60 protein-coding genes, 2 tRNA genes and 1 pseudogene (1 of these 63 running past the window's edge) are annotated in these 57,671 nt (G+C 56.6%); 30 read left to right on the top strand and 33 right to left on the bottom strand.

The features are described 5' to 3' along the window. Both HQL76_12695 and HQL76_12690 read right to left on the bottom strand, forming a co-directional pair. A protein-coding gene (locus HQL76_12695; protein ID MBF0110023.1) for an NnrS family protein crosses the window boundary here: on the bottom strand, positions 1-864 show its 5' portion. The gene continues 369 nt to the left of window position 1, outside the view; 864 of the gene's 1,233 nt are visible here — the first part of the coding sequence; its start codon is at positions 862-864; its stop codon lies off the left edge, out of view. 1 nt (position 865) lies between these two features. After that, positions 866-1,438, bottom strand: a complete 573-nt coding sequence (locus tag HQL76_12690; protein MBF0110022.1) for a methyltransferase domain-containing protein — start codon at positions 1,436-1,438, stop codon at positions 866-868. A gap of 204 nt (positions 1,439-1,642) precedes the next feature. Here HQL76_12690 and HQL76_12685 point away from each other — a divergent pair, with 204 nt between their 5' ends. Next, entirely contained in the window at positions 1,643-2,134 is a 492-nt protein-coding gene (locus HQL76_12685) for a TIGR00645 family protein (protein MBF0110021.1), read from the top strand. Positions 2,135-2,154: 20 nt separating this feature from the next. Here the strand turns inward: HQL76_12685 and HQL76_12680 are convergent, their stop codons facing one another. Further along, the gene (locus HQL76_12680; GenBank protein MBF0110020.1) at positions 2,155-2,730 is read right to left on the bottom strand and encodes a DedA family protein; all 576 of its coding nucleotides are present in this window, start codon (positions 2,728-2,730) and stop codon (positions 2,155-2,157) included. A gap of 299 nt (positions 2,731-3,029) precedes the next feature. Here HQL76_12680 and HQL76_12675 point away from each other — a divergent pair, with 299 nt between their 5' ends. Beyond that, positions 3,030-3,689 carry a hypothetical protein gene (locus HQL76_12675; GenBank protein MBF0110019.1) on the top strand — a complete coding sequence of 220 codons (660 nt, stop codon included), beginning with the start codon at positions 3,030-3,032 and terminating at the stop codon, positions 3,687-3,689. Positions 3,690-3,790: 101 nt separating this feature from the next. On the opposite strand, the gene HQL76_12670 is transcribed toward HQL76_12675, so the two are convergent. Both HQL76_12670 and HQL76_12665 read right to left on the bottom strand, forming a co-directional pair. Beyond that, positions 3,791-4,273 carry a hypothetical protein gene (locus HQL76_12670; protein ID MBF0110018.1) on the bottom strand — a complete coding sequence of 161 codons (483 nt, stop codon included), beginning with the start codon at positions 4,271-4,273 and terminating at the stop codon, positions 3,791-3,793. Positions 4,274-4,677: 404 nt separating this feature from the next. Beyond that, positions 4,678-4,767: pseudogene (locus HQL76_12665) on the bottom strand (30S ribosomal protein S6). A 444-nt stretch (positions 4,768-5,211) separates the two neighbouring features. Between HQL76_12665 and HQL76_12660 the strand changes: the two are divergent. The 3 genes from HQL76_12660 (at position 5,212) to HQL76_12650 (ending at position 7,767) form a co-directional block, all read left to right on the top strand. Continuing rightward, positions 5,212-5,862 (top strand): DUF3047 domain-containing protein, encoded by a 651-nt coding sequence (locus HQL76_12660; GenBank protein MBF0110017.1) that lies wholly within the window; start codon positions 5,212-5,214, stop codon positions 5,860-5,862. Between the two features lie 372 nt (positions 5,863-6,234). Next, positions 6,235-7,209: an ankyrin repeat domain-containing protein gene (locus HQL76_12655; protein MBF0110016.1), complete on the top strand. Its 975-nt coding sequence runs from the start codon at positions 6,235-6,237 to the stop codon at positions 7,207-7,209. A 180-nt stretch (positions 7,210-7,389) separates the two neighbouring features. Beyond that, complete coding sequence (locus tag HQL76_12650) at positions 7,390-7,767, top strand: DUF1640 domain-containing protein (GenBank protein ID MBF0110015.1); 378 nt, start codon at positions 7,390-7,392, stop codon at positions 7,765-7,767. Positions 7,768-7,833: 66 nt separating this feature from the next. Here HQL76_12650 and HQL76_12645 read toward each other — a convergent pair whose 3' ends face one another. The 6 genes from HQL76_12645 to HQL76_12620 form a co-directional block, all read right to left on the bottom strand. Then, complete coding sequence (locus HQL76_12645; protein ID MBF0110014.1) at positions 7,834-8,397, bottom strand: YqgE/AlgH family protein; 564 nt, start codon at positions 8,395-8,397, stop codon at positions 7,834-7,836. A 15-nt stretch (positions 8,398-8,412) separates the two neighbouring features. Further along, on the bottom strand, positions 8,413-9,825 hold the full coding sequence (gene mpl / locus HQL76_12640; GenBank protein ID MBF0110013.1) for a UDP-N-acetylmuramate:L-alanyl-gamma-D-glutamyl-meso-diaminopimelate ligase: 1,413 nt from the start codon (positions 9,823-9,825) through the stop codon (positions 8,413-8,415). 4 nt (positions 9,826-9,829) lie between these two features. Next, positions 9,830-10,408 carry a 1,6-anhydro-N-acetylmuramyl-L-alanine amidase AmpD gene (gene ampD, locus HQL76_12635; protein ID MBF0110012.1) on the bottom strand — a complete coding sequence of 193 codons (579 nt, stop codon included), beginning with the start codon at positions 10,406-10,408 and terminating at the stop codon, positions 9,830-9,832. Next, positions 10,405-10,629: a NifU family protein gene (locus HQL76_12630; protein MBF0110011.1), complete on the bottom strand. Its 225-nt coding sequence runs from the start codon at positions 10,627-10,629 to the stop codon at positions 10,405-10,407. The genes ampD and HQL76_12630 overlap by 4 nt, the downstream gene beginning before the upstream one ends. Before the next feature lie 41 nt (positions 10,630-10,670). Then, positions 10,671-10,746: transfer RNA gene (locus HQL76_12625), tRNA-Glu, on the bottom strand. A gap of 161 nt (positions 10,747-10,907) precedes the next feature. After that, on the bottom strand, positions 10,908-12,086 hold the full coding sequence (locus HQL76_12620) for a glycosyltransferase family 4 protein (protein ID MBF0110010.1): 1,179 nt from the start codon (positions 12,084-12,086) through the stop codon (positions 10,908-10,910). 32 nt (positions 12,087-12,118) lie between these two features. On the opposite strand from HQL76_12620, the gene HQL76_12615 reads away from it, so the two are divergent. Further along, entirely contained in the window at positions 12,119-12,859 is a 741-nt protein-coding gene (locus HQL76_12615) for a TlyA family RNA methyltransferase (GenBank protein MBF0110009.1), read from the top strand. A gap of 5 nt (positions 12,860-12,864) precedes the next feature. Here HQL76_12615 and HQL76_12610 read toward each other — a convergent pair whose 3' ends face one another. From HQL76_12610 to HQL76_12570, 9 genes are all read right to left on the bottom strand, one after another. After that, positions 12,865-13,878 (bottom strand): ketoacyl-ACP synthase III, encoded by a 1,014-nt coding sequence (locus tag HQL76_12610; protein MBF0110008.1) that lies wholly within the window; start codon positions 13,876-13,878, stop codon positions 12,865-12,867. Next, entirely contained in the window at positions 13,875-14,897 is a 1,023-nt protein-coding gene (gene plsX, locus HQL76_12605; protein MBF0110007.1) for a phosphate acyltransferase PlsX, read from the bottom strand. The genes HQL76_12610 and plsX overlap by 4 nt, the downstream gene beginning before the upstream one ends. A 29-nt stretch (positions 14,898-14,926) precedes the next feature. Beyond that, positions 14,927-15,109, bottom strand: coding sequence for a 50S ribosomal protein L32 (rpmF, locus tag HQL76_12600; GenBank protein MBF0110006.1), 183 nt, complete (start codon positions 15,107-15,109; stop codon positions 14,927-14,929). 58 nt (positions 15,110-15,167) lie between these two features. Next, positions 15,168-15,713 carry a DUF177 domain-containing protein gene (locus HQL76_12595; GenBank protein MBF0110005.1) on the bottom strand — a complete coding sequence of 182 codons (546 nt, stop codon included), beginning with the start codon at positions 15,711-15,713 and terminating at the stop codon, positions 15,168-15,170. A 64-nt stretch (positions 15,714-15,777) separates the two neighbouring features. After that, positions 15,778-15,963: a DUF2065 domain-containing protein gene (locus HQL76_12590; protein ID MBF0110004.1), complete on the bottom strand. Its 186-nt coding sequence runs from the start codon at positions 15,961-15,963 to the stop codon at positions 15,778-15,780. Further along, a complete protein-coding gene (locus tag HQL76_12585; protein ID MBF0110003.1) occupies positions 15,960-16,847 on the bottom strand; it encodes a protease modulator HflC in 888 nt (295 codons plus the stop codon). Before HQL76_12585 ends, HQL76_12590 begins: the two co-directional genes overlap by 4 nt. Then, complete coding sequence (gene hflK, locus HQL76_12580; protein MBF0110002.1) at positions 16,844-17,929, bottom strand: FtsH protease activity modulator HflK; 1,086 nt, start codon at positions 17,927-17,929, stop codon at positions 16,844-16,846. Before hflK ends, HQL76_12585 begins: the two co-directional genes overlap by 4 nt. 136 nt (positions 17,930-18,065) lie before the next feature. Beyond that, positions 18,066-18,791 carry an RsmE family RNA methyltransferase gene (locus tag HQL76_12575; protein ID MBF0110001.1) on the bottom strand — a complete coding sequence of 242 codons (726 nt, stop codon included), beginning with the start codon at positions 18,789-18,791 and terminating at the stop codon, positions 18,066-18,068. A 4-nt stretch (positions 18,792-18,795) separates the two neighbouring features. Next, positions 18,796-19,575 carry an RNA methyltransferase gene (locus HQL76_12570; GenBank protein MBF0110000.1) on the bottom strand — a complete coding sequence of 260 codons (780 nt, stop codon included), beginning with the start codon at positions 19,573-19,575 and terminating at the stop codon, positions 18,796-18,798. A 157-nt stretch (positions 19,576-19,732) separates the two neighbouring features. On the opposite strand from HQL76_12570, the gene HQL76_12565 reads away from it, so the two are divergent. From HQL76_12565 to HQL76_12515, 11 genes are all read left to right on the top strand, one after another. Next, entirely contained in the window at positions 19,733-20,323 is a 591-nt protein-coding gene (locus HQL76_12565) for a hypothetical protein (GenBank protein ID MBF0109999.1), read from the top strand. A gap of 167 nt (positions 20,324-20,490) precedes the next feature. Further along, positions 20,491-21,465, top strand: a complete 975-nt coding sequence (locus tag HQL76_12560; protein MBF0109998.1) for an SUMF1/EgtB/PvdO family nonheme iron enzyme — start codon at positions 20,491-20,493, stop codon at positions 21,463-21,465. A 172-nt stretch (positions 21,466-21,637) separates the two neighbouring features. Then, complete coding sequence (locus HQL76_12555) at positions 21,638-24,262, top strand: hypothetical protein (protein ID MBF0109997.1); 2,625 nt, start codon at positions 21,638-21,640, stop codon at positions 24,260-24,262. Then, positions 24,259-25,083, top strand: coding sequence for an ATP-binding cassette domain-containing protein (locus tag HQL76_12550; GenBank protein MBF0109996.1), 825 nt, complete (start codon positions 24,259-24,261; stop codon positions 25,081-25,083). Before HQL76_12555 ends, HQL76_12550 begins: the two co-directional genes overlap by 4 nt. Before the next feature lie 86 nt (positions 25,084-25,169). Beyond that, positions 25,170-27,050, top strand: a complete 1,881-nt coding sequence (locus HQL76_12545) for a hypothetical protein (protein ID MBF0109995.1) — start codon at positions 25,170-25,172, stop codon at positions 27,048-27,050. 15 nt (positions 27,051-27,065) lie between these two features. Then, positions 27,066-28,091: a GGDEF domain-containing protein gene (locus tag HQL76_12540; GenBank protein MBF0109994.1), complete on the top strand. Its 1,026-nt coding sequence runs from the start codon at positions 27,066-27,068 to the stop codon at positions 28,089-28,091. A gap of 189 nt (positions 28,092-28,280) precedes the next feature. After that, positions 28,281-28,532 (top strand): DUF2281 domain-containing protein, encoded by a 252-nt coding sequence (locus tag HQL76_12535; protein MBF0109993.1) that lies wholly within the window; start codon positions 28,281-28,283, stop codon positions 28,530-28,532. A gap of 281 nt (positions 28,533-28,813) precedes the next feature. Next, positions 28,814-29,917: an AAA family ATPase gene (locus HQL76_12530; GenBank protein ID MBF0109992.1), complete on the top strand. Its 1,104-nt coding sequence runs from the start codon at positions 28,814-28,816 to the stop codon at positions 29,915-29,917. A gap of 35 nt (positions 29,918-29,952) precedes the next feature. Continuing rightward, entirely contained in the window at positions 29,953-30,453 is a 501-nt protein-coding gene (locus HQL76_12525; protein ID MBF0109991.1) for a hypothetical protein, read from the top strand. A gap of 455 nt (positions 30,454-30,908) precedes the next feature. Further along, entirely contained in the window at positions 30,909-31,877 is a 969-nt protein-coding gene (locus HQL76_12520; GenBank protein MBF0109990.1) for a hypothetical protein, read from the top strand. Between the two features lie 13 nt (positions 31,878-31,890). Continuing rightward, the gene (locus HQL76_12515; GenBank protein MBF0109989.1) at positions 31,891-32,103 is read left to right on the top strand and encodes a hypothetical protein; all 213 of its coding nucleotides are present in this window, start codon (positions 31,891-31,893) and stop codon (positions 32,101-32,103) included. On the opposite strand, the gene lnt is transcribed toward HQL76_12515, so the two are convergent. The 8 genes from lnt to HQL76_12475 all read right to left on the bottom strand — a co-directional run bounded on the left by lnt (position 32,100) and on the right by HQL76_12475 (position 40,788). Continuing rightward, positions 32,100-33,716 (bottom strand): apolipoprotein N-acyltransferase, encoded by a 1,617-nt coding sequence (lnt, locus tag HQL76_12510; protein MBF0109988.1) that lies wholly within the window; start codon positions 33,714-33,716, stop codon positions 32,100-32,102. The two genes, HQL76_12515 and lnt, sit on opposite strands and share 4 nt — an antisense overlap. Then, positions 33,703-34,083, bottom strand: coding sequence for an rRNA maturation RNase YbeY (gene ybeY, locus HQL76_12505; GenBank protein ID MBF0109987.1), 381 nt, complete (start codon positions 34,081-34,083; stop codon positions 33,703-33,705). Before ybeY ends, lnt begins: the two co-directional genes overlap by 14 nt. A 49-nt stretch (positions 34,084-34,132) precedes the next feature. Continuing rightward, positions 34,133-36,466: an HD domain-containing protein gene (locus HQL76_12500; protein MBF0109986.1), complete on the bottom strand. Its 2,334-nt coding sequence runs from the start codon at positions 36,464-36,466 to the stop codon at positions 34,133-34,135. Positions 36,467-36,469: 3 nt separating this feature from the next. Beyond that, the gene (locus HQL76_12495) at positions 36,470-37,465 is read right to left on the bottom strand and encodes a PhoH family protein (GenBank protein MBF0109985.1); all 996 of its coding nucleotides are present in this window, start codon (positions 37,463-37,465) and stop codon (positions 36,470-36,472) included. Positions 37,466-37,626: 161 nt separating this feature from the next. Beyond that, complete coding sequence (miaB, locus tag HQL76_12490; protein ID MBF0109984.1) at positions 37,627-38,958, bottom strand: tRNA (N6-isopentenyl adenosine(37)-C2)-methylthiotransferase MiaB; 1,332 nt, start codon at positions 38,956-38,958, stop codon at positions 37,627-37,629. Further along, entirely contained in the window at positions 38,955-39,464 is a 510-nt protein-coding gene (coaD, locus tag HQL76_12485) for a pantetheine-phosphate adenylyltransferase (GenBank protein ID MBF0109983.1), read from the bottom strand. The genes miaB and coaD overlap by 4 nt, the downstream gene beginning before the upstream one ends. Beyond that, the gene (gene rsmD, locus HQL76_12480) at positions 39,461-40,063 is read right to left on the bottom strand and encodes a 16S rRNA (guanine(966)-N(2))-methyltransferase RsmD (GenBank protein ID MBF0109982.1); all 603 of its coding nucleotides are present in this window, start codon (positions 40,061-40,063) and stop codon (positions 39,461-39,463) included. The genes coaD and rsmD overlap by 4 nt, the downstream gene beginning before the upstream one ends. Before the next feature lie 26 nt (positions 40,064-40,089). After that, positions 40,090-40,788 carry a cyclic nucleotide-binding domain-containing protein gene (locus tag HQL76_12475; GenBank protein MBF0109981.1) on the bottom strand — a complete coding sequence of 233 codons (699 nt, stop codon included), beginning with the start codon at positions 40,786-40,788 and terminating at the stop codon, positions 40,090-40,092. Between the two features lie 159 nt (positions 40,789-40,947). Between HQL76_12475 and HQL76_12470 the strand changes: the two genes are divergently transcribed. Beyond that, a complete protein-coding gene (locus HQL76_12470; protein MBF0109980.1) occupies positions 40,948-41,565 on the top strand; it encodes a flavin reductase family protein in 618 nt (205 codons plus the stop codon). A gap of 75 nt (positions 41,566-41,640) precedes the next feature. Here HQL76_12470 and HQL76_12465 read toward each other — a convergent pair. From HQL76_12465 to HQL76_12445, 5 genes are all read right to left on the bottom strand, one after another. Beyond that, positions 41,641-41,727 (bottom strand) — tRNA-Leu (locus tag HQL76_12465). Between the two features lie 411 nt (positions 41,728-42,138). Beyond that, positions 42,139-43,170 (bottom strand): polysaccharide deacetylase family protein, encoded by a 1,032-nt coding sequence (locus HQL76_12460; GenBank protein ID MBF0109979.1) that lies wholly within the window; start codon positions 43,168-43,170, stop codon positions 42,139-42,141. A 368-nt stretch (positions 43,171-43,538) separates the two neighbouring features. Then, a complete protein-coding gene (locus HQL76_12455; protein ID MBF0109978.1) occupies positions 43,539-44,621 on the bottom strand; it encodes a two-component system response regulator in 1,083 nt (360 codons plus the stop codon). Beyond that, entirely contained in the window at positions 44,618-47,698 is a 3,081-nt protein-coding gene (locus HQL76_12450) for a response regulator (GenBank protein MBF0109977.1), read from the bottom strand. Before HQL76_12450 ends, HQL76_12455 begins: the two co-directional genes overlap by 4 nt. Positions 47,699-47,856: 158 nt before the next feature. Next, on the bottom strand, positions 47,857-48,012 hold the full coding sequence (locus HQL76_12445; protein MBF0109976.1) for a hypothetical protein: 156 nt from the start codon (positions 48,010-48,012) through the stop codon (positions 47,857-47,859). A 53-nt stretch (positions 48,013-48,065) separates the two neighbouring features. On the opposite strand from HQL76_12445, the gene HQL76_12440 reads away from it, so the two are divergent. The 12 genes from HQL76_12440 to HQL76_12385 all read left to right on the top strand — a co-directional run. Next, complete coding sequence (locus HQL76_12440; protein ID MBF0109975.1) at positions 48,066-49,220, top strand: hybrid sensor histidine kinase/response regulator; 1,155 nt, start codon at positions 48,066-48,068, stop codon at positions 49,218-49,220. A 158-nt stretch (positions 49,221-49,378) separates the two neighbouring features. After that, positions 49,379-50,059 carry an apolipoprotein A1/A4/E family protein gene (locus HQL76_12435; protein MBF0109974.1) on the top strand — a complete coding sequence of 227 codons (681 nt, stop codon included), beginning with the start codon at positions 49,379-49,381 and terminating at the stop codon, positions 50,057-50,059. Positions 50,060-50,131: 72 nt separating this feature from the next. After that, positions 50,132-50,347, top strand: coding sequence for a DUF4177 domain-containing protein (locus tag HQL76_12430; GenBank protein MBF0109973.1), 216 nt, complete (start codon positions 50,132-50,134; stop codon positions 50,345-50,347). A gap of 3 nt (positions 50,348-50,350) precedes the next feature. Then, entirely contained in the window at positions 50,351-50,569 is a 219-nt protein-coding gene (locus HQL76_12425) for a membrane protein insertion efficiency factor YidD (protein ID MBF0109972.1), read from the top strand. A 12-nt stretch (positions 50,570-50,581) separates the two neighbouring features. Next, on the top strand, positions 50,582-51,241 hold the full coding sequence (locus tag HQL76_12420) for a hypothetical protein (protein ID MBF0109971.1): 660 nt from the start codon (positions 50,582-50,584) through the stop codon (positions 51,239-51,241). 215 nt (positions 51,242-51,456) lie between these two features. Then, complete coding sequence (locus tag HQL76_12415) at positions 51,457-52,656, top strand: efflux RND transporter periplasmic adaptor subunit (protein MBF0109970.1); 1,200 nt, start codon at positions 51,457-51,459, stop codon at positions 52,654-52,656. 53 nt (positions 52,657-52,709) lie between these two features. Next, positions 52,710-52,970, top strand: coding sequence for an acyl carrier protein (locus tag HQL76_12410; GenBank protein ID MBF0109969.1), 261 nt, complete (start codon positions 52,710-52,712; stop codon positions 52,968-52,970). 71 nt (positions 52,971-53,041) lie between these two features. After that, positions 53,042-54,178 carry a DUF2157 domain-containing protein gene (locus HQL76_12405; GenBank protein ID MBF0109968.1) on the top strand — a complete coding sequence of 379 codons (1,137 nt, stop codon included), beginning with the start codon at positions 53,042-53,044 and terminating at the stop codon, positions 54,176-54,178. After that, positions 54,175-54,717, top strand: a complete 543-nt coding sequence (locus HQL76_12400) for a GDYXXLXY domain-containing protein (GenBank protein ID MBF0109967.1) — start codon at positions 54,175-54,177, stop codon at positions 54,715-54,717. The genes HQL76_12405 and HQL76_12400 overlap by 4 nt, the downstream gene beginning before the upstream one ends. Positions 54,718-54,748: 31 nt before the next feature. Further along, positions 54,749-56,365 (top strand): hypothetical protein, encoded by a 1,617-nt coding sequence (locus HQL76_12395; GenBank protein MBF0109966.1) that lies wholly within the window; start codon positions 54,749-54,751, stop codon positions 56,363-56,365. A gap of 128 nt (positions 56,366-56,493) precedes the next feature. Further along, positions 56,494-57,048, top strand: coding sequence for an alpha/beta hydrolase (locus HQL76_12390; protein ID MBF0109965.1), 555 nt, complete (start codon positions 56,494-56,496; stop codon positions 57,046-57,048). A gap of 139 nt (positions 57,049-57,187) precedes the next feature. After that, positions 57,188-57,671: IS110 family transposase (locus HQL76_12385; protein ID MBF0109964.1), on the top strand; the 484-nt coding region annotated here is incomplete at its 3' end.

Raw genomic sequence — 57,671 nt, 5'->3', positions numbered from 1 at the left:
GACCCAGACGATGGGAGTGTTCAGGACGCGATGGGTTTGCCATCCGCTCAAACGAACGGCATGGATGACGGCAACGATGATGAACAGATAACCCGTCGCCCAATGGTCGAGAAACAAAAGATCCAGAACGGAGACGACAGCCATGCTCCAGTTGGCGGCGTGTTCGATGAAGGGCCAGGTTTGCAGTTGGCCACGGGTTCCCAGGGCGGACAGTGCGTTCTGGGTGAAGGAAGGGAGCATCCTGCCGCCAAAGATAACGATCAACCACAGGATCGCGTCCACCCCCAGGCGCATTCCCATGACCGCCGATTCCGCAACGATTCCCAACCATTCAAGATGGAACATCAGGTTGGCAAGCCACAGCAACCCCACCAGGGCGGGAAATACCCCCTGATGGTATTTTTTCGTGCGGACGACGGGAAGGGTGATGGCGATCATCAGACCGGGAAGGAAGGCCAGATCGAGCGCCGCCACCACCCAGAGGGCCCCCTCCGGGGCCAGCCACATGAAAATCCGCCCCAGAAGCCAAATTCCCGCCAGGGCCATCAGAGGAATCCCTCGAAGCGGTGTCGTCTGGGTCCAATTGGTCACCGCCGTCAACAGGAATCCCGCCGCCATGGCCGCGACAAAGCCGAAGATCATTTCATGGCCATGCCACCACGAGGATGGGAGCAATCCCGGACTTTCCAGGGGGCCGTACAGGATCATCAACCACAAGGTCATCGCCAGAACGCCCCACAACGATCCCAGAAGAAAGAAAGGGCGGAAACCATAGGCGAACAGAACCGGCCCCGACCGGGTCTCGGGTTCACCAATCTGATGCAATTGCGGTTTAATTGTGATCAGTGGAATCTTGTTTTGCATTTCAATCGACCCTCATGCCCACCAACATCGCTTCGTTACGCCACCCGAGGGCGCGATTTCCCACCTGTCCCTCCTCACGGTAAGCCAGGAGGCGCAATCGGGAAAACATGGTCAACAGTTCGTTGGGATTCAGGAGATAGGCGGGGTCGTCGGGACCGATTCCCGGGGACTTGTCCCGGAGAAACGTCTGGTACATGAGAATTCCTCCCGGTCTCAAGGATGCCATGATCGGACCGGCAAGGCTGCGTTCCAGAAAACGCGAAACGACGACACAATCGAACCCATCGGACCATGGAGGGAAGGATACCACATCACGCACCTCGGCAGTCAGGGGTAGCGATTGCCTCTGGCTCATTTCCTTCAAACGGTCGATGGCGACATCGGAGAAATCCCAGGCCAGGGTCTCGATGCCGTGCTGCGCCAGAAACAGGGCATTGGCCCCCAGACCACACGCCAGATCCAACCCCTGCCCCTTCGGAGGAAGAAGATGCTGGTTTTCAATCACTACCCGTGCCGGTGGTGGGATCGATCCGGATCGTGAATGGCGATCATTCCAAAAGGCAAGGCGTCCCATAGCTTCCTCCGACAAAACTCAAGAATCGATTCCCAACCTTGAACACCGGAGGGTCACTCCTGGTTTCCCGGGGGCCAAGGTTGTAGAGTGCCAGTCCATTGTGAACGATTTTCCGGAAGAATCCACGAGTTGAAATCGTTTACGTCGCAACTTCGATTCAAGGAACATTCGCGGACCTTCAGGAGGGAGAAGAACATGGAAAAACTGGAAGCGATCATCGAAAAATGGTTGTTCGTCAGCCGATGGATGCTGGTCCCTCTCTACCTGGGACTGACGCTTATTTTCATTGCACTGGGAGTGAAATTTTTTCAAGAAATAATGCACCTGGCGCCACTATTATGGAGCATGAAAGAAACCGATCTGGTGCTTGCCGCCCTGACGCTGATCGATCTGGTTCTGGTCGGCAATCTGTTGATCATGGTCATCTTGTCAGGATATGAAAACCACGTATCGCAATTGAATCTTGATGATGGTCAAGAACGGCTTTCCTGGTTGGGAAAACTCGACGCCGGGTCACTCAAGGTCAAGTTGTCCGCCTCCATCGTTCTGATCTCCTCGATTCATCTTCTCAAGGCATTCATGGATATTCACCAGACACAAAACGACAAACTCATGTGGATGGTGATCATTCACATGACATTTGTAGTTTCGGCAATTCTCATGGCGGCGATCGACCGGATGTCCGGACATCACTGAACGCAAGTATCATCTTGATTTCATAGGAATTTCAATACCGCAAAGCCGGAAAGAATCAGCAACAAGGTGCCGATCATGACCAGTTTCAGTCGTTTTTCGATGAAACCACGGATTGCCGGACCAAATTTCCACAACAGGATGGCGATGAGGAAAAACCTCATCGAACGCGCCACGAAACTGGCCAAGGTGAACCGCATCAGATCGAAATCGAAGGCCCCTGCGGAGATGGTGATCAATTTGTAGGGAATGGGCGTCGCCCCCTTGATGATGATGACCCAGACACCATATTCATCGACCAGGGGTTTGAAGGCATGAAACTTTGCTGTCAGATGAAAAATTTCAAGGATGGCCATTCCCAGGGTATCCATGAAAAAATGGCCAATGGCATATCCAAGGTACCCCCCGGCGACCGAAGAAAGGGTACACACCAGCGCCAACCGAAACCATCGTCCCGGAGCAGCCAGAACCATGGGGATCAACATCACGTCGGGAGGGATGGGAAAGATCGAACTTTCGATGAAGGAAATGAACGCCAGCCACCCTTCCGCATGCCGGTGACCCGCCTTTTCCATGACCCAGAAATAGAGCTTTTGCATCGCTTCGACCTTCTCCTGCGTGCGTGTGTGTGTGTGTGTTTGTTTCAATCCGCGCCCTGCACGGGGGACGACCAGATCATCCCAAGACGTGGACCTCTTCGATGGTTGTCCATGTCCCGCGATCAACTCCGTTGTCCATCAATGGTTTTCCCCTCGGGAGAAAGAAAAACTTCCTTGCATATTGGCCCGGCGTTTGCGAAAAAAATTGAAAATTTATGGGAAATCATGAAAAAATAAAACAATTGCAGCCGACTTGAACCCTAAGGACCCCATGACGGGTCAACCAGGAGCCATTGTCCATGACATTCTCTCCCGTTTCCCGCATTCATTGGGCCGCGCCCCCTTTTCCAGGGAAACCGATCGACCGGAATGACAGCAGGCCAATGCCCGTCTGGTGGCATCACCTGACCTTCATGCTGCTCTTGTTCGGATCTCTCTTCATTTCCGGATGCAAGGAAGTGACCACTTCCGATATCGAGATTCGCAAGGGGGTCGCCTATCTCAAGGACAGTTTTACACCCTACTCCGGACCCGTCAAAGGGTATTATCAGAATTCAGACGGAACCAACGGCAAGCTCATGGTGGAAGGGACCTATGTCCAGGGATTGAAGTTCGATGTCTGGACAACATTCGGTTGGAATGGAGAGAAATCTACGGTCAAGTATGAAAACGGATTGGAAGAGGGCGCTGCCGAACAGTATGACAGCAATGGAAAACTGCTCCGGTCAATCAGTTATTCCAAAGGAAAGCGGCATGGATATTCCAACGAATACGATGAAAGTGGAAAACCGGTCCGACAGGTTTTCTATCGGCATGGTACGATCCACGGACCGCCAAATCCCAAGAAAGGGGAAGGCAAGGAAGAGGAAACCGTGGAACTGAATGCCAGGGAATTGGAAGAAAAACTCTATGGCAAACGTCAGAAATCGATGATGGAATACATCATGGAGTTTTTCTGAAACGGCGCGAATCCGGCGCATCTTCCGGGATGACGCCCTGACCATGGCCCAACCCAGCGATTCCTTGCCGCACATTTCCCCGTGGAGGAAGAGATCAACCATCAAGCCGCGAGCAATTGTTCCTCTGCCCCCGATTCGGATACCAATCCCGGAACTTCTTCCGTCGAAGGTTCCGTTATGGCGTTTGTTTCCGCTCCGGGCCACGGCGAAACGGGAGCATTCTCCGGAACGGTTTCATACAATTCCGATGCAAGGCGAGAGGTCTTGTCCAGAAGTTCAAACAACAAGGCCCATAATCCTTCAATGCCCGAGTTCTCGTCCTGTCCCTCCACCGTCTCCCTGGATTCGATGTCGGAGCAACAACGAATTCCAGAACGCTGATGCAAAATGGCAAGCAGCGCATCCATGCCCCCGGAAGATTGATTCGGCTCCAGTAAATCACCATCCTCGTCAAAGTTGACCTCGATCGCCCTGGCGTTCACCGTCCTGGTGAATATCGATTCAAATCCATCCTTGTTTCCATGGGTCCCCGTGGACATGGTGGACTGCGTCAGAGTCACTTCCAGCATCGATACGTTGATCATGAACCCTCTCCTCATGGTGTGTCCGTTGGCGGATCTTTTTTCTTTACAGAGAAATGAATCAACTTTCGTGCCATCAGTTTTTCATATTGATTTTAATGGATATTATCGATCCATTACGTTTTTCTCGAAGCACGATTCGGTTGATCGGACAGGAAAAAGTCTCCATGTCGGCAAACAACAGGCAAGAGTTGCCGGGTACACAAAAAAAAGCCGAAGGTTGCCCTCCGGCCTTCTCAAGGACCAGAATTGGAAAAAGTTTATTTGGATCCCTTGGCGGCATCCTCCTTTGGAGCGGCACCGTGGGAATGCGCCTCTTTTTCAGCCGCGGTCTTGTGGGTGTCCGACTTCGCCGCCGCATCCTTGGACATTTTCGCCGGTTTGGATGTTCCGCCAGCCTTGCCAGCCTTGGGGGCTTCGACAGCCTTGGGGGCTTCGACAGCCTTGGGGGCTTCGACAGCCTTGGGGGCTTCGACAACCTTGGGAGTTTCCTTCGTTGCGGTGGCTGTCACTTGTGGCTTGGCTGCTTCGTTGCCAAAAGTCAGGATCGTCACTCGGGAAATATTTTCAAAGGTGCCATGGTAGGAGTAATGATGGGGGTGCGGGTCACAACCGCCATAGGGGAAAATCGACCAACTACTGTCACAGGGGACACGAGTCACCAGGTCATGCGCGGACGCGGTGCTGGAAGCCATGATCATGGTTGCGGCGCAAAACGCACCGATAACTGCGAGCTTCTTCATTGATTATGCCTCTCTACTGGTTGAAGGAATCTTCCGGGTTCGGCTTGTTTTCATCTTTGAACCGCTGTCGGGTAAGGTTATTGGATTCAATCTTGAAAGGCAACCCGATTCACATTCGATTTTCGGTAACTGAAGGATGTAACGATGAAAAAAACGCACTCAAGATTCGGAAAAATTGAAACTCCAGCAAAATGGCTCATGATCGGATCGATGGTGCTGTCCGGCAATCTGTGGAGTGTCCAGGGAAACGCGGCACGCTGGACCGTGGGTGATTTTTCATGGCAACGCCTGGAAGGTTGGCAACGAAAAAGTCTGCATGGCGAAAACCAATGGCGTTTCGAATCGACTTCCCGTGAAGTGGCCACGGGTGGTGGTCATCTTCGGGTCACCAGCGAGAACGCCGCGGAAATGATGCTGCGAAAGGAAACCATCGACCTGAAAAAATGGCCGATTCTTCATTGGTCCTGGAAGATTGAACTTCCTCTTCCCGAACATGATGAACAGAGTCGGGAAGGAGACGACTTTGCCGCCCGAGTCGGAATCATCGTCGCGGACGGTCCTTTTTTCTGGCAAACCCGAAGCATCAATTATGTCCATTCCAGTCGTCTCCCCGAAGGAAGTTCCTGGGCCAATCCCTATTCCGATCAGGTCCAAATGTTGGTTGTGCATGACGACCACACACAAACGAAGGGCTGGCAACACTTCACACGTCCTGTCGCCCAGGATTTCAAGCGTCTGTTCAACGAGGAGATTCAAACGATTCATGCCGTGGCCATCATGGTCGATACCGATAACCGTCATGGTCAGGCCAGAACATGGTTTGGCGACATTTATTTCTCCGATCAATAGCGCTTTTCCCGTCCGCAAGATGGTTCGTCCCCTTCCGATACAGTCTGTTTCATGAGACATTATGCTTCAAGACAAAGTGTCCCACCTGATTAATTTCTTATTTTTCAGTATTTTACATTTATATACGCCACAAGACTACGCTTCAAAAAACGTCCACAAAAGAACAAATTTTTCATGGTCATGTTGAGAATTGATACAACAATAAAATGTTTAACAATGTAACGTATTGATTTAAAATAATAATTTAAAGAGCGCGTCGATCATTATTTTGTGGCACGAGGCATGCGATAGATTCATCATGCGGGACACGACAGCGAACCTGAATCGAAGTCCCGGGTGAAGAAAAAAAAGAAATGCCAGAGGAGTCGTGCCATGAGAAAGGGTAATGTAAAAATGTTGGCTGCGGTGCTTGCGATGACAGCGGGAGTGGCCCTTTGGGCTGCAAGACCGATGGAATCGTCACCGACGACGGCCAATGAAATGGCCCTGGCGGCCATGGATGGCAATCTGAAGGATGTGAACCGCCTGCTTCGTTCGGGCTGGGATGTGAACCACGGAGGAAAATTGGGAAATACGGCCCTGATGTGGGCTGCCGAATATGGACAAACAGGGATCGTCCAAAGCCTCCTGGCTGCCAACGCCGACGTCAACGCGGTCAATCGCTGGGGTCAATCGGCACTGACGCTGGCGGTTCAATGGGGCAACGAAGAGATTGTCCGCATGCTTCTGGCCCACGGAGCCAATCCGGAACAGGCCGGTCATCATGGCGCAACGGCCTTGATGAAGGCGGCGCAATATGATTTCGACACCCTGGTCCAAATGCTCATCGACAATGGCGCCAACGTCGGTCGAATCGATGCCGAAGGGCGTTCGGCCTTGATGGTGGCGGCGGAATGGGGTTCGACAAAGAGTGCCCAACGTCTGTTGGCCGCGGGCGCCGACATCGATCTTCAAGACAAGGCGGGGTTCACCGGATTGATGCTCGCCGCCATGAATGGTCATGAAGGGGTTGTCGCAACACTTCTGGCCAACGGCGCCAGGGAGACCGTCCGCCATGAATGTGGTTGCACGGCGTTGCATCTGGCCGCCGAAAAAGGATACTCGGGGATCGTCCAGGCCCTGGTGACCCATGGCGCCGAAATCAATGCCGTGAACCAATGGGGCGTTTCACCGCTGATGCTGGCCGCTGCCAATGATCGTTACGAAGTGGTCAAAATACTCCTCAACCATGGCGCCAACCCGGCGCTCAAGGATGTCGATGGAAAAACGGTCGTGACCCACTACGGGCGAGCCAACGAAAAGTCCGCCATGGGTAAACTTCTCGCCAAGGTTCGCGCCTTGATCTGATCGCTCCAACCACCGCTGCCTCCCCGGCATTCCATGAATGCCGGGTCTTGAACGGGTGCATGATTCATCGCACCCGTTTTTTTTCGTCCGTTTTCCCTGGTCCGGTCGATGATGCAAAAACGTGTCCTGGCAAGAGAATGACCCGTATGGTATGCTTTCCGAAGAAAAGGAGAAAAAGCCATGGCCACGATCACGTTCGACTCCCTGGAATTCGTGGAACAGCTCACGGCGTCCGGTGTTCCGGAAGACCAGGCAAAAGGTCATGCCAAAGCCATAGGTCGTGTTTTGGAACAGGTGGAAGAATCCAGGCTCAAGGAATTGTCTACAAAGGGGGATATTGAACTAGCCAAGGCAGAGTTGCGCAAGGAGATTGAAACCGCCAAGGTGGAAACCATCAAATGGGTTGTCGCCACGGGGATCATCATTCTCGGAGGAGTCGCCGCAATAAATCGACTCTTCCCCCCGGTCGCGACGGTTCATGACCCGCAATTCGCCCAGGAGATGAAACTGCCCGTTACCGAAAAACCAAACGCGCCTGTTGTTTCCCCTTCGCCCTGACACCTGATCAACCGGACCATCGAAGTCCCGGCCCGACTGCGGCTTGTGGCATACCGGGTATCATTTTCAGTTGGTTGTATGGCTTCCCCAGTCCACCAGTTTGGCAGGATCGATCCCCATCCCTCGGAGCGCCGCCTCCCAGCGGATATTGACCGGGGTATCGAACAGGATGTGGCGGTTCAGATTCGCCACCAGCCAGGTATTCTCCCTGAGTTCCGACTCCAGTTGCCCCCCCGCCCAACCTGAATAACCCAGGGCAAAGAGAAACCGACCGGTCGAACGCCCCTCGACCAGATATTTCAGGATGTCCGGATTGGTCCCGAGAAACAGATTTTCCTCGACCTTCAAGTTGCCCGGAATTTCCAGGAATTCCTCGTACAGAATGAAACCCCGGTCCATGGCGACCGGCCCTCCCTGATGAACGATGGCCGATTCATGCCGGTTCCAGTCGAGGCCGAGTTGTCCCATGATCTCCTGCATCGAAGCGGGATGGGCCTGATTGATGACCAATCCCAACGCCCCCTCCTCGTTGTGTGAACAGACGAACAGAACGGAACGTTCAAAATTGGGATCATTCAGACCCGGCATGGCAATCAGAAGTTTTCCCCCCAGGCTTTGGCTCCGATCCATTCCCACATCCCCGATTCATGTGTGCGTTTCTTTCAAACGATGATACAAGCGATCATGAATGCCATCAAAACCACCATTGCTCATGATAATACAATGGTCGCCCTTCTTTAAATGTTTTGTCAAGAATTCAGCCGCCTCGACACCATTGGCCACCACGGTTGCCCTGGGAGGGGATCCCGGAACGCCTGGATCGAGGGCCCGGGCAACGGCATCGACATCCAGAAGTTTGTCGGGTGTCGAACCGCGCGGCGCGGGACGGGCCAAAAGGATACAATCGGCCTGAGCCAGAGCAGGCGCCAGCCGTTCCTGATGGACCCGGGACCGCATGGTATTGGAACGCGGCTCCACCACGACCCAGACGCGGCTTGAACCGACCTTGCACTTCAGGCCATCGATCGTGGTCGCCATGGCGGTGGGATGATGGGCAAAATCGTCATAGACATGAATATCGTCGATGGCGAACCGTTCCTGAAGACGGCGCGCCACCCCCTGGAATCGCTCCAGCCCCTGTTTGACCATGGCAGGGTCGGCATGGTGGTGCAGGCAGGTTGCCGCTGCCGCCAGACCATTGAGAACATTATGTCGTCCCAGAAGTTCCCAATGAACCTGGAACAATTCCCGCTGTTCGTGAAACAGGCTCCAATGCTGTCCATCGGCGCTGTGCAACCGGGCGGTATAGGCGACATCGTCCCGATTCAACCCGTAGGTCACCACCGGGGCATGGGCACGACCCGCCAGAACCCGGATTTCGGGATCATCCCAATTGGCCATCACCTGCCCGTTGCCTGGAACCAGGCGCAACAACAGACGAAACTGGACACGGATCGCCTCAAGGTCGGGATAGATGTCGCCATGATCGAATTCCAGATTGTGCAGGATCAGTGTCTTGGGATGATAATGGAGAAATTTTGGCCGTTTGTCGAAAAAAGCGGTATCGTATTCATCACCCTCGATCACCACCCAGGGGCTGTTTTTTCCATACCGCGCGCCGACACCAAAATCCCGTGGGATGCCGCCGATGAAGAATCCGGGGGCCAGACCCGCCTCATCCAACAGACGGGCAATCATGCTGGTGGTCGTGGTCTTGCCGTGGGTTCCCGTCACCACCACCGGATGGCGGCCTTCGAGAACATGCTCATACAGCCACTGGGCCCCCGAACGAAACGGAATCCCCCGGCTCATGGCCTCCTCCAGTTCCGGATTTCCTCTGGAAATGGCATTGCCGACCAGAATCAGATCCGGGGCCGGATGAAGGTTTTCGGCGCGAAATTCTTCCTGAAGGGGAATTCCCAGGTCCTGGAGAAAATGGCTCATGGGTGGATAGACGCCATGATCCGATCCGGTCACCAGCCATCCCTGTTCCTTGGCCAGGGCGGCCAGACCCGCCATGGCGGTTCCACAGATTCCGATGATGTGCAGATGGGGCATTTTCTCAGGTCTCCCAGATCAAGGGCCAGTCGTGAACCGGAACAACATCCCCCGGACCATCGAGAAGTCCACGCAACCGGGACCAGTCGAACAAAGGTCCCGGATCCCATTTCCGTCCTGGGGCGATGTGTTCGTGGCCGACGATCCGGTCCCCCTTCAAGACGGGATAACGTGTTTGCAGAAGGGCGATCAGACGGGCCAGGGTTGCGTACTGACTGGTTTCGAAAGGGGTTCGGGCATCCCCTTCCACTTCGATGCCGATGGAAAAATCATTGCATCCCTCCCGCCCCTCCCAGCGACTGACCCCGGCATGCCACGCCCGTTGCCGCACCGGGACATACTGGGTCACCCCGCCCTGACGATCGATGACAAAGTGGGCTGAAACCCTGAGGTTGGAAATTTCCTGAAAGGAGGGATGCGCCCGGGGATCCAACCGCCCCATGAACAAGGCCTCGATCGCCGGGCCGCCAAATACACCAGGAGGCAGGCTGATGGCATGAACGACCACCAGATCGATTTCGACCCCCTGGGGTCTGGCGTTGTGGTGGGGTGAAGGGCAATAGCGAAAAAATGGCGCCGTCAGGGAACGTTCTCCACCGAAACGACCTCGGGAATTCGTTCCTTGAGGACCCGTTCGATGCCACCTTTGAGGGTCATCATTGCTCCGGGACAGGAACCGCAGGCGCCGCGGAGGCGGACGTTGACGACATTGCCCGGCGTAACCTCGACCAGTTCGACATCGCCACCATCCCGTTGCAAATAGGGTCGGATTTCCTGTAGGACCTTTTCCACACGTGTACGCATGGGCCCCTCGTCAAGGCAAAATGTTTGAATGAAAAAAAAAGTGGCGTCCCGTAGGGGAATCGAACCCCTGTTACCGGCGTGAAAGGCCGATGTCCTAGTCCACTAGACGAACGGGACTCTTGAAAAAGCTGGTGAAGAGGCAGAATGTCCGCCGGATGTTTGTTGGCATTCCGGTTGGAAGATCCGCGACACGACACCTGAGTCGCTCTTGCGGTGCATACAGTAAAAGGATTCGTTGCGCTTGGCAACCCCATCTTTGTCAAAAAGCGAAAAAAAAATCAACTCCCGACGATCCCCGAGCCACGCACCTGACGATAGGCGGCCATCAAATTATTGAAATAACGTTCACGGGAGTAAACCGTTCGCACCTTTTCCCACCCCTTCCGTCCCAACCGGTCGCCAAACTCCCGATCCCGCCACAAGGTAGTCACCCGTTGGGCCAACTGCCCGGCATCGCCCATCGCAAACAGAGATCCGTTCTCCCCATCATCGATGATCTCACCAATCCCCCCCACCACCGAGGCAATGACCGGCCTGGCCTGGGCCATCGCCTCCAGGAGCGTCATGGGAAAACCCTCGAACCAGATGCTGGGAAGAAGCACCATCCGTGCCGAACGCAACCATCCTGCCAACGTGTCCCGGTCCAGATGTCCAAGAAACTTTACATTGTCCGGAACATTCGTGACAAAAGAAGAATTTTTTTCAAATCCGCCCGCCAATTGGAACGGGATCTCCGGACACGATCGTGCCGCCTGAAACAAGACCTCGATCCCCTTCTCACGGCTGATGCGCCCCACAAAAGCGCAATAATCCCCATCACCCCCGATGGGTGGCACAGTCGCCGTGCCAAGATCGATGGCGTTGGGAATGACCCTGATCCGGTCGCCATCATAGCCCGCGGCAATCAATCGTCCCCGTTGAAATTCGGTCAGGGTTGCAAAAAGATGGACATGTTTCTTGAACGATCCCAAACCTTGTGCCACCATCTCCCTCAAAGCATAGCCCAGGCTTTTGCTCCATTGTCCGGTGCAGTTGTGACGGAAACACCCGTAAGGTCGCCCGCCATTGCATCGTTCACAGATGGTTCCTCCATGAAGGTGCAATCCGGTGGGACAGACGAGGCGATAATTGTGGACCGTCATCACCACCCCGATTCCATGCGCTGCACACTCGGGAAGGATCGCCGGAGAAATCAGGGGAAACAGATTGTGGATGTGAACGACATCGGGGATTTCCCGGTCGAGGAAACGACCAAACCGTCTTCGCGAAAAAGGGTTGTGGATACCGCTGAAAAATGCGCGTGCCTGACCAAACGCAAGCGTTTGAATCTCGTCGCTGCCGCGAAAAAAGGTGACGACCTCATGTCCCCCTTCGAGCAGAAGCGCCTTCTGAAAGGCGACGACCGTCTCCTCGCCACTGGGACGACCATAAGCATTGTGGACCAGGGCAATTTTCATGATGATGAACACCAACGTCACGGAAACGAATCGTGTCAAGCGGAAAAAATGAACGTCTGGATCATCGCGTCTGGGTCGAAGGCCTGGCCGACACCCTGGATCTGGCCCGTCGCCTGATCATGACGGGAACCGTTCTCGTCGATGACACGCCGGTCACCAAACCAGGCACCCTGATTCGTCCCCAGGCCCGTCTGCGCCAGAAAGGAAAGCAATTGCCATGGGTTTCCCGCGGCGGCATCAAACTGGCCCATGCCATCGATACCTGGGGTCTTGAAGTGACCGCCCGAACCTGTCTGGATGTCGGCGCGTCAACCGGAGGATTCACCCAGGTATTGCTTCATCACGGCGCCAGAGAGGTCATCGCCATGGATGTCGGTTATGGTCAACTGGATTGGAAACTTGCCTCCGATCCAAGAATACGGGTCATGGACCGATTCAACGTCCGGGATCTGAAATCCGAGGACCTCCCCGGAGGGGTCGATTTGATTGTGGTCGATGTCGCCTTCATCGCCCTCACACGAGTCCTGCCACCGCTCATGACGGTACTCAAAACTCCCGGAGAAGGGGTTCTCCTGATCAAACCACAGTTTGAACTGCCACCCCAGCAGATCCCGACGGGCGGGATCGTTCGCGAGGCCATGGCCCATGATCAGGCCATAGCCACAGTACGAACGCACTGTCTGGCCTGCGGCCTCAAGGTCAGCGACGTCATCCCCTCCCCGATCACCGGATCCAAAGGAAATCAGGAGTTCCTGCTTCATTGTTCCCGGTGACCACGTTACCAGCGAATCAACGCCGAGGCCCAGGTGAATCCGCCGCCGAAGGCATCGAGCAATACCAGATGACCGGGTTGGATCCGACCATCCCGCACCGCCTCGTCCAGGGCCAGAGGGACACTCGCCGCCGAGGTATTGCCGTGATGATGGACCGTCATGACCACCTTTTCCTCGGGAATCCCCACCCGTTTGGCGGTCGCCTGAAGAATCCTTTTGTTGGCCTGATGCGGAATGAACCAGTCAATGTCGCTGGTGGTCAAACCATTGGCAACCAACGCTTCCTCGGCGACGGCACCCATTGCCTTGACAGCCTGCTTGAACACTTCGTTGCCCTGCATGTCAACGAATCCCAGGGCCTCATGACGCACATCAAACCCCTGCGGTCTTCCGCTTGAAACCCCGCCCGTCACATGCAACAGTTCCACATGACTGCCGTCGGCATGCATGTGGGTCGAAAGAATTCCCCGCGAATTCTCCTGGCCTTCGACCGCTTCCACGGCCTCCAGGACCACGGCCCCCGCGCCATCTCCGAAAAGAATGCAGGTCGTCCGGTCTTCCCAATCCAGGATCCGGGTAAAAGTTTCCGCCCCGATCACCAGGACCTTCTTCGACATCCCCGACCGGACAAATTGATCGGCAATGCTCAAGGCATAGACAAAACCGGTGCATACCGCCTGAATGTCGAAGGCGGGCGCTTTCGCGTTCTGTGCCCCCAACTTGCGCTGAACGATCGCTGCCGTGGCGGGAAAGACCAGGTCGGGTGTCGATGTGGCACAAACAATCAGATCAATATCCTCCGGACGACATCCCGCCGCCTCGATGGCCCGCCTTCCGGCATGCGCCGCCAGGTCCGAGGTCTTCTCCCCTTCGGCGGCGATATGGCGTTCCAGGATCCCAGTCCGGCTGGAAATCCATTCACTGGTGGTATCCACCATCTTCGCCAATTCTTCATTGGTCATCCGTTTTTCCGGCAGGTAGGAACCTGTGCCAATGATCCTGGCCCGCGGTGCGTTCATTCCGTCCCCTTTCCATTGTTGTGTCGGGCGACATGCGTCTTGATGGTCTGGTTGACCTGGTTGAGGGTCAAATCGCGCGCCACCCGGATCGCCTGGGAAAAGGCGTAACCATCCGCCGACCCATGGCTTTTGACCACCACCCCGTTCAACCCCAAAAGCATCGCCCCATTGTATTTGCGTGGATCGATCCTCTGCTTGAACCGGTTCAATGCCGGTCGAACCATCAGATAACCAATCCTGGACCATATGGAATGATTCAGGCTCTCCTTGAGGAAATGAGAGATCATCCGAACCACCCCCTCGCTTGATTTTAAACTGATATTGCCGACAAAACCATCACAAACGACAACATCGGTCCCCCCGTCATAAATATCGGTCCCCTCCACATTGCCGATGAAGTGGTCGCCCAACGCCTTGCGAATCCGTTCCGCCGCCTCCTTGACGACCTCTGTCCCCTTGACCTCCTCTTCCCCGACATTGAGCAACCCGATCCTGGGCGCTGCCAGATGAAGGACCTGGGTGGCATAGATCTGCCCCATGATGGCAAACTGGCACAGGTTGTTCGCATCGCACGCGACGTTGGCCCCCAGATCGAGCATCAACGTCTGTCCCGTCCTTGAGGGGACCAGGGTGGCGATGGCCGGTCGGTCGATCCCCGGCAACATCCGCAGGACAAAACGCGAGGTCGCCATCAACGCCCCGGTATTGCCCGCCGAGACCAGGGCATCCGCCTCGCCGGATTTGACCAGATCGATGCCGACCCTCATGGAGGAATTCTTCTTGAACCGCAGGGCCTGGGCCGGTTCCTCACCCATTCCGACCACTTCCGAGGCCGGCTGTATCCTGAAATGATCGCGGTCGCAGCGCACCTTCGCCAATTCCGCCAGGATCACCTCTTCCCGACCGACAAGGATGAAACGGGTCTCCGGAAATTCCCGCGCCGCCTGAACGGCCCCTTCGATGATGGCCGAGGGGGCATGATCTCCCCCCATGGCATCCAAGGCAATACGCATGTTCACCTGGCGCTGATCCCGATCACTGCTTCACTTCAATCGGCGGACACGCTGACCACTTCCCGCCCCGCGTACCAACCACACTTGGGACAGACACGATGCGGCATGATCGGTTCCTGACAGTTGGAACAGATCGAAAGATTGGGCGGCTTGATCGCATTGTGGGCCCTGCGGGCGCCGCGACGGGACGAGGAAATTCTTTTCTTGGGTACGGCCATTGTTTTCTCCTTGGCGTATTACGGTTTCAATCGTGAACGCGACGGAACGGATCGTCCGTCATGCGTCATGGTGGTCGTCCCGGGAAAGATTCATCTGTTGCAAACAGGCGAAGGAACCTTCCCTGGTCCGGGTTTCGCAGGTGCATGAGACATGATTACGGTTGCCGCCGCAATGCGGACACAATCCCCGGCACCGATCGGAACACAGCGGCATCATTGGCAGTGCCAACACAATTTCCTCCTGCACCAGATCCACCACATTCAGCGCCCCATGCTCCAGACACGTCAGGTCATCCTCCATCTCCCTGTTTTTTCTGGCGACAAACGGATCGGGACCGATGCGGAATTCCCGATCGATGTCGTTGTGACATTCTTCCTGGAAAGCGTCCAGGCATCGGGAACACTGCAGTTCGATCCGATAATCCAACGCGCCGCGAACCCGCCATCGTTCACGGCCACGGATCATCGTGACGCAAACCTGCACCAAATGATCCGGCGCGAGATTCTCCCTGATCAGGGGAAGACTGTCACGCGAAAAAAAGCCGTGGACCGTCTTTTCGCGTCCCCCTTTCGGATCCAGTTGCAGGACCAATGTATCCAACATCCTGATCCCGTCATCATCCATCACGACATCCCTTCCCAACCTTCGACCGCCCTGTCCGTTCCCATCAGCCTCGAACCATGTAGATCGCCGCCAGTCCCAGAAACATCAAAACCAGCCCCGTCTTCCGCAAGGAGGCATCGGGAAGCTTGACCACCCCAAGGATCCAATGACGCATCCTGTCGGGGGCGAGGAAATAGGGAATCCCTTCGATGATCATCGTCAGCCCCAGGGCAGTGAGAAAATCCTTCAACGACTCGATTCCCCTGAAGCCGTGGCCCGCCCGTCATCCTGAAGAAGACGGAAGAAACCGGAGGGTTGAACCAGCAAAGTCGTATCCGTGGCAAAGGCTTTCCGATAGGCATCCAGGGTCCGCTTGAATTCATAGAAACGGGGATCCTTCATGTAGGCCGCGGCATAGATGTCCGCCGCCTCCGCATCCCCCTGACCACGAATCCGTTCCGACTCCTTGAATGCCTCGGCGAGAATGATCTCCTTGTCCTTGTCGGCGGTGGAACGGATCTTGACGGCCTCTTCTTCCCCTTCGGCCCGGTACTGCTTGGCCTGCCGTTCGCGTTCGGTCTGCATTCGTTTGAAGACCGCCTTGGAGTTTTCCGCGGGCAGGTCGGTTCTCTTGATACGCACGTCGAGCACTTCGATGCCGTATTGCGACGACTGGGCGTTGGCCTGGGTCCGGATGCGGGCCATGAGATCATCGCGGGCGCCGGCGACGATTTCCATCATGGTATACTGGCCCAGAACTTCCCTGAGATTGGAGTAGATGATGTCATTGATGCGCGAGGCGGCGCCAATCTCGTTGCGAACGGTCTGGAAAAATTTCAGGGTATCGACGATTCTCCAACGCGAATAGCTGTCCACCTTGAGGTTTTTCTTGTCGGAGGACAGAATTTCCTGCGGTTCCTGATCGAACACCAGCAATCTTTTTTCAAAGTTGAACACTTCCTGCAAAAAGGGAACCTTGAAATGAAGCCCCGGTTCCGATACCGAACGGACCGGTTTGCCCAATTGCAAAATCAACGCCTGTTGCACCTGATGGACGACAAACACCGATTGCCACAGCAAAATGATCGTCCCCACGATCAGGAGTGTCAAACCGGTCTGGAGTCCCTTGTTCATGGCTTGGCTCCCTGATTTTGAGCGGGAAGGACTGATGGATTGATTCCCGAGAGGGGCAGGTGCGGCAACACGCCGCGGGCGGCATCGGGATGCAGGACCACCTTTTTGCTGTTGGCCAGGACCTCTTCCATCGCTTCAAGGTACAACCGGGTCCGGGTGATTTCCGGGGCTTTGTTGTAGGCCTCGACCAGGGCCAGGAACCGGTTGATTTCCCCCTTGGCCCGGGCAATCTTGGTCGCCCGATACCCTTCCGCCAGCTGAATCTCCTGGGCCGCCTGCCCTTTGGCCCGGGGGAGTATATCGTTTTTGTAGCCCTGGGCCTCGTTGATGGAACGTTCCCGGTCCTCGCGGGCGCTGGCGACATCCTTGAAGGCGTGGATCACTTCCTCGGGTGGCGCGACCTGTTGCAGTTGCACGTTGACCACGGCGATGCCGCTCTTGTAGCTGTCGAGGATGTCCTGCATGGTCAGGCGGGTGTTGGTCTGGATTTTTTCCTTGCCCGTGGTCAGGGCGGTGTCGATGTCGTTGCGACCGATGACCTGACGGATGGCCGATTCGGCGGCGTTGCGCACGGCGTTGTGGGGGTCGTCGCCCGGATTGCGGACGTTGAACAGAAAATTGGCCGCCCCACCCTCCTGGATGCGATACTGGACCGAAAGATCGATGTCGATGATGTTTTCGTCTCCGGTGAGCATCAGGGATTCGGCCTGGACATCGGTATTGGCCCGTCCGCGGGTGCGGTAGCCGATTTCGATTCTCTGGATCTGGGTGACCTGGGGGGTGTAGACCGTCTCGATGGGATAGGGAAGGTGAAAATGGGGACCGGGATCGGTGGTTTCCACATAACGACCGAACCGCACGACCACCCCCTGCTCATCGGGACCGACGACATAGATGCCGGTCGCCATCCACAAGAGCGCGGCGATGACCCCCAGCACCGGCCATGCCCGTCCTCCGGGAAGCCTGCCCAATATTTTTTCCCGGGCCAGATCGAAGACTTTTTCCAGGTCGGGAGGCTGCGGGGTGTTGGGACCCGAACCCCACGGTCCCTGCTGTCCTCCTCCGTTGGTGTTCCACGCCATGATTCAACTCCTTGGCCATGATTTCGGCCCCCTGGAACGGTCGCCGGGCATCTCCACCCGGGGGCCGGGGGGCCTGGACTGGGAAACGGTGTCTGACTTCCCTGAAGTAGCGAGGGATATTCTCATTTTCCTCATCTCAAGTAAAGGCGCCATCCAGAGCCGCCACCACCGCCATGGCGGCGATGGCGGCGGTTTCGGCCCGGAGGATGCGAAAGCCCAGGGAAATGGCGGTTGTCCCCGCCTGAAGCAGCACCCCGCGTTCCCGATCGCTCCACCCCCCCTCGGGACCCGAAAGAAGCGCCAGGGGATCGCGCATTCCCGCCCGGTGCCAGGCGACAAGCGGCGTCCGGTCGGTGCCGGGATCCAGAAACGCCCGGTGTCGCGGTGGGTCGGCGCGGAGAAATTCTTCAAGCGTTCGCACCGGATGAAGCTCGGGGATGATCGCCCGACGGCACTGACGTGCCGCCCGAAGCGCCACCCGGTTCCATGTGGCGGATTTATCCTGGGAAGAAGACATGCCGCCGCCATCGCCTGCCGAGGAACGTTCCGAAATCAAGGGCTGGATGACGGTCGCCCCCAGTTCCACCCCTTTTTGCACGATCAGGATCATCCGTTCGCGGTCGGGAAGGACCGGGCACAGCCAGCGCGGTCCCGGAGGTTCGATGCCGGACGACAGTTTTTCGAACACCACCGCCTCTTTCAGGCCGGTCAGGAGCCGGGAACGGTACAAATGCCCCCCGGGATCGGCCATGGTCAGGATCTCTCCCGCACGGGCCTGCCAGTGTTGCAGGATCCCTTCCATTCCGGGGGCCAGAGGGATCGCCTGTCCCATCACGGACGGCGAATGAACGAGTCGGATCACCGCGTCATCTCACCGTCCGATTCCGATCGCGCGAGGCGATGGCCTCATGGAGAATGCCCCTCAGGATCGAGACCTCCCGCGTATCGAGCGCGGCCCGATGGAACAACGCCTTGAGACTGCCGATCATCCTTCGGCCACGCCCCGGCTTGATGAAGTCGATCGCCCGCAGCACCTCCTCAAGGTGGATGAACAGACGATCCATCTCTCCCGCCGTCGCCAGCGTCCGGTGAACGACCGGGGCCAACCCCGCCACCTCCTGCGCATTGTTGGCGGCCAGCATGAGTTCATAGGCGATCACCATGACGGCGTGCGACAGGTTGAGCGACCCCTTGGGACCCGCCGTCGGAATATTGCACACCACGTCGGCACGATCGACATCCGCCGAGTGCAAACCGGTCCGTTCGGTACCGAAGAGGATCCCGCCCCGGATCCCTTTGTCCGTCGCGAGTTCCACCCAGCGCGCCGCCAGTTGCCGCGGCGTCAGGACCGTCTGCCGTTGCCCACGGCCACGGTTGGTGGTCGCCACCAGGAAATTCAGATCGGCAACCGCCTCCTCCAGGGTGGGAAATATCCGGGCCGCATCGAGGATTTCCGAAGCTCCGGCAGCGAATTGCGCCGCCTCGGGATGGGGAAAACGTTCCGGGGCCACCAACCGCAGCGCGTCAAGCCCCATGTTGGCCATCACCCGGGCCGTCGCGCCGATATTCCCCGGATGGCTGGTTCTGTCCAGAATGACGACAGGCATCCCCGTCAACCCGCCCGGATTGGATCTCCGCTCCGCCAAAACACCCTCCTCCCGCACAAGGTTGCATTCGGTTCATGATCGACGGGGGTCCACCCATCCATTGACGGGAACCAGACAAAATGGATAGGCTAGATGAATCGCTCTCGAATTGCGATGGTTTGCGTATGTTGTCACGGGCAATCGAGGAACTTCGCTCATGTTTCCCAAAACCCCCGCCATCCGGTGTCACGATCCCCTGGCCGAACTTCTTGGCGCGGGAACCGAACCCTTTACCTACACCTTCGATGACGCCGTCAAGCTGGCTGGACACGCCTGTCCGACGGTTGCCGGGGCATTTCTTCTGGTAAAAAAAGGGTTGGACCTCCTTTATCCCGACACCCTGCCCCAACGCGGCGACATCGCCATCACCGTTCCCGGACGGGTGGATGAAGGGGTCACGGGTCCCATCACCCAGATTTTCACCCTGGTGACCGGGGCCGCCGCCGCCAATGGATTCAAAGGTTTGGGCAGTCAGTTCAAACGGATGGATCTGCTGCGGTTTCAACCGCCCGCGACCCCCCTGAATCCCTATATCTTCGAACGGTGTTCCACGGGACGGCAGGTGAGGTTGATCTATTCCCCCCAGGCCTTTCCCCCGGCGCCACGGATGGAATCGCTACTGCCCCTGATCCTGGGACAGCGGGCGTCTCCGGAGCAAAGGATGGAATTCGGTCAACTTTGGCGGCAGCGCGTGTTGGACATCCTCGCCGATGGCGGTGCGCGCACCATCCACGAATTTTCCGCATAAACTCCGCGCACGCATCGAACGGAAGACAGGTGTGTGTTTTTCGCGGAATCCGGTTTGAATTCAATATTCCTTTCCACAAAGGCAAAACCAGTTCAAGATGGCGTGGGGAGATGATGCAATCAATCGGTTCGGCATGGATCGGTTCAATATTCATTCGAGTTTGACCTTTGAAATACAGCAAGGGCTTTTTCAATCGTTCCGATAACAACAAGCGACGGCCTCAGGCTGTTCGCCGCTCCGGCGCGTCCAGGTCCGAGGCAGAGACATCCCGGCCCGCCAGGTGGCGCTTTCCCCGGACCATCCCCATCCGCCCCCCCCTCCCTGTGATCTTCCTCCTGGCCCTGGGATGCGGCTGGGGTCTGTTGTGGCTCCTGCAACCGCCGACTCCGGGCATTTCGTGGCAGGCCTGCCTGGAACAACAACAAAATGCCCCCCTCTATCCGACACTGATCGAAATCCCCGCCGGAACCTTTGAAATTCCCAAGGAATCATCCACCCTGACCCCCTTCATGAAATTTCACGATCGACCCGACATCGTTCTGGAACATCCCCTGCTCCTGCAAAGCCGGGAGGTGGATCGGGAACAGTTCAAACGCTATGTCGAGGAGATCGAAAACATTCAGGACTTCGAAGAGCGGCAGCGGCGAAAACTGCGCATCGGCACGCATTGGGATCACAACGATGTCCAGGATTCCTCCGTCCGCCATCTTTCCTGGGAAGGGGCCACCGACTATGCCCAGTGGTTTTCGAGAAAAACCGGTTGCGACTATCGTTTGCCAACCCGTGAAGAATGGGCCGCGGCGGTTCTTCATGCCGCAAGCCAGGGACAAAAGACCCTCATGAATGCCGTCGATGCCGAGGGATTGGCCAAAAACCTTCTGTTCGGCGCACGCGAATGGTCGCAAACCTCCTGTGCCGACGGATTTCTTCTTCTTGGCGGCGATGATTGGACCGCTTCCGCCGACGAGCAACAGGAAATCTGCATGTCCCCCATGCTGGCCATGGGAGGCTTTCGTCTGGTCCTGAACCCCTCCTCGATACCGAATCCCGCCCGGCCAACCGCCAATCCGCTTGACCCGCCGGGAAATTCGCTCAAAATGGACGCCGAATTGTCGTTGGACAGGGCAGGCCCGGCACCATGAAACACACCATGTCGCCATTCAAGGAACATGTTCCATGATCGTTCACCACGGTTTCCGGTCGAAAGCGACCTGTCTCAAACCAGAAAAGGTTCCCCGCATGCCTTCGCGTTGGATCCCCAGGGGATTGTCCATTTTCCCCCGTCTTCCGCTCTTGTCGATCATCTTCTTTTTAATGACTTTTATCGTCACGGGAACCCTTTTCCCGTCCCAGGGCGCCGGAGCGGAGCCGGGAACGGGCAATTGCGCCGATTTCGATTTTACCCGATTCAAGAAGGACAACAAACTGCAATGGGCCGGCGTGGTCCGGGTGCTGCGTCAGGATTCGGTCCTGTTCCAGGATCCACAGGGAAGCAAACGAACGGGATTTCTTCAATTCAATCAACAGGCGGAACTCCTCGATGTCACGGATCGGATGGTCAAGATCCGCACCTTTCGCTTCAAGGAACAGCCCGAAACCACCGGATGGGTCGCACGCGGCGATCTTCTCTGCCGCAACCAGCCGGTCAAGAGCGATACCGGTCTGGAAATGAAATTCTTCATCAAGACCAATACCGCCGCCCGGACCGAAAACACCCCGTCCACGGATGAAAATTCCGCGCCCACCGTGCAGATTTTCCAGGATCCCGAATTGAAGGATTGCGTCGGCGGCCAGGGCAATTGTCGCGAAGGGGCTTCGCGGTTTCACATGTATTTTGTTTTCGATCAGACCAGCGAATCCTATCTTCTCGCCGACCGCTTTCGTCTGGAAGAGGATGACCAGTTGTTGGGCTGGGTCGCCAAGAAGGATGGTTTTTTGTGGAACAATGCCTTCAGCATCCGTCCCCGCGAAGACCTGGTCGCCCCCGATGGTTCGGGACCGGGGACGGTGTGTACCTATGAACAACTCAAGGATGCCGTGGCCCATGACATGAAAGCCTGCCATCCGATCCTGGGTGGGCGGGAATGGTTCAAATCGGCCCTGAGAATCCCGGTATTGGAGATGGTCGATCAGAACAACCGGCACATCTCCCCCGAAGGGGTCGGGGCGACGAGCGATCAAAGGCGTTTTTTCAAGGTGGCCCTGGCCCGACCGGGACTGGTGGGACGGCGCATCAGCGACGACAAGGTGGCCATTTCCACCGGTCTGGCCTCGCGGATCATGCCCGGATTGACCTCGCTGTCCTCGAAAAAACATGTGGACATCTTTTTTCTCCTCGATGCCACCGCGAGCATGGAACCCTTCATCGATGCCGTCCGCGGCACCCCGGGGACGCCTGGGGTCATTCAGGAAATCATCCAGAAAATCAAGAAATCCCAGGGATTCAAGGAGACCGAGTTCCGTTTTGGCTTTCGCGTCTATCGCGATCCCTACGCCGATGCCGAATTCACCAACGGCATCGGCGATGGCGTCGGCGAAGGTCATCCCCTTCCTTCCCAGTGCGATCTGAACGATTCCCAGCAGCAGGTCGCTTTCGATTCCTTTCAGAAATCGATCGCCCAGGTCCGGGTCTCGGGCAACGACATCGACGATGACTATCAGGAAAACCTGTTCGGCGGCCTCAATCAGGTCCTGGGTCAGGATCTCAAACCCTGCCCCGACAATCTGAAGATACTGTTTGTCATCGGCGACAACGGCTACCAGACCAGCCGGTCCGCCTCCGGAAACTACGGTCAATCCTTCCAGAAGGCCAAATATGCCAATCCCATCTCCCGCAAGACCCTGGTATCGCTGATGCAGCGCGGCAACAAGGGATTGGGCGACAATCTGGTCACGTTCTTCATCCAGACCCCTTCTCATGCCGATCAGGTGCGGCATCCCGAATCCTACCGCAAGGCCTACGCCGACTTTGAAAACCAGTCCAAGGATCTGCTTACCCAAAACCTTCCCGCGGACAGCAAGATCGAAGATCATTTTCTGCGACTTGGAGAGGAAGGGCTGGTTCATCGGCTGGTGGCGACGGTCGAAAAGCTGGGCTCCAGCGCCCTCATCGACGAAATCATTCTCGATATTCGCGGGGGTGGCGCCCTGGTCAACATCATCGACCGCCTGCGCCGAGAGCGGGTCGATGTCCCCGGGGTCTACTGGCATATTCTCAAGCAGGGGGCCTGCGGTGAACTGGGAAAACAATGTGAACACCGCATCTACGACACCACCCGGATCGGCTACATCGAGGCGGATGAAAAGGTGGTCGAGGAACTCTGGGTCACCAGCAGCGCCCTGTCCTCGTGGATCCGCATTCTGCGCGGCTTCGAGGGCTATTTCGACCTGCCGGAGGCCCAGCTTCGCCGGGCACTGGTCAACGCGCTGATCGTCGGCCTGCAACAGGAAATCCGCCGTCCCCCCATCGATGCCTCGGGAGAGACGCCGGCGGAGTATGCCCAGCGCCGCGGTGGCCTGCCAGTTCGCAACCACAGTCCGCTCCTGAGTTACAACGTCAATGCTTTGCTGTCGGAAAAAACGGGACGCGACAAAGATGGACATCTTGTCGTCATCGGTCCCGATGGCGCCCCCCTTCTCGACCGCGCCGGGATTCCGGTCGCCGCGGTTCCGGTGTGCGAACTGCGACGCCTGGCCGCATGGGCCATCACCTCCAAGGAAATGCTTGAAATCGTCGAAAAAGATTTCAACAAACCCGTTTTCAAGATTGAACCCTATCGTCCCCACCTGTGTCCCGACTCCACCGAGAATGGTCGCAGAATTCACAAGATCGACGGCCTGATCCGTGCCGAACCCCTGGGCGAGGACAAAAACTACCGCTTTGCCCACACCTTCGGCGGCAGCCGGGGATACTGGATTCCACAGGAGTTTCTGCCATGAACTGGGGTTTGCAGGTACGTTCGGCGACGGTCGGCTGGGGTGGGGTCTTCGACCTGCATGTGGGCGGGCTGAAACTGGATGACGACAGCTTTTCCCGCCGTCTTCCCGTGCTTGGGCGCAGCGGCAGTGGCAAGAGCACCCTCCTCTATCTCCTGACCTTTCTCAAACGGCCCAAGGAAGGTTGGGTTCGGTGGACCTTTCCCGATGGCAATCAAGCCTCCTGGGGGCCGCGGGGACTGGATCCTGCCGCGTCATCGCTCTCGCTGACCGACATTCGTCGGCGCTGTTTCGGCTTTGCCTATCAGAACAGCACCCTCACCCCCTATCTGCGCATCCGGGAAAACCTGCGCTATCCCCTGGAACTCCTCGGCGGGTTGACCCGCGAGGAGATGGACCGAAAAGTCCATGCCGCCATGGATCGCATTCTCCTTCGGGACGAGGATGGTTCCTACATCGAAGAGACGACGGCGGAGGAATTCCTGGAACGCTATCCCAACGAACTGTCGGGCGGGCAATTCCAGAGGGTCGCCCTGGCGCAGGCGATGATCCATGATCCCTATGTCCTTTTCGCCGACGAGCCGACGGGCAACCTGGACTCCGAAACCCGCCGCGAGGTCATGGACCTGGTCGATCGCTGGTTGACCAAGGGCGACCGCCTGGTGATCTGGGTGACCCACCATCATTCCGATGCCTTGGATCCGAAGGTCACCCATTGGTTGATGGTGGCCAACAATCGTTGCCATCTGCGTCTCAAGGGGGGAAAACGCGAACCATTTTCCGTCCCTCGGGAAGCGGATGGGTACGCCCAGGAAACGTCGTGAGGCCATCCCGGTCCGATCCTGGCTCGGGCGATGGATCTATTGAAAAGACATAATAAAAGTAATCGTCGTCATTGTGGAGACAGCCCATGAAGTGGCTTCCCGTTTGGATCCCCCTGGGATGGAAGGCCTATTGGCGTTCGTTCAACTGCGGTCGCTTCGGATGTATCGACGGGGGCCGGGATTTTTCCTGGTTGACGTTGCTGCTGTCCCTGGTGATTGCCATGGCCTTGCTTCTGGTCGGGAGCCGGGCCGGATTGCTCGAACGGTTTACCGATGCCCTGTTGGGGACCTTGCGTCCGCATGGGGTTCCCATCTGGGCCACGGCCCATTGGCAAAACCAGGGGGGGATTCATTCCGGGCTTCTCGAACGCCTGGACGAGATGAAGGAACGGGTCCCTGGGGAATCCTTCGGCATTTCGGTCCATCCCTACCGCCGCATCGCCACGAACAGCCCACAGATTTCCCTTCCCGGAAACTCGGCCTGGGATGGAACGGTTCCACTGATCGGCTGGGCCGTCTATCCCAACGATCCCCTCTGGAATCTGGACCAGGAATTTCCAACCCGTCCTCCGGAAACCGCCCAGACGGCGCGGGAATGGCGCGACCTGCCCCTGACCCTCGTCCTCAACGAAGCGCTGTTCACCGCGCAGTTCGACTATGGCGCCTACCGGGAAGAGGTCCAACCGCTTCTCGAAGAGCGAAAGCTCAGAAGACTGCCCGAAAAACGGCCCGAGGACAAACTGAGCAATCTGCTCGATACCCTCTGGCTCAAGGTCATGGTCGGCGATGAGGAAAAAACACTCCCATTCCAGGTGCGCTGGACCGACCATATTCCCGCGATGGAGAAGGTGGCCTATCTGTTTCCGTTGACCACCTACAATGCCCTCCTGGCCGCCCACCATCTGCCCGATCTGATCTATGATCCCATTCAGATGGGGCGTGGGAATGTCCAGGATCTGGCCCGTTTGAAGTCCCCGATCTATCCGGTCAATGAAATACTTGGTTTTTCGCTGTGCGTCGCCCGCGAGGTCGAGGCCAGTGGTTTGATGGAACTGCCCGAGGTCCGGCAGGACCGCTGCCCCAAACCCCGGCTTCTGCCCGGGTTGGGAAAGATTACCGGCCAGGCGGCGGAAGGACAACCCTATTCCGACACCCTGATCCATGATCAGGAAAACAATCTGTGGCTTCCCTGCCATCGTTTTCCGCGCAGCAATCCCCTGCGTCAGGAACTCTGTCCCGAGTGGAACCAGGACAGCCTGGGCAATCCGATCCATCTGCCCTGGAACGTCACCGGAGCGGGAACCGCCTTCGAGGCCATTCACGTCTATGTCCCGGAGCCGACGCAGTTGACCCGGGGAATCCAGGGAATTCTTTCGGTGCGCACCCGGGATGGGCTGCCCGCGTTCACCGTCCACCCGATGTATCAGGATGCATTGAACCGGTTCAATCTGTTGAGTGATCTCCTCTCGACGATGGTTCCCGCCTATGCCCTGACCTTTGGATTGTTTCTCGGGGCCCTTCTTCTGGCCCAGGTGGGAACCCTGATCGGACACCGGCAACACCACTATGGCATTCTCTTGAGCCGCGGCATGCGCTGGTCGGGCATCTACGCCAAGTTGATCTGGCAGATGGCCCTGGCGACACTCGTCGCCTCGATGCTTGCCGTTTTCGGCATGATCCCCGGCCTTCGTTACCTGCTCGAAGACGGTTTTCGACGGATCATCGATCATTACAAGGGGCTGTTGCCTCCCGGATATGAATTCGAGGTGCTGCCTCTTCCGTGGAAGGCCATCGCCATGACCATCGGCGAGGTGTTTGCCGTGGTCGTGATCGTGACCATCTTCGTTCTTGTTCGCCTTCCCATGCGGGCCGGGACCGCCCCATCCGATCTGCTGCATGGTGATGGCAGGGCGCCGCGGAAAAACAGAAGAAAAGGAAAACCCTATGGTGGCTTGCCTGCTTCATGATCGGATCCTCACACCATGATCCCCGCTGAGATCGTCCCCTATCTTGTTGAGATGACTGGACAAAGTGACAGGATCGGCCTGGTTTCCCAGCTGGTTCGAACACTGAATAAATTCACTCCGGCGCGGTCGATCCGGTTTCTTGATCTTCATCAACAAGGGATCATCGATCAAAATTCAGGACAAATGCACAACGAAACGGTTTTCCACGAACCGCTTTCGCCCAAGAACATGTCCATCGCCATGGAAGCCATCCCTGGGCTGAAAGAGATTTTTCTCAAGGCGGGCCATCTGACCCTGCCGTTCATGCGTTTTGCATCCAATGGGGGAGAGCGGTTGATCTTTGCCATGGTGGAAGGATCGAAAACCCGCAGTATTCTGTACCTGGACATGCCACTGCTCTCTTCCGCCGATGAGATGACCATCCGCATGTTCTGGAACATGTTCATCAATCTGGAACGGACCATCCGCGCCAAGGACCAGGATCCGCTGACGGGTCTGCTCAATCGCCGGTCCTTCGATGAAACGATTTCCACGATTCTCGAAGGCAACTTTCATTCTGGCGGAGTCAATCGGTTGGGAGGAGCGGGGGCCTGTCTGGCAGTATTTGACATCGACCATTTCAAACGGGTCAACGATTCATTCGGCCATGCCATCGGCGACGAGGTGTTGATCCTGTTTGCGCGGCAGATGGAATGCATGTTTCGTGTCGCCGACATCCTGTATCGTTTTGGCGGCGAGGAATTTCTCGTCATTCTGCTGGATGTGGATGAGGAAAAAGCCCGCGCCGCCCTGGAACGTTTCCGCAAACGCATCGCCGGACAACACTTTCCCCAGGTCCAGCATGTGACGGTCAGTATTGGATTCGTCATGGTCAACGGCCACGATTTCCCTCCCGAATTGATCGAAAAGGCGGACAAGGCGCTGTACTTTTCCAAGGAACATGGCCGCAACCAGGTCAATGGATTCGATGACTTGGTACGAACAGGAAGGTTGGCCGACATTCTTCATGACACCGCAAAAGAGGTCGAAGTTTGGGGATGAAGCCGGAAAGGGTGGCGCTTGGCGAATGGTCGGGGATGGAACGATTGACGCTTGGATGACGGGATCGGTACAATCATCAACAAGGTTTACTTTCGACACCCTTTGATGACTTCAGAAGTTCGCCAGCAGCGCTGTCCGCATTCACAAACGTGTTTCCCACCACGGACCTTACGAGAAAGATCAGACCTCATGACTACTGCCGAACGCATCTATGCCGAAGTCAAACGACTGCCCGAGGATCTGGTGGATCGGGTACTGGATTTTGTCCTGTTTCTGGAGCAGAGGCATGTCCCGGCAGAACAGACACCCAACCAGACGAACGATGCCTCCGAGATCCGGCGACTGGCGGAAGCGGCACGGAAAAGTTTTCCGCTCCTGGAACGGAAAGAATCTGCCCGGGAAGCTTTTGCCCTGAGGGAGGAATGGGACCGCCAGCCATGACCGTCTGTCTGGTAGACACAAATGTGTTGATCGATTTCCTGGGAGATTGCGGTAATGTGGACTTCAACGAGCGGGTTATGACAGCTTTGTCCAGAGGGTCCGCCGTCTCCTGATGACGCGCAACACAGCCGATTTCCAGAACATTGATGGACTGACACTGATCAACCCCTTCGGAGGGGAATGATGGAGGACAAAGGCTACGTGACGAGAAAACACAAACCATGCCCTGAAAATACGTGGAGATATGTTTTCGGCGATCCAATCGCGACTGGAAAATGGATATGCTGAGACGAATCTACATCGACAATTTTCGCTGTTTCGTCAATTTCGAGTTGCAGTTCGATGCGATCAATCTACTGCTTGGCGCCAACGGCTCGGGCAAGACGAGCGTTTTCGACATCCTTCGGCGACTTCAGGAGTTCGTCAGCGGCGATGTCCGCGTTCACGACGTGTTTCCCACCACGGACCTCACGCGCTGGCAGACCGGAGAACGGCAACGTTTCGAACTGGAAATCACGGCGGAAAACGACCACTATGCGTACAGTCTCGTCATCAACCACGATGTCGAGCGGCGACGCATGCGGGTATCCGAGGAACGACTTGATTGGAACGGCAAGCCGTTGTTTGCCTGCGAGGAAGGACTGGCACAGCTCTATCGCGACAACCACAGCCTGGGACCGCAATATCCGTTCGACTGGCATTTGTCCGCGGTGGGCACATTGCACGAGCGCCCGGACAACCAGAAGTTGACGCGGTTCAAGCGCGAGCTGGCCAGATTGATCGTGGTCCGGCCCATCCCGTTGCTGATGGAGCGAGAGAGTCGGGGGGAGAAGGAACGCCTGTCGCACCGCATGGAAAACTTTGTTTCCTGGTATCGGCACCTGGCACAGGAACACATGGGGGCCATGGTGACTTTGCTCGGCGAACTGAAATCAGTCCTGCCTGGTTTCAATTCATTGAGCCTCAAGGAATCCGGCGAGGACACCCGCTCCTTGAAAATAGTGTTTGCCCCTCCCGGCGGTGGCAGACCGCTTTCATTTGATTTCAGTGAATTGTCGGACGGACAGAAAATGTTGGTCGCACTTTATACCCTGGTATTTGGATTGAAGGATGAAAGAGTATCACTGTTCATCGACGAACCCGACAACTTTCTCGCCCTGAGAGAAATCCAGCCGTGGTTGTCGAATCTGCACGATGCCGTGGGTGAATCGGTGGAGCAGGCCGTATTGATTTCCCATCATCCGGAGATCATCAATTACCTGGGGGGTGCTCATGGTCGATGGCTGGCGCGCGACGCCCAAGGGCCGGTACGGGTCAACGCCGCACCCGAGTCGATACAGGGTTTGTCCTTGGCGGATACGGTCGTGCGCGGGTGGGAAAAATGAGCGCCCGGATCGTTCTGCTTTGCGAGGATCTTCAGATGGCAACCTTTATTCGCCGCTTTCTGAAACTGCGTGGGTGGAGGCAACATGACTTCCGCGCAGAGATCGCGCCGACGGGCCGGGGTTCGGGTGAACAGTGGGTACGGGAACGATTTCCCGATGAACTTGAGGCCCAGCGTGCGCATGGCTCCAATACGGTACTTGTTGTGGGCACCGATGCGGACACGAAGTCGGTTGCCGACCGCATTGCCACCCTGGATCGGGCATGCCGGGAACGGAAGGTGCAACCCAAAACCTTGCAAGACACTGTTGTGATGGTCGTGCCAAAGCGCAACATCGAAACCTGGTTTGCCTACCTGCGGGGTGAGACTACAAACGAGGACGAGGAGTATCGACGTTACGACAATGAATCAGACTGCCGAAACGATGTTCGCTCCCTGGATGAGATGTGCCGAAGGAAAGAACTTCACAACCCGGCACCTCCATCCTTGCAGATGGCTTGCCGCGAATACCAACGAATGCCCCACAAAAACGCATAAGGAAGAACGATAATACGTCCCCCCCGGAATGTTGGCCAGCATTCCTCATAATACGACGGAAGAAGTCGAAGTTTGGGGATGAAGCCGGAAAGGGTGGCGCTTGGCGGATGATCGGGGGCGGAACGATTGACACTTGGATGACGGGATCGGTACAATCATTAACATGATGATAAAAGGAAAAGTTTCGTCGTCAAAAATTGATGATTCATATTTATAACATGATAGGTAGCATCATGGAAATAGGTGAAGTTTTCCTAAAGGCCCTCGGCACAGAGGAATTAAAAGATAATAAATTATATCTTTTACTTTTTATTCTTTTTTCAATCATCATATGGTTACTTTCTAAATTTGGAGAATTTGTTATTGGACCATTTTCAGCTAAAGTAACGAAATAGTACTCCAACAGGAAGCGAAGCCCTTGTCATGGGGGCAGTCAGGAGCAACTGGATTTGGAGGTGCTCAGCATCGGCAAACGAAAACCATCCATCCCCCGTCGCTTCCAATTCCTCTCCCGAACAACGGAAATGCTTGGTCGGGAGGAAGAAAAGGCCCAATTGTGGAAGTTTCTTGACCGGGACGAGAAGTTCCTTTGGTGGGGAATCGTGGGTGAGGGAGGGGTTGGCAAGAGCCGTCTGGCCTTGCAACGTGGCGCCAAGGATGTGCTTTCCTGGAACAAGGAAGATTTGGTCAGAGAAGTCCTCGACCACGAACGGGACCTCTGGCAGGTGGATGGCGTCAACGAGCAGACAGACATCCCACTGTTGATTTTTTCGACCTTGTGCGGTGGCATCGATACCACAGATACGAATTTACCCACGGAAGTGAAAGAGATGCTGCACTCCGCCATTGGCGCGTCCGGTCGATCATGGGAAGAGCGATCTTTATGCCTGACCGGTCATGCCATGACCGGGAAACAATCCCGTTTTTATCCCATGGAACCGAATCTGTTGGGTGACCTGTTTTTGTTGGAGGAGATGCAACCTGCCGTTGCAACGGTTGAATTGGATCCAAGGCTGAAGAAACACACCAAGATCCTGGAAATCGCATGGGGATATAAGCCTTCCGAGGTTGCCAATTTCTTTTTCCGATCTGCCCGTGATTTTCCGGACCACCCGGCCATCTGGTCCCTGGCTGAAGCGTTGCTTCATGGAGGAATCCCCTGGCCCTCCGGGGCTGCCGTTCCCGAGGCCATCTATAATGTTTACAAAGGAGTGGTTTATCGGGCCAGCGTGACCGTGCAGGGAAAATCCTACCACGGTTTTCCAGAATGTGAACAGGGAGACCGGCAGGTCCCCGATACAGTCCTGGAAGAGTTGGCCCGCCGCGCCGACGCATCGGGAGATTTCCCCCGGTTCAAAAAATGGACACGACGGCATCTTCCCAAGGGATGGGACCGTTTACACTACCAGCCCCATAATCGGTAATGGATCGATTTTCATGTTACACTTCAATTTTGTGCCCCATTCCGAGAATCCGCAGGACACGCCACCGACCTTTTCGGGACACGGCAGGCTGACTTTATTGCTGAATGGCCATGATATCTGGAGTGATGAGGAGGGGGATGAATTCCAGGGAGTCGATGAATATTGGGATGGACTGCTGCATCATCTGGCAAAGAATTGGCATTACCTGACCAGCGAGGATGCCTAATCGCCGCAATCCTGTCCATTCTGTATTTTTCCGCAGACCCAGGGACAAAAAACAAGAAAAATCCACAAAAAAATCCACCAAGGCTCCGATTTCTGAAAAAAAGTCGATCCCGTTCCCTGGGGCACCTCCATCTTCAGGATTCCGGAGACATTGGCGGGAATGCGGCCCAACTCGCGTCCCAGAGGGTCGAAGACAGCGGAAATGCCGGTATTGGCGACCCGGATCATCGGAAGACGGTTTTCTATCGCACGAAAACGGGCCATCGCCAAATGTTGCGGTTTGGCTGCCTCGCCAAACCAGGCATCATTGGTGACGTTGATCAACCAACGCACCGAAGGGGTGGCCATGGCAAGTTGTCGCACTTCATGGGGAAAAATGACTTCATAACAGACCAGACAGCCAATTCCCCCCCGATGCCACGGCAAGGCGACAGGACCCGGACCACGGGAAAAATCCTCGGTGCCATGGGTCAGTTTTCGAATGAAGGGGGGGAAGAAGTTGCGCAAGGGGATGAATTCCCCGAAAGGGACCAGATGATATTTGTCATAGCGCAGCATCGGATCGCCCGATGAGTCGATAAGAATCATGCTGTTATAATACAACCACCGTCCCTTTCCGTCCTTGTCCGCCATCGGCGCTCCGGTAAGGATCGGGGCCGACAGTCGTTGGCTCAGGGACATGACCCGTTCTTGACTCCTGGGATCGGCCTGAAGAAAAAAGGAAATGGCCGTTTCGGGCCAAACCACCAGATCGACCGGACCGGTAATGGACCCGCTCATCTCCAGATAGCGGTTGAAACTTTCCTCACGATAGCTTGGATCCCATTTTCTTTGTTGATCGATGTTTCCTTGAACCAGGGCCACCCGCAACAAGCCGTTTTCCCGCTTTGCTGACGGGAAAGATGGCCATTCATTCGTCACATTGTCGCTCCGCCATACCCCATACCCCACCGCCATCGCGAAGGTACACAGGAGCGTCCCCCCCCAGAAGATCAGGGGACGAAGGTACACGCGCCAATTCGCGCTCAGTGCCAACACCGCTGCGGGAAACACCATCAACCAGGACAACAGCTCGATGCCGCCCAGGTCCCCCACCTGAAGGAGCACCTCCTGGCCATCCCAGCCATAACCGGCCAGATTCCAGGGAAAACCGGAAAAAAGACGGCTGCGCAGCCATTCAGCAATGACCCAGAGCGCCGGGGCCACCACCGGCAACAGCGACGGAGCGGGGCCGAGTCGTCCCAGAATGGCGCCAAACAAGGCGACATACAGGGCCATCGTCGCCGCCAGCAGGGCGAGAATCAGGATCGACCATCCCATCCACAGGCCCCCATGCTGATTCAGGCTGGTCAGCAACCAGGAAAAGCCCAACAGATGGTGTCCAAAGCCAAACCAGAAGCCAAGCCCAGCCCCCCGCCTCCAGGAGGAGGCCCTGGAGACGGCATGGATCAGGATTCCCAGCCCAAAAATCATCCACAGCGGTTCATGGTGCGGGGCAAACCCCCGGACCGCGATCAATCCCGCCAGGAACACTCCCAATTCCCAGCGACGGTTGCCGCACCACCGGATCAGAGAACCAGGAACGGTGAAGCGCCAGGACCTATTCGTATTCATGATAGGGATCATCGATTCCCAGGTGGGCAAGAATGGCGATTTCCATGGCCTCCTGACGTTTTTCCTCCTCCTCCGAGCGTTCATGGTCGTACCCGGCCAGATGGAGGATGCCATGGACCACAAGATGGCACAGATGGTCCTCGAATCGTTTTCCCTGAGCCTGTGCCTCGCGGTCCACGGTTTCGAAGGCCAATACCAGATCACCCAGGAGTCGCGGTTCCTCCTCCAGGGGCAGGAAGGGATCCGGATCGTCCATCATGGCGAAAGAAAGAATGTTGGTCGGCGCATCGATTCCACGATGGTGCCGGTTGAGCTGCCGCACCTCATCGTCGTCGGCCAGGCGGATGGCCACCTCGACCCCCTCCATGCCACCGATCCGGTCGAGCGCGGCCAGGGCCGATTTGCGGATCCAGCGATCAACCTTTGGCCATCGCGACCGAACCCGGCTTAGACGAACCGTTGCCTTCACGTCGATTGCCCTCCCGGCGCTGTTTCATTTGATCGGGATACTCGATGCGATGATGATAGAATCCCAGTGTCAGGACACGGATGAAGGCCTCCTCGATCAAGGCGATCTCTTTGAGATTCAGACCGCAGGCATCCAGTTGATCGTCGGCGACCTTGCTGGCGATGATCCGCCGCACCAGGGCCTGAATCTGCGACGAGGACGGCGTGCGCAGGGTCCGCGCCGCCGCTTCCACCGAATCGGCCAACATCAGAATGCCCGCCTCCCGAGACATGGGCTTGGGGCCGGGATAACGAAACTCTTCGGGATTGATCTGTTCGCCCCGTTTGGCCGCCTGGTTGATGGCCTTGTTGTAAAAGAACTGCAACAGCGAAGTTCCATGGTGGCTCAGGATCGCTTCGATGATCGGCCCGCCCAATTTATGGTTTTTGGCCAGTTCCTGACCATCCTTGACATGGGCCATGATCACCTTGGCCGACATGGAAGGGAGAAGATTGTCATGCCGGTTCTCTCCCGTCTGGTTTTCGACGAAATAATGCGGCTTGGTCATTTTACCGACATCGTGGTAAAGCGCCATGACCCGGGCCATCAAAGGGTTGGCATGGATGTTCTCCGCCGCAGCCTCCGCCAGGTTGCCCATCATCACCGAGTGATGGTATGTCCCCGGACTGCGTAACGAAAGTTCCTTGAGCAGGGGATGATCGCTCGAAGCCAGCTCCAGCAATCGGGAATCGGTCGTGACATTGAATACCGATTCCAGAAGGGGAATCAGCGCCAACCCCCACAGTCCCATCAACAGGCCGCTGGTCATCCCCATGATCATGCCCAGGATCCAATCGACGCTCGGAGTGTTGCCGTTCAAGAGTTCCACCATCGGCATCGTGAACATCTGCACCCCGCCGACCCACACCCCCGCCATGAGGACATCATAACGACGGCGACTGGTGCGCAGTTTGGCCCCGCCAACCAGGGAACCGATCATGTAATAACAAAACAACGGCAGTCCGCCACCCGCCGACAGGGCTTCGAGAAACGAAAGAATGATCCCCAGAATCAATGCCCCACCCGGAATCCCGGCCCGGGCCCCCACCGTCAACGACGCCAGCGCCGAAGCCAGGGCGACATGGGGCAGATAGACCACCATATGGGTCGGCATTCCGAACACTTCGGTGATTCCCTGCCCCATGGTCAGGGTGATCGTGCTGATGAACGAGGTGCCAAACAGGATCGCCGCAAGCATGTGGATCGTCTGCATGTCCCGCGGAAAGGCGGTCGAGGTCGTGAGCAAAAACCACCGCCCCAATACGAGCATGATCCCCAGAACAACCGCCAGACCGATGAATTTCATGATCTTTTCACCGGTCCACTGGGTCCGGTTCAGTGCCTCGATCTTCAGGCGCGACGACTCGGTCACGGGTTCTCCCTCGCGGACGATCATCTGCCCCCTTTTGGCCTGGAAATAAACCGTATCGATGCTGTCGAAGGCGGCCTGCCGCTTCAAACGGGTTTCGGCCAGGTTGAGGATCAGGTTGGGCCGGATCATCGATCGCGCTTCCCGCAACAGCCATTCCTGGACTTCCCGGGGAACATGGTCGAGATGCTTGCGCATCGATTCCCCAAGCAGCCAACGCATGCCGTTGAGGTCGATCGGTTTGTCCCATTCCTTTCCCTTGCGTTCCTTGCCATCGACGATGGAATAGATGACCGAAGGCATGTCCCGAAGATCCTTGAGGGTCTCTGGGCCGCTGACGACCGTTTGATTGCGCAGTTCCCCAAGCCATTCGGATACCTTTTGCGCCAGAGTGGACAAGGAATCCAGACCGAGCAGGGTCTGTAGCAGGCGTGAAGAAACCTCTTCCTCCTGCCGTTGCGAAAATTCCTCGGCGACGGCGGCCAGGTTGAGTTGGCTCCCCTGTTCATCCCGCATGGTCTGCAACCATTCCAGGCTATCGACGATCTGACGAATGACCGGATCCATCATCCCCCCATCCCAGTCATAGATCGGAGGCACCGCCTGGGCCGCCTCCTGACGCAATTTGAGCGTCGTTTCCCTGTCTTCCACCAGCAGGTCGCGATCCGCCTTGATGTTCTTCAACGCGATTTCACCCACATCGGGAAGGTATTGCAATTTCATGACCACGGGAGAATTGATGATCGTCAAAGCCAGGACATAAACACCGAACATGGACAGATTGATGACCAATTGAACGGAGATGAACTTTTTCTTTTCGTCCTGCGGTTTCTGAAACACCTTGTTGATCGTTTTTTCCCTGGTTTCGGCCATGGTTCATTCCGACCCTCTGTTGTTCCACTGCTGCCGTCTCGCCTGATCGTAGGCCTGGATGATGCTCTGCACCAAAGGATGGCGCACGACATCCCGCGGAGAAAAATGAACCCATTCGATACCTGGGACGTGCTGGAGGACCTCCATCGCATCGACGAGTCCCGACCGGGACCCGCGGGGCAAATCAATCTGGGTGGCGTCACCGCAGACAACTGTCCGTGAGCCCGCTCCCAGGCGGGTGAGAAACATTTTCATCTGCTCGGGGGTCACGTTCTGCGCCTCGTCCAGAATGATGAACGCCTCATCGAGGGTTCGCCCACGCATATAAGCCAGCGGCGCCACTTCGAGGGTGTTGCGGCTGACCATTTTTTCGACACGTTCGGCACCCAGGGTATCTTGCAGGGCATCGAACAGGGGACGCAGATAGGGATCGATCTTGGCTTGCAGGTCTCCGGGGAGAAATCCCAGACGTTCTCCCGCCTCCACCGCCGGGCGGGTCAGGATGATCTTCTCCACCCATCCTTCCTGGTATCCCGCCACGGCGCTCGCCACCGCCAGATAGGTCTTGCCCGTTCCCGCCGGGCCAATGGCGAAGGTCAGCGGCGCCTGGCCAAGAATCCGCATGTAGTCGGCCTGTTTCGGGGTCCGCGCCTGGATCGTCCTCCTCGGAGTCCTGATGACATGTTCCGACGAAAAGAACCCCTCCAGGCCATTGGCCGAATTCAAGGCCCGAATCCCGGCTTCCACGCTCTTCTGGTCCACGTGTTGACCCTTTTTCAAAGAATCGTACAGGGTTTCCAAAAGTGTTCTGACCTTCTCTCCCTGGTCCCTGGATGCGGTGATCACCACCCCGTTTCCCAGGGGGTGCAACGAACAATCAAGATGGGTTTCCATCAGTTTAAGATGGGTATCGAGCGCTCCGAAGAGGGCGGCGGCGAGACGATTGTCGGGAAACTCCACCACCTGGGTGCGTGGTGTCGGAGCCACACAATCATCCATGTCGAGAGACCATGTTTTCATGGATACTGTTACGGTCAATCATCGATGGAACTTCAGTGAAATCGCCATGGGACATCCCGGCCACGATGCGCACGCTCCCGATCGTCCTTCAACAATCCCCCTCGATCGATCATCGGCGCCCGTTCCATGTCTCCACCCCCTCAAGGATGAACCCGTCCCCTCAGGGAATTGGCCAGTCCCTCGGTAATCTCGACCATGACCAGTCGCCCGATCCACTCGGGAATTCCAGGAAAATTCACCCATCGATTGCCACGAGTGCGGCCACTGAACTGATTTTCTCCCAGTCGCGACCGTTTCTCGACCAGGACTTCCTCTTTTTTACCCACCTGTCGCAGATTGTTGTGATGTTGGATCCTGTTCAACGTCTCCTGAAGACGGGCGAGGCGTTGCTGTCCCAACGCCACCGGGACCTGATCGGTCATCGAGGCCGCCTTCGTCCCCGGACGGGGAGAGAACAGAAAGGAATAGGCATGGTCGAAACGAATCTCTTCGACAAGATCGAGCGTTTCCTGGAAATCCCTGTCCGTTTCGCCGGGAAAACCGACGATGAAATCGGAAGCGAGGGCCATATCGGGATGGGCCCGGCGAAGTTTTTCGGCCCATGATCGGTATTCCTCGACCGAATGACCCCGTTCCATCGCCCGAAGGACCGCATCCGATCCCGATTGGATCGGCAGGTGCATGTAGGGACACAACTCAGGGAGCCGGCCAAAGAGTTCCACCAGATCGTCGCTCATGTCGGCGGGATGGGAGGTGACGAAACGGATCCGTTTCACCCCGTCCATCAGGGCGATCCGCTCGATCAACAGTGCCAGATCATGCGTCACCCCATCGGAATCGATCGCCCTGTAGGTGGTGACGTTCTGCCCCAGGAGAACCAGTTCCAGGGCGCCGTTTCGCAGGCAGATGGCGACCTCGTCGAGGACCGCCGCCACCGGACGGCTCCATTCGGGACCACGGGTATGGGGAACGACACAATAGGAACAATAACGGTTGCATCCTTCCTGAAGGGTCACCGAAGCGATGGGACCCGATTGTCCGGTTTCGGGAAGATGGTCGAACTTGTCGGTGGCGGTGGTATCGGTATGGCACAACCTGGTCGCACCCGCCGTCAGCCGGTCGAGCATGCCCGGCAACTCATGGTAGTTCTGCGGCCCGAAAACCAGATCGACATAGGGGGCGCGGCGAAAGATTTCCGCTCCTTCAGCCTGTCCGACACAGCCACCGACGGCAAGAACAACCGGCGCCCGATCGGGAGACCGCCGGACCAGCTTGCGGATCCGGCCCAGTTCGGAGAAAAGTTTTTCCTCCGCCTTTTCCCGGATGTGACAGGTGTTGAAGACGATCACATCGGCCAGTTCCGGGGCCGGAACCTGGGTCAATCCATGGGTCTTGGCCAGGAGGTCGGCAATCCGTCCGGCGTCGTACTCGTTCATCTGACAGCCGAAATTTTTGATGAAAAGATTTTTCAAGCCTTCCGTGCCTGAATGGAAATCGATGGTTTGAGCCGTGCCCGAAGGGCTTGAAGGACCGCGGCAGGGACGAAGGGGGAGACATCGCCACCCATTTTCGCAACCTCCTTGACAAGTCGCGACGAAATATAGGTCGTCGATTCGCTCGCCATGAGAAACACCGTCTCCACCTGGGCATTGAGTTTGCGGTTCATGGCGGCCATTTGAAATTCGTACTCGAAATCGGAAACGGCGCGCAACCCCCTGAGAATCGTGCAGGCGCCGATTTCCCGGACAAAATGAATCAACAATCCGTCCATCCGGCAGATTCGGACACGCGGCAAATCCCGGGTCGCCTCCTCAAGGAACGCAATGCGTTCGGACACCGAAAACAGCGCCGTTTTGGCGGTATTGTCGGCAATGGCGACGATGACATCATCGAACAACAGGTTCCCTCTGGCAATGACATCCAGATGTCCCAGCGTCACGGGGTCGAAGGTTCCGGGGTAGACGGCTGTTTTTTTCATTCTCGATCCGCTTGCCCTCCAATCTTGGAAAAAACTGAGATACGGGTATCACCGTATCGCCGGCATTGCAATGGCTCCCATGAGGAAAATGGACCCATGCCGCCCCCCTCCTCATGCTCGACCACCGCCAGAGTGCCCGGAACGAGAAAGGACCATCGTTGCATTTCCATGAGGGTCGCATGCGCCAGACCGCGATGATAGGGGGGGTCGAGAAACAGGATCGGCGGGACCTCCATGGAGACCCCGGGCCCCTGTCGGCACAACGATTCGATGCGTGCCAGAGTCGCGGGCCGGGGCAGGGATCCCTGAAGAATGGCCGTTGCCTCGGAAAGTCGCAACCGTTGGCTGTTGTCGCGGATGGTGGCGCAACATGCGGCATCGGAATCGATGAAAACGGCAAATCGGGCGCCACGGCTCAGGGCTTCCAGCCCCATCAGACCACTTCCCGCGAAAAGATCCAAGACCCATCGTCCGGCGATTTCACCCTGAAGCATGCTGAAAAGCGCCTCGCGGACACGACCCGTCGTCGGTCGCACGCCGTCGCCAGCGGGAACCCGAAGTGGTTGTCCGCGGTGGCGCCCTCCGGAAATCCGGACCATCGATCCTCACTCCCGATGACGCCGTTTCAAAACGTTTCGGTCAGTTGTTGATTGAGGCGGTCGATGAATTCGACCAGATGTTTGATGATGGCATCGCGCCCCGCCTCGAGTTCGTCCGGATTTCCCTTGCCACTCTGGATCAACGCCTCAAGTTCGCTGTCCACTTCGAGTTCGGGCGATTCACCAAGCATTCGTTCGACCTTGGCGACCATCCCCTCCACCCGCAGGCTCAACTGTTCGATCATCGTATCCTTGAGCCGGATCCGCAAAGGCCATTCCATGGTTGATAAAATGTCGCCATCCAGGCGCAACACCACCGCCGTTTTTTTCTTCTTTTTGAAAATTTCTCCCAACAACATCTCGTCCAGCACGAACTTCCGGTTCTTCGGCGGAGCGGTCATGCTCGGGGGATGGACGATGACGTTGGTAATTCGCGTCCGTCCCGTCAGGAAAGCGACCTCGCCAAAGAAATCGCCCGGTTCCAGTTGCGCCATGGGGATCCCCGCCCCCTCCTTGACGACGCTGGCGAATCCATGCAGCAACAGAAACAAGGCCCGGTCCGAAGCCCCTTCCTGGATCAGGAATTCCCCGGTATCATAGCCCAGGATGTGCAGGTGTTCCCTGGAAGAGCGATCGACCTCATCGGCGGCAAGAAAAGAAAAGAGTTTCAGCGACTGGATGATCCGTCGCATCTGATCCGTGGTCAAATGGTTGTATATGATCACAGGTACACTCCCAAACCTCCGGTGACTCGGCGCGGATGATCATCAACGAACAGGAACCCAGAATAACATGTCCCATCATGAAAATCGAAGAAACAGCCATTCATTCACACTGTTTCATGAACACCCGATGTTCCATTCAACCGAGCCGGAGAACACCTCATGTTGATCGATCTTGGTACCCTGTCACCCAATCAGATCTACCACACGGTGACACAAACCCTGGTCCCCCGTCCCATCGCCTGGGTGCTGACCGAGAACCGGTCGAAATCGTACAATATCGCCCCCTTTTCCTATTTCAACGCCGTCTCCAGCGAACCGCCTCTTCTCATGCTCTCCATCGGCATGAAAAAGGACGGGGTTCCCAAGGATACCCGACGCAACATCATCGAGCGAAAAAACTTTGTCGTGCATATCGCCTCGATGGCACAACTGGAGGCACTCAACAACTCATCCGCCGAATTGCCCGAGGAGGTCTCGGAAGTGGAGCGGGAACGGTTGACCCTGACCGAATTCCCAGGATTCGCGCTGCCCCGCATCGAAGGGTGCAAGGTCGCCTTCGCCTGCCACCTTCATGAGGTTCAGGAAATCGGAAAAATACGCCAGGCCCTTGTGTTTGGCCTGATCCAGACCATCTACATCGACGATTCCGTGGTGGTCCACGATGCCAAGGGACGGATGCGCGTCGATGGCACCGCCATCGCGCCCCTTTCGCGGTTGGGACCGGGAGAATACGCCTCGTTCGGATCGATTGTACGCATCCCCATCCCTTCGGCCTGACCCTTGCCCGCGACTGGCGTCGGCCAACCCTTCGTTATCAAAGGTTGGCCAACGCCAATCATCGAATCGCCTTCCTGGTACCCGCGACCGGACTTGAACCGGTACGGCCTTGCGGCCAACGGATTTTAAGTCCGTTGCGTCTGCCTGTTTCGCCACGCGGGCAAAAACTCCGAATGCCTTCGTCATCGCCCCCCTTCAAGTCATGGTATCCCACCGCAACGACGAAATTCTTCAACCCGGTCTGAATGAACGACCTGGGGCCTACGATTTTATCTGTGAATAGTCCGGAATGGGCCGGCGTCCCCGCATCCGGTTCCAGAGCATTTTCATCGAATACTCCCCTGGATTGGAAATTCCCAGACCATAGATAAAACAAACAATGGAAAACATGAACAACAAAATAGACTCGATCATGATCGATCCCGGTATCCTTAGGAAATTGTCCCTGGGAGGGGGCGCCACGACAGCGTCAATGGAGGTCCCCTTCCCAAACTTTCATTAGCCTACGTCCATAATTGATGCAATACTGATGCCACTTCTAAAAAAACAGTCACGCATGGGACAGTGCCTGTCTCAAAGAAATGGCAGGGGGCGCATCGGACCGGTCCGATTGGCCGCAGGGGCCACAAACGGGATGGGGACCTTGTGCCGTCCTTTTTTCCGATGGAGCGGATGGGAATGACGTTTGATCGGCGACGATTGATGCAACACCGGCAGCACTGCGGCGGCAGCGACCGGAACCGTCACATCCTTGGACGAACCCCCGGTCAGTGACTCGGTCCGCGCCATCAAGGTGGGGGTACAATGACGTTGATACTTGCGGCAATGGGCTGATTCGATCGTCCGGCGCCACTCCGTCAACGAAACCAAACGATAATCCTGGGACCGGGCCGCATCGATGATCGCGGGCAGGGCCTGCAACGTCGCCGAATGATTGCTGTGAAACAGCAGCACCGCACCCGGATGAAACATACGGATCACCCTTTTGGCAATCGTCTCGGCGGAAATGCCCGTCCAATCCTTGGGATCGATCGTCCACAGAATCGTCTCCATCCCCTCGTTTCGCGCCGTCTTGATCACCCGGGCGTTGTACAGGCCATACGGCGGACGAAACCAGATGGGCGTCACCCCCAGTTCGGAGAGGGCTTTCCTTCCCAGCCGAAAATCTTCCTTCAGGTCGAGCGGAGAAATCCAACTCAGCTTCTGGTGACGGTAGGAGTGATAACCGATCTCATGATTGCCCGCGTGGACTTTCCTGACGATGGCGGACGACTGTTCCACCTTGTTGCCAATGAAGAAAAATGTTGCCTGGATGTGGTTGTTTTTCAACAAGGCGGAAATTTCCAGGTCCCGTTCCACCGGACCATCGTCGAATGTCAGGGCCATGACACGTTCTTCGGGAAGAGACAGCGCATCCCAGGAAATGCGCACCTCCCCTCCGGGAGACAGATAACTCGAACGGGAGGGCGCTTGTGAAACCTTGGCGACCTGAATCTCTTCCCCGGACACCTCCTTCGATACGGCCCCATAATGCATCGGGGGCAGAAGCGAAAACGCAAGGACAAGCACCAACAAAGACAGAAGACGGACGATTCGGCTGTTCATTCCTGGGGGTGTTCCGTACAGATAAAGTCAACAAATACACTGCTTCGACAAAGAATTACGCTCGGCATGACCGCGCCCGAACAGATGGGACCCGCATCGTCCCAGGGGGTTTTTCAACCGTCCACGTCCATTTCCCGAATCCTATCATTTCCAACGCCACCATGACAGCCTCGCGGATGAAAAATCAAACCATGCCCCACACCCGGGCCGACCTCGACCGGACCGCACGATCCCTCAAGACATGAAGTCTCGTCCAATGGCGACGCATGGCCGGTCTGCATCGGACGTGCCGAAATCCGGAAAGAAACCTGATGATTTATTGTCGGGCTGGAGAGACCGGTGGCAAAAAACCGGATTCAGCGGAAGGTTCAACCGGGAAGCGGTTCGTGGCGGTCCTGAAACCGTTCCATGATTCCAACCAGTTCCGGCCTCAGGCTGGTGAAGATTTGTGCCAGCCTTGGGTCGAAATGTGTCCCCGCCTCCTTTTCGATCAGCCCCAGGGCATCGTCCACGGTCCAGGCCTTTTTGTAGGGACGGACCGAGGTCAAAGCGTCAAAAACATCGCCAAGCGCTGCCAAGCGCCCCGCCAAAGGGATCTCTTCCCCCTTGAGTCCCCTGGGATAGCCGCTCCCGTTCCATTTTTCATGATGGGTCAGGGCGATGAGGCGTCCCCTGTTCAACAATTCCGACTTTTGCGGCCCGATGATCTCGTATCCGATCTGGGCGTGGCTCTTGATGAGGTCGAATTCCTCGTCGGTGAGTTTTCCCTGCTTGAGGAGAATATGGTCGGGAATGCCAATCTTTCCCAGATCGTGCATCGGCGCCGACTGCATCAACTGATCCGCCTCCGGTTCGCTCAATCCCGATTTCAAGGCGAGGGAACGGACATAGTGGCTCATGCGCACCACATGCAATCCTGTTTCGTTGTCACGGTATTCCGAGGCCCGCCCCAGTTGCCGGATGACCTCCCGTTGCATTTCCTCCAGTTCCATGTTGCGAATCTGAAGCTGGGCGGTTCGGACCGCCACCTGATTGGCCAATAATTTTTTCTGGTCGTGAATCGACAAATGGGTTCTGACACGGGCCAGAACGACCGGAGGGCTGATCGGTTTGATCAAATAATCGGCGGCGCCCAACTCGAATCCCCGGGTTTCATCCGCGACCTCGGCACGGGCGGTGACAAAGAGAATCGGTATTTCGCGCGTCCGTTCCTGTTGCTTGAGAAGCCGACAGGTTTCATAACCATCCAGCCCGGGCATCATGACATCGAGAAGAATCAGGTCGGGTTGATTCGGAGACAGGGCAATCTTGATGGCGGTACGACCATTCGTGGCAACCTGCACGCGATAGAAGGGACTGAGTATCCGTTGCAGGACATGCAGATTTTCCGGGACATCATCGACGATCAGGATGGTCGTCCTGGAGGTCTTTTCCAAGGTGGCATTCGTCATGACGGGGGTTCCAGTTCTATTTTTTCAGCCGCGGCCCATTCCTGGAAAAGGGTCAGTGAAGATTCGAAGTCGTAGGATTCCAGGGCCTTGCGAATCGATGCCAGACGAACGGCGCGCGGACCGCGATCGACGAGGACGATGAGTTCCTCCACGACCTGTTCCACGGCCGAATCGTAGACGCGCAACAGTTCGATCGCCTTGGGGAGCAGCAGACCCAGGCGGTCGCGGCAACACGACGTTTCTTCCGATGAATCGACGGTGCCTGCCACGCCCGAATCGACATCGATACCGGTACCGATCAAGGATGCCTCGATGGCGGCGATGACGCGATCCAGTTCCCGGTTCAGTTCCCCGACCGTGCCTGCCAGCACCCGCCTCTGACCGGTATTTCTGGCCATGAGCTCGATCCTGGCCGCCAGGCGCGCCAGGGTGAAGGCCCCGAGAGTGGCACTGATCCCCTTGAGGGCATGGGCCTGATGAATCAATCCGGAGAGGTCGTCGGCCATGAGCGACCGTTCCAGTTCCCGGCCCGCCTCCCCCTTGTTGCGGGCGAATTTGCACAGCAGGTCGCGATAAAGCGTCGCATTGCCGGCGACATGCCTGAGACCGGCTTCATGATCGATTCCCAAAAGAGAGGCCGGAAAGATCGATCCGGAGTGCTCCGAACAGGATCCCGGCAAGGATGTGGCTGGCTCCAACAGGGGGCGATTGCCAATCCACTGCCTCAAGGCGCCATAGAGTTCCCTGGGCATGACCGGTTTGGCGACATGATCGTTCATCCCCGCGTCGAGGCATTTTTCGCGATCTCCCGTCATGGCATTCGCGGTCATGGCGATGATGGGCCGTTGCCGGTTGATTTCCTGGCGGCGAATGAGGCGGGTGGCGGCATATCCATCCATCACGGGCATCTGCACATCCATCAGGATGGCATCGAACGGTCCCTGTTCCGCCAGGGCCACTGCCTCGGCGCCGTTCTGGGCGATCACGACCTCGATGCCCACATGTTCAAGCAATTCCCGCGCAACCTGTTGGTTGATCTCGTTGTCCTCCGCCAACAGGATCCGGACACCGGAAAAATGGTTGGCCGCCGGAACGGGAACAGACGACGAAAGGGCAGCATCGATTTTCGGTTGGCCAAAGGCGATCGTCACGGTATCGAGCAGGGATTTTCTCTGCACCGGTTTCATGATGTATCCGTCGATGAGACGCTTTCTGTCCTCCCCCTTGAGTACCTCGTCGCGATCGTAGGCGGTGACCATGACAATTTTCAATCTTTCCGGGCCATGGCCCTGTGTACGCGCCGCCAACGCCACTTCGATGCCATCGATTTCCGGCATCTTCCAATCCAGCAACATCAGGTCGATGGGAGATCCGGCATCAAACTGCCGTTGGAGAATCTCCAAGGCGCCGCGACCATGATCCGCGCTCTGGACATGCCATCCCAGATGCATACAGTGGGTCGCCAAAATCCGGCAAGCGTTGGCATTGTCATCGACCACAAGGACGCGAAGCCCGTTCAAAACGATGGTCTCCGCCTCGCGCCGGGATGCCATTTCCCTGGTTTTGCTGAAACAGGTCGAAAACGTGAAGCAACTGCCCGATCCAGGCTCGCTTTCCACCCGGATGGCGCCCCCCATCATCTCCACAAGACGTTTGCTGATGGCCAGTCCGAGTCCCGTACCGCCATATTTCCGGGTCGTCGAGGAATCCCCCTGTGAAAAGGCGGTGAACAAAGCGTCCATCTGTTGCCGCGTCATGCCGATGCCGGTGTCACGCACCGCGAACTGCAACGAAAGGGTTTCCCGGGTTTCTTCCAATCGGGTCACGGTGATGCTCACCTCGCCGGTCTGGGTGAATTTGACCGCGTTGCCGGCAAGATTGGTGAGGATTTGTCCCAACCGGAGGGGATCCCCCTCCAGACGATACGGAAGGTCGATGTCGGCATCGACCAGCAATTCCAATCCTTTTTCCTGACTCTTGACCCCCAATACGGCGATCACGCCCTCAAACACCTCCTCCAGGTCGAAGGGAACCTTTTCCATCGACAGTTTTCCCGCCTCGATCTTGGAAAAGTCGAGAATATCGTTGATCAAGGTCAGAAGATTGTTGGCACTCAGATGGACCTTGTTGAGATAATCGCGCTGCTGATCGGTCAATCCGGTTTGCAGGCACAGAAAGGTCAGGCCGATGATGGCGTTGAGGGGGGTGCGGATTTCATGACTCATGTTGGCCAGGAATTCCCCCTTGGCCTGGCTGGCCGATTCGGCGGCCAGCCTCTGGCTCATCTCCCGGGCGTTATGAATCGCCAGGGCGGAAATGGAGGCGAGCGCTTCAAGGGCGATCATGTCGCGATCGATGAAGGTACCCGACCCACGCTTGTTCAACACCTCCATGGCGCCGATGGTCTTGTCGCCGACGATCAACGGCGCGCACAGCAACGATTCGGTGATGAATCCCGTGGAACGATCGATGTGCTCGGCAAAACCCGAATCGTTCCTGGGATAGTGGACGATTTCCGACTTGCCCTGGGCGATGACCCGACCGACAATCCCCTCGCCCATCGACAACCGGGCGCCGGTGATGTTGACCGGTCCGGTGCAGGCGCGACAGACAATGCTCGTCCGATCGCTTTCCAGGAGAAACAAGGAAGCCGCCTCCGCCAACATGTAATCCTTGATGTGCGAGACACTGGTTTTGAGGGTCGTCTCCAGATCCATCGACTGGGCGAAGGCGCTGTTGGTCCGGGTGATCAGCCCCAGGGTCATGTCGTGACTGATCAGCATGCCGAATTCGGACTGTTGCGCGATAAAGTTGACCCCAACCCCCTGATCATTGACGCGGACGACAATACAGGGAAAGGTGATGTTCATTTGCACCACCTTCATGGAAAGTGTCCCCTCCATGCCGATATGCACCCCGACCGGGGACGCATCGGTCAGGAGAAAGACACCTCCCAGACTGACATCGAGGGTATCACCGTAAAACAGGGAACCATTGGCCAGTTCAAGTGTCATCCTGGCCTGATATTCCTGCCGTTCCCACTGCCGCTTGCCGTGATAGGTCAAACCATCATTCATCGGGAAAGGTCCTCTCGACTGAAGGAAAACTCCTCTCTTTCGACCGGTTGTCCCGATCCACGATGCCTAAGCCAAACACCCATTTGCACCCCCCTTGACGGGACTGAAAGGATGTGACAGGAAATGTCGGACCAGTCACGATTTGTGCAGGCTCGATATTACCCCATGAATAATATATACTTCCAGTAGAATAGTTCCTGACCGTCACGCCAGGGCCGTGGCACGGGTGTTCCCGCGACAGTCTGAACAAGGAACGTCCCTGGAAATCGTCCTTCCATCCGCTCGTCGAGACGATCGGGGACACGCTTCGCCATGCGACGGTACGAGACTCCAGTGCCTTGCTGTTTTTCAACCATGATCAGGGAAAATGCCGCTTCATATGGATCATTCCGGACCGTCGAACCTGTTGATCGTCGATGACGCCATCGCCAACATCGAAATTCTATCCGATCTTCTGAAGGACGACTATCGAATCCTCACGGCGAAGAGCGGTCGGGTCGCCCTGGATCTGGTTACCTCGGAACGGATCGACCTGATCCTTCTCGACCTTCAGATGCCGGGCATGGATGGTTACGAGGTATGCCGCATCCTCAAGGGGGGAAGTGAAACCCAGGATATTCCCGTCATATTCGTCACATCCAAAGACGACCCCACCCTTGAAGCCAGGGCGTTGGCCCTGGGTGCGGTCGATTTTCTGGCCAAACCGGTCGCCCCTTCCATCGTCAAGGCGCGAATTCGAACCCATCTGGGATTGAAATCGGCCCGCGAAACCCTCGCACGGCAAAACCGGGAACTGATCGCCGCGGCGCAATTGCGCGAAGAGGTCGATCGCATCATGCGTCACGACCTGAAATCACCCCTCAATGCCATCATCGGTTTTTCGGCGCTGCTCGATGCCCTTCTCCCGATGAACGAAGAACAAAGAAAAATGTGTCAACTGGTTCAGGAGTCGGCCTACAAACTCCTCAACATGATCAACCTGTCCCTGGAAATGTTCAAGATGGAGCAGGGAACCTACTCTTTCGAACCGGTTCGAGTGGATCTTCTGGGTTTGATCGAAAAAATTCGTGCCGCCGAGGAACCGCGAATCCAATCAAGGAATATCGACCTTTCCGTCCTGATCGACGGCCATCCGGTCACCCGGCAATCCCGATTTTTCATCCTGGGCGAGGAATTGTTGTGCTATTCCCTTCTCAACAACCTGCTCACCAACGCCATCGAAGCATCCACCAAAGATCAAACCGTGACCATCTCGCTGGTGACTCGTTCCTCCACCCCGTGTGTCCGCATCCATAACCAGGGAAGCGTTCCCCGCGCCATCCGCGACCGGTTTTTCGAAAAATATGTCACCTTCGGCAAGGCCCATGGGACTGGATTGGGCACCTATTCGGCCAGGCTGATGACCGAGGTGCAGGGAGGATCGATTGCCATGGAAACCTCCGAAACCGACGGAACCACGATCATCATCCACTTTCTTCCCGCGAACCCGGTCGATCCCGCGGATCTTTCACCGGAAACGTAACGTTGGTTCGACATCCGGTGCGGTTTGAAATGAAGAGTGGGTAAACATTTTCGAGAGGAAAGACCGATGACCCAGACCATTGCGTTTACGTCAAGAAACTTCGGGATGCCGGGGTTGACGAACGACAGGCAGCCATCCAGGCCGAAGCCCTTGTCGTCATGATCGAGGACCGGTTGACCACCAAGAAAGACCTGGCCGAAGTCGATGCCGGACTGCGGCGAAACCTCAAGGAACTCGATGTCAAGATCGAGTTGGTCCGATCCGACTTGAAGCACGACATCGAGTCGGCCCGATCCGACTTGACGCGCGACATCGAATCGGTCCGATCCGACCTGACGCGCGACATCGAATCGGCCCGATCCGACTTGAAGCGCGACATCAAGGAACTCGATGTCAAAATCGAGTTGGGTCGAAAGGAACTCGATGTCAAGATCGAATCGGTCCGATCCGACTTGACGCGGGACATCAAGGAACTCAATGTCAAGATCGAGTTGGTCCGAACGGAACTCGATGCCAAGATCGAGTCGGTCCGATCCGACCTGAAGCGCGACATCAAGGAACTCGATGTCAAGATCGAGTCGGTCCGATCCGAGTTGAAGCGCGACATCAAAGAACTCGATGTCAAGATCGAGTCGGTCCGATCCGAGTTGAAGCGCGACATCAAAGAACTCGATGTCAAGATCGAGTCGGTCCGATCCGACCTGAAGCGCGACATCAAGGACCTGGATACAAAGATTGAAGTCCGACTCAAAGAGTTGGAGCAACGCATGGTGATCAAGCTCGGAAGCCTGATGGTCGTTGCCGTCGGGGCCATGGCGGCGCTGGTAAAGTTGCTTTGAAGAGTCGGAAAATAAATCATCACTGGACCATGCCTTCGTCATCCTCCATCCACCGACCCGGGAGGGAACATGTTGCAATCCTACAAGGAATATAAAGTCATTCACATCGTCGAGGGTGGCTGTGGCACCATTTTTCTTGGCGCTTCCGGTCTTCCCCTGCAAAAAATGGAAATGGAACTCAACAGTCATGCCGCCGACGGATGGCAGGTGGTTTTCCAGATCGTCGAAAAAAAACGCTTCCTGTTGTTCTGGACCCGTGAGGCGATGATCGTCACCCTGGGCCGGTGACGCTTGCGTTCTCTCCTGATACGCCTGATCCGCCGTTATCAGGATGCGGGCGGAGGACGCCGCCTGTCCGTCCAATGCAACTATAACCCAAGCTGTTCCAATTATGCGCTCATATCATTGGAAAGACATGGTTTACTGCGAGGATCCCTTCTGGCGATGAAACGGATCCTGCGTTGCCGCGATCGGCAACGGATCACCCCCATCGATGATTTTCCACCGTGAGTCCGAACCACTTTGGACATTTTCGATCTTGACCTTCCCAGCAAAGACCTCGACCGGCTCGAAGACCGGCTTCGTACACGGGTGGGACAACTCCCGGATGAAGCCCGCCGCCACTACTTCGATCTTGCCCGGTCCCGATTCAGGGACCCCGATACCTATGTCGTCCTCTGCTGGTCCCTGGGATTGGGACTCCATCACCTGTACCTGCGCCGATGGGGCTCATTTTTGCTTGATCTGTCATTCAGCCTGATCCTGTATGGCGGACTGATCGCCTGGTTTCTCCTGGGCACCCCCCCCTTCCCGATCCTGATGACACTGGCATTCTTTTACAATACCATCGATACGCTCTATTGCCTCCTGTTGTCCCAGAGGATCGTGCAACACCACAACATTCGTCTGGGACAAAACCTCCTGGCCGTCCTCGACCCGACAAACCACCTCCCCTCCCGGAACGCAGGCACGGGCGCCGCCCCGTCCCAATCCCACGACGAACGCAACATCACCCGCGCCAATTCCAGGTTGTTTCTCGCCGTCCTGGCAGGATTGTCGGTCCTGTGTCTCGGCGGGTGGTTGCTCCTCGGCCACGGCATCCCCTTCCTCCTCCGGCAGATACCCGTAACGGAACCCGGAAAAATCCTTCGGATCGACTTCGAAACCACCAACCCACATTGACAAAACCACCCGGACCGCTGGAAACGCGGGAACAGAAGATGAATGGTTTCCGGAATTTGTTCGGATGGCGCGTTTGGAACCGATTTTCCGTGGTGTTTCAGGGAGGTCCATGGTACCTTCGGAAATGCCGTTGATGAAAATGAAAACAGTCCCCACGGTCGTGCCGTGGTTGTCGTTTTCAGGGCCTGTAACACCTCTTCAGGGGAAACCAGATCGTGCAGACGAAAGGAAATCCACGCAAACTTCTTCCACTCCTGGGAATGATGGCCTTTCTTGGCGGAGTCCTTCCCAGCCAGACCTTCGCCGCCGACGGTGGACAGGATACCCATACGGTCCAATCCCAGAAGGTGAGCGATACCGTGACTCTTGGTGGGACCGTGGTACCGTTTCGCGATGTCACCCTCTCGGCCCAGGTTCCGGGACGGGTCCGGTCGATCGCCGGAGCCGAGGGAGATTCTTTCAAGAAGGGAACGGTCCTCGTCTCCATCGAGGACATCGACCTGCTGGCCAAACGCGATGCCGCCCGGGCCGAACTGGCCAAGGCCCAGTCGATGTTTCATAACAATAACATCCAGTTCGCGCGGCAGATCAATTCCGGCTCGCCCATGGCATCGGACAACATGGGAATGGGAATGCCGCGCATGTTCGACCGCGCCTTCACCCGCCCCTTCTCCTCGATGATGGGCATGGACGACCCCGGTCTCAGCGACTACGCCCAGAACTATGCCCAGGGAATCCAGGTGCAGCAGGCGCATATGTCGATCATCCAGGCCCAGGCCGCCATCAAGGAGATCGAAGCCAAGTTGCGTGACGCCCGCGCCATCGCACCTTTCCAGGGAATCATCACCGTCAAGCACATCGAAAAAGGGGATACCGTGCAACCAGGAATGCCCCTGGTTTCGTTCGCCGACCCCAGCCGCCTGCGCATCAAGGTCGATGTCCCCGCCCGGATCGTCGCCGGAATCAAAAAGGATATGAACATTCAGGCACGGCTCGACATCAACGATACCATGGTGATGACGAAAGTCGTCCAAATCTATCCCATGGCCGACCCGCAACGCCATACCGTTACCGTCAAACTTGAACTGCTCGACAAGCCCAAGGGACATGGCCTGTTGGGCATGTATGCCGAGGTCATGATCCCCGACCATACCACACAAAGCAGATCCCTGCCGACGGTCCCCCGGACCGCTGTCATCTGGCGCGGCAGTCTGCCGGCGGTATTGGCGGTGGTGGAAAACGGCGAACCCGAACTGCGCATGATCCGATTGGGCGGGTTCGTGGACAAGGACATGGTCAGCGTCCTCTCGGGATTGAAGGAGGGAGACCGGATCATCAGCAACAATCCAGCCTCCATGATGACCGGATGGGGTGATCGGGCGGAAAACGGAATCAAGGAACACACCACTTTTTAACCGGAAGGTGTCCGGATCGCGCCCTTTTCCTTATTCGAACATCAGGACCCATCATGCCGGAACGGACCCTGGAACGAAAAACGATCGAGGAGCGAGTGATTGCCATCATCGCCCGGGTGTTGAACCTCCCGGAAAAGGAGGTCAATCCGGAATGGATGTTTGGTGACGTGTCCCAATGGGACTCCCTGAAGCACGTCGCCATCATCACCCAGGTCGAAGAGGCGTTCGACCTAATCTTCGATGTCGATCAGATTACCGATCTGGAAAGTATCGAAGACATCATCGATCTTGTGGACGAGTGCCACGGCTCATAGCCCATCCTGCCTGGGGAACAGACTTTGCGGGACACGGCCCGACTGTGTTGGAAAGATCCGGGAAAGAGGTCATGGCCCATATCGAACGGCGGCTGAAGGAATGGGTCCAGGCAGGTTTGATCGCCGCGGACCAGGCCGAGGCGATTCTTCGCCACGAAGGGGCACATTCCGGGAAGAACTGGTTGTTGTTCAGCTTTCTGTCCCTGGGGGCGGGGGTCGTCGGTATCGGAATCATTTCCCTGGTCGCAGCCAACTGGGATGAAATTCCCGATGCGGTCAAACTTGGCGCGGATCTGTTGACCCTGGTGGCGCTCGCCCTGGGCATCTGGAAACGGCGGGATCATTCGCAATCCCTGACCTGGGAACTGCTGCTGATTTTTTTCGCCCTGGCCCTGCTGACCTCCATTGGCCTGATCGGACAAGTCTTTCATTCCGGAGGAAGCTGGGACCAGGCGCTGCTTCTGTGGGTGGCGATCACTCTGCCCCTGGCCACGCTGACTTGTCGATCCTTCCTGCCATTGGCGTGGACATTCGCGCTCCTTGTGGCGGGAAGCTACCGTCTGATTCTGACGCCAATCGCCGCCATCACCGAAGAGGAACGGGGCCTTCTGATCGGCTATCTTCTTCCACTGGCCTGTGCCCTGGTGGCGCTTCTTCTCCACCTCTGGCGCGCAACGGAATCCCTGGGTCGGGCATTTCTCGTTCATTCCTGGATCGTTGGCATCACCATGGTGATGTTGATCGATGTTTCCAGTATGAACCCGGTCCATACCTGGGAATGGTACCCGTTCATGACGGGAGGCGGATTGGCGTTGGGCGGCGTCACCCTGGCTGGAATTGTTCTCAATGGACATGGGTCTCCCCTGTCCAAGAAATTGCTCGGATCCCTGGTCACGCTCTATTCCTTGATGGGGCCAATGGTGATCGGCCTGCATCTGTCCCATTGGCTGTCGGCCCTGTTCACCATGGCACTGTTTTCCTTGGCTGCGGCGTGGATGGTGCGTGAACGATCGGTACGCATGGCCAATGGAATGGTCCTGCTGCTGGGAATCCGGTTTCTTGTCCTGTTCTTTACCGCGTTTGGCGGACTCTTCGATGCTGGAATCGGCCTGATCCTTTCGGGGTTGATCATTCTTGGATTTGTCTGGCTGTGGTCGCGGTGGCAACGGATGTTGCTTTCCTGGTTTCAGGGGATGGCTCCTTCATGAACCACTCTTTCCAAAAGGCACGGATTGTCATCGCATTGCTTCTCCCGATCCTCACCCTGGGCGGTCTGATCCTTCACAAACTTCAGGTCCTCGACCAGGGACGCCAGGTTCGATTCCCGATCGAAGGCTTTGATCCACGCGACCTGCTCTCGGGGCACTATCTGGTGTATCGCATCGATTATGGGGTTTTGGTCTGTCCCGAAGAGGACACGGCGGTAATGCCGGATGGTCCGAGGGACCAGGAAGTTCCGGCGGTCCTCTGCCTTGAACCTTCTCCCTCTTTCCATTATGGTCGATTGGTGGCTCAAGACTGCCGCCTCAAGATCGTGGGCAGCTGTCGTGGTCGCGATTTTCATGCAGGGATCGAGCGGTTCTATATTCCCGAGGAACATGCCCGTTCCCTGGATCAGGCGGTTCGCGAACGCAAGGGTGAACTCATTCTTCGGGTCAACGACGCAGGTGTGGCGGTGGTGGAAGATCTGTTGATCGGGGGACGACCGTGGCGTTTGGCAGTCGCCTCCGAGGCTGCGGGTCGATAGGGTGTGACATTCAACGGATGGATTGAGAAAAATGCGTGAAAACAGTAGTTTATTCGTTGGAGTAAGGCAACGGACTGTTTTCCTGTCGATCGTGTTGGCCCTGATGGTCGGTTGCGCCCCTCTGGATCTGCCGGTCCCGCATTCGCGCTCGGAACCTTTGGATGAACAGGATCGTTTTTTCAAGGAGCTTCGCGTTCAGGATGCCCGTTTCCAGGAAATCGCGGGCTACGAACATCTCCGGATCGACGATGCCTTGCGTCTGAAGATTCCCTTGTACAATGAAGAACAGGGCCTGGAACGGAAAAAGGAGTTTGTTCGCCGTTTTTTGATCGACGCCGGTTCGTTGAATGATCGATACATCACCCTTTCCCTGGACAAGGTTTCCGTGGCGGCACTGGAGGCTTTTCTCTCCAGGCCAGGAAATGATATGGATTACAGTGGTGGTGGCGCCACCCCCAAGGAAAAGTTTTTGCGCGCCTACCAACTGCATGCAAACAAGGAACGGGACCGGGAAATTCAGGGGGTGATGGCCCTGACCACGGTCAAGGAGGTTGACGCCTATTGGCGACAACTGGTGTTTCATACCGACGAGTCGATCAAGACCCGGGGACGGATGACCCGACTGCTGGCGACCGCTCCAGCGGTGCCCCTGATACAAACATGGATCTGGTACCATGCCTTGACCGATGACCGTTCGCCTCATGTCCCTGAATTTGCAAAGAGCGACCTCCATCTTCCGCCATCCGCCGATCGCACCATCGATCCCGCGACGCTCGATGGCTGGGCCTTGCTGACCTACTTTGCCCCCATCGTGGTCCAGGAACGCCGGTATGACGCCCCCTATGAATCCAAGGTCGATCAGTTTGGCGCGGTATTCCTGAAAGGAGACACTGCCGAATCGGCGGTTCCCGGCGTTCTTGGCGACAAGCCAACCCTTTATGCCTACATGCACCATGGCCAGATTCAGGGCCTCCCGGTCAAACAACTGGTCTATACCCTGTGGTATCCGGAGCATCCCAAACTCAAAGGATTCGATCCCGAGGCGGGGCCCATGGAAGGATGGACCTTTCGCATCACCTTGAACCGGGAACATCGGCCCCTGACCTATGAATCGGTCGCCAACTGTGGCTGTTATTATAAAATTTTTCCGACCGAACAACTGGAACGGTGGAGTCGTGTCCAATATCCGACGCGCCTCGACGGAAAAACGTTCCATTTGGAGCAGGAGGTCCCTGGAATCGATGCCGTCGTTCCCGAATTGGTTGCCAGTCCTCCGGGACCGCCACAAAGGGTGGTGCTCTATTATTCTTCCGGACGCCATCAATTGGTCTCGCTGCGCCTGGAAAGCCACAAACTGCCCTTGAAATCGACCCCTGGCAGAGCGCCCTATGCTTTGTTGCCCTACGAACATCTGGAAAACCTTCCCTTTCACGACCATCACCTGAGCCTTTTCGACGAAGATGGCCTGGTACGTCAGGCCCACCGCCCGGAATGCACTTTGTTGGCCCCTTCGGGGTTGTATCATGCGGGCCATCCGCGACAACGGGCAACGCAGATGATCTATTTCGACCAGGCCGATTTTGACGATCCTAAACTGTTGGAAACCTATCTGAGACTTCCCGCACAAGCCTTTGGACAAACATTTTGATCGAGGAAACCCTATTTTTTCCTTCGGGAGACCTGCGTCTCGAAGGTCGGCTGACATATGATGATTCCCTTCGGACGCCATGTGGTCATGTACTGATCTGCCCACCGCATCCGTTTCTTGGTGGCGACATGGACAACAATGTCACTGCGCATCTTGCCTCTGGGTTGGCACGACAGGGAATGGTGGTCTTTCGCTTCAATCCCCAGGGGGTCGGTCGCAGCGAAACTGACAGAAATATCGATGAGGACCAACAACTTTTCTGGGAACATTCCACCGCTCCCGAATACGAAAAGGCCATGGAGACGGATACGGGGAGGGCATTTGAATTTTTCACTGGGATCAATGGAAAACATGAAAACGTCCATATCATTGGCTATTCTTATGGTTGCCTGGGGGCGATCCGGTTGCCGCAACAAGCCTCCTGGATCGAGCGGATGGTGCTGATCGCGCCTCCTCTGGCCCGGTGGCCCATGCCGCCACCGTACCCGGAGGGGGGACATTCCACGGCTTTGATCTGGGCCGAGGATGACTTTGCCTGTCCGTCGGACCTTGCCAGGAACCTGTTCGATCGTCTTCCCCCGCCCAAGGTATTTCAGGTGCTTCCGGCGGGTTTGGATCATTTTCTGGTCGGACACGAGGTTTGGTTGAGCGAATGGGTAGGGCGATTTTTGCAGGGAAGGTAACGGCCCAGGTCCCTCCCCGTGTTTAAAATTATTGAAAGAAAAAAGGGGTCTAATGGTATGGTCCGCCCCGTTCCCAACGGCCTCGAAATGGGCCAAGATGGAGTTTCAGCTAACCATCAAACAGAGAACGGAGCGAACCATGAACAAGAATAGCGCAGACAAAGAGATCGTGGTACTTGGAATCGACACAGGCAAGAATTCATTTCACCTGCATGGAGTTGATGCCAAAGGGAATTTTGTTTTGAGGAAGCATCTAAACCGTGAGAAAATGCTTGAATTCATGGTTAATTTAAAACCTTGCTTGGTAGGTCTCGAAGCGTGCGGAGGTTCGCACCATTTGGCCAGGCAGTTGAAAATCTTGGGCCATAATGTTCGGATAATGGCGCCACAATTTGTCAAGCCCTACGTCAAGAGCAACAAGAATGACAAGCTGGATGCAGAAGCAATTTGTGAGGCGGTTCAACGGCCTAATATGCGATTTGTGCCAATGAAATCGATTGAACAGCAGGATTTGCAAAGCTTGCATCGGATGCGCAGTCTGGCGGTTGCCCAACGGACCGAGATCATCAACCAGACTCGGGGATTGCTCATGGAATATGGCATCGTCATGCCGGCAGGCCCGG

Source organism: Magnetococcales bacterium, assembly GCA_015228815.1.
In the GTDB taxonomy this organism is placed as follows: Bacteria; Pseudomonadota; Magnetococcia; order Magnetococcales; family UBA8363; genus UBA8363.
Note: the sequence above shows the minus strand (reverse complement) of the source record. Positions and strands in the feature narration are given on the sequence as shown.

What these genes read in the sequence shown, in the direction of transcription:
- HQL76_12690 (MBF0110022.1), bottom strand. Translation starts at nt 1,438, where the DNA reads ATGGGACGCCTTGCCTTTTGGAATGATCGCCATTCACGATCCGGATCG.
- HQL76_12680 (MBF0110020.1), bottom strand. Translation starts at nt 2,730, where the DNA reads ATGCAAAAGCTCTATTTCTGGGTCATGGAAAAGGCGGGTCACCGGCAT.
- HQL76_12675 (MBF0110019.1), top strand. Translation starts at nt 3,030, where the DNA reads ATGACATTCTCTCCCGTTTCCCGCATTCATTGGGCCGCGCCCCCTTTT.
- HQL76_12670 (MBF0110018.1), bottom strand. Translation starts at nt 4,273, where the DNA reads ATGATCAACGTATCGATGCTGGAAGTGACTCTGACGCAGTCCACCATG.
- HQL76_12660 (MBF0110017.1), top strand. Translation starts at nt 5,212, where the DNA reads ATGATCGGATCGATGGTGCTGTCCGGCAATCTGTGGAGTGTCCAGGGA.
- HQL76_12655 (MBF0110016.1), top strand. Translation starts at nt 6,235, where the DNA reads ATGAGAAAGGGTAATGTAAAAATGTTGGCTGCGGTGCTTGCGATGACA.
- HQL76_12650 (MBF0110015.1), top strand. Translation starts at nt 7,390, where the DNA reads ATGGCCACGATCACGTTCGACTCCCTGGAATTCGTGGAACAGCTCACG.
- HQL76_12645 (MBF0110014.1), bottom strand. Translation starts at nt 8,397, where the DNA reads ATGGATCGGAGCCAAAGCCTGGGGGGAAAACTTCTGATTGCCATGCCG.
- mpl (MBF0110013.1), bottom strand. Translation starts at nt 9,825, where the DNA reads ATGCCCCATCTGCACATCATCGGAATCTGTGGAACCGCCATGGCGGGT.
- HQL76_12630 (MBF0110011.1), bottom strand. Translation starts at nt 10,629, where the DNA reads ATGCGTACACGTGTGGAAAAGGTCCTACAGGAAATCCGACCCTATTTG.
- HQL76_12620 (MBF0110010.1), bottom strand. Translation starts at nt 12,086, where the DNA reads ATGAAAATTGCCCTGGTCCACAATGCTTATGGTCGTCCCAGTGGCGAG.
- HQL76_12610 (MBF0110008.1), bottom strand. Translation starts at nt 13,878, where the DNA reads ATGAACGCACCGCGGGCCAGGATCATTGGCACAGGTTCCTACCTGCCG.
- rpmF (MBF0110006.1), bottom strand. Translation starts at nt 15,109, where the DNA reads ATGGCCGTACCCAAGAAAAGAATTTCCTCGTCCCGTCGCGGCGCCCGC.
- HQL76_12595 (MBF0110005.1), bottom strand. Translation starts at nt 15,713, where the DNA reads ATGTTGGATACATTGGTCCTGCAACTGGATCCGAAAGGGGGACGCGAA.
- HQL76_12585 (MBF0110003.1), bottom strand. Translation starts at nt 16,847, where the DNA reads ATGAACAAGGGACTCCAGACCGGTTTGACACTCCTGATCGTGGGGACG.
- hflK (MBF0110002.1), bottom strand. Translation starts at nt 17,929, where the DNA reads ATGGCGTGGAACACCAACGGAGGAGGACAGCAGGGACCGTGGGGTTCG.
- HQL76_12565 (MBF0109999.1), top strand. Translation starts at nt 19,733, where the DNA reads ATGTTTCCCAAAACCCCCGCCATCCGGTGTCACGATCCCCTGGCCGAA.
- HQL76_12555 (MBF0109997.1), top strand. Translation starts at nt 21,638, where the DNA reads ATGACTTTTATCGTCACGGGAACCCTTTTCCCGTCCCAGGGCGCCGGA.
- HQL76_12550 (MBF0109996.1), top strand. Translation starts at nt 24,259, where the DNA reads ATGAACTGGGGTTTGCAGGTACGTTCGGCGACGGTCGGCTGGGGTGGG.
- HQL76_12545 (MBF0109995.1), top strand. Translation starts at nt 25,170, where the DNA reads ATGAAGTGGCTTCCCGTTTGGATCCCCCTGGGATGGAAGGCCTATTGG.
- HQL76_12540 (MBF0109994.1), top strand. Translation starts at nt 27,066, where the DNA reads ATGATCCCCGCTGAGATCGTCCCCTATCTTGTTGAGATGACTGGACAA.
- HQL76_12535 (MBF0109993.1), top strand. Translation starts at nt 28,281, where the DNA reads ATGACTACTGCCGAACGCATCTATGCCGAAGTCAAACGACTGCCCGAG.
- HQL76_12530 (MBF0109992.1), top strand. Translation starts at nt 28,814, where the DNA reads ATGCTGAGACGAATCTACATCGACAATTTTCGCTGTTTCGTCAATTTC.
- HQL76_12525 (MBF0109991.1), top strand. Translation starts at nt 29,953, where the DNA reads ATGGCAACCTTTATTCGCCGCTTTCTGAAACTGCGTGGGTGGAGGCAA.
- HQL76_12515 (MBF0109989.1), top strand. Translation starts at nt 31,891, where the DNA reads ATGTTACACTTCAATTTTGTGCCCCATTCCGAGAATCCGCAGGACACG.
- lnt (MBF0109988.1), bottom strand. Translation starts at nt 33,716, where the DNA reads ATGAATACGAATAGGTCCTGGCGCTTCACCGTTCCTGGTTCTCTGATC.
- ybeY (MBF0109987.1), bottom strand. Translation starts at nt 34,083, where the DNA reads ATGGAGGGGGTCGAGGTGGCCATCCGCCTGGCCGACGACGATGAGGTG.
- HQL76_12500 (MBF0109986.1), bottom strand. Translation starts at nt 36,466, where the DNA reads ATGGCCGAAACCAGGGAAAAAACGATCAACAAGGTGTTTCAGAAACCG.
- HQL76_12495 (MBF0109985.1), bottom strand. Translation starts at nt 37,465, where the DNA reads ATGGATGATTGTGTGGCTCCGACACCACGCACCCAGGTGGTGGAGTTT.
- coaD (MBF0109983.1), bottom strand. Translation starts at nt 39,464, where the DNA reads ATGAAAAAAACAGCCGTCTACCCCGGAACCTTCGACCCCGTGACGCTG.
- rsmD (MBF0109982.1), bottom strand. Translation starts at nt 40,063, where the DNA reads ATGGTCCGGATTTCCGGAGGGCGCCACCGCGGACAACCACTTCGGGTT.
- HQL76_12470 (MBF0109980.1), top strand. Translation starts at nt 40,948, where the DNA reads ATGTTGATCGATCTTGGTACCCTGTCACCCAATCAGATCTACCACACG.
- HQL76_12460 (MBF0109979.1), bottom strand. Translation starts at nt 43,170, where the DNA reads ATGAACAGCCGAATCGTCCGTCTTCTGTCTTTGTTGGTGCTTGTCCTT.
- HQL76_12455 (MBF0109978.1), bottom strand. Translation starts at nt 44,621, where the DNA reads ATGACGAATGCCACCTTGGAAAAGACCTCCAGGACGACCATCCTGATC.
- HQL76_12450 (MBF0109977.1), bottom strand. Translation starts at nt 47,698, where the DNA reads ATGAATGATGGTTTGACCTATCACGGCAAGCGGCAGTGGGAACGGCAG.
- HQL76_12445 (MBF0109976.1), bottom strand. Translation starts at nt 48,012, where the DNA reads ATGGCGAAGCGTGTCCCCGATCGTCTCGACGAGCGGATGGAAGGACGA.
- HQL76_12440 (MBF0109975.1), top strand. Translation starts at nt 48,066, where the DNA reads ATGCCGCTTCATATGGATCATTCCGGACCGTCGAACCTGTTGATCGTC.
- HQL76_12435 (MBF0109974.1), top strand. Translation starts at nt 49,379, where the DNA reads ATGATCGAGGACCGGTTGACCACCAAGAAAGACCTGGCCGAAGTCGAT.
- HQL76_12410 (MBF0109969.1), top strand. Translation starts at nt 52,710, where the DNA reads ATGCCGGAACGGACCCTGGAACGAAAAACGATCGAGGAGCGAGTGATT.
- HQL76_12405 (MBF0109968.1), top strand. Translation starts at nt 53,042, where the DNA reads ATGGCCCATATCGAACGGCGGCTGAAGGAATGGGTCCAGGCAGGTTTG.
- HQL76_12400 (MBF0109967.1), top strand. Translation starts at nt 54,175, where the DNA reads ATGAACCACTCTTTCCAAAAGGCACGGATTGTCATCGCATTGCTTCTC.
- HQL76_12395 (MBF0109966.1), top strand. Translation starts at nt 54,749, where the DNA reads ATGCGTGAAAACAGTAGTTTATTCGTTGGAGTAAGGCAACGGACTGTT.
- HQL76_12390 (MBF0109965.1), top strand. Translation starts at nt 56,494, where the DNA reads ATGGACAACAATGTCACTGCGCATCTTGCCTCTGGGTTGGCACGACAG.